The organism is Mesorhizobium sp. M1428 (genome assembly GCF_040317515.1).
GTDB lineage: Bacteria > Pseudomonadota > Alphaproteobacteria > Rhizobiales > Rhizobiaceae > Mesorhizobium.
Genome location: NZ_JAMYKT010000003.1, coordinates 56,978 through 114,648, shown reverse-complemented (window position 1 = coordinate 114,648; position 57,671 = coordinate 56,978). Strand labels below are relative to the sequence as shown.

Genomic DNA, 57,671 nt, shown 5'->3' with positions numbered 1-57,671 from the left:
CTGGAACCGCCCGGCGTTGCTGCAGAGCAGCAGCGCCGCCATTTCGCAGGCGCTTACCGGCGAGTGCAATGCAGCCGTCAACCGCCATTTCAACAACGCATGACGGACTCTATCCAGCGGAAGAAACGGCACGACGCGTTGGCCGGGCAGGAAAGGACAATGACAGGCCCATTATCGTCGCCGGCTGGTCTGGGCCTCCCACTTTTTTGCGCCGGACCCCGCCTACACCGATGCCGCGCGGGCTAGGCGACCTATATCCGTTTCCTTCTGGAGGCGGCCATGGACATGAGCAACAGAAAGACGCGGTTCAATATCTGGTACTGGGTCGCGGCGTTCGTGGGCGTGATGGTCGTCCAGTACATCTATGCCACGACGCAGCACGTCGCCCAAATACCGTACAGCCAGTTCGAGGCCTTGCTGAACGCCGGCAAAATCGCTGAGGTGCAGGTTTCGGACCGCTTCATCCAGGGCCGTTTCAAGGAGCCACAAGACGGCAGGCCGCTGTTTATCACCACACGCGTCGAGCCGAACCTTGCCCGTGACCTGCAGGAGCACGGTGTCACTGTGACCGGCCAGGTCGAGAGCACCTTGCTGAGCGACCTTCTTTCCTGGGTTGTGCCGGTGCTCGTCTTCTTCGGCCTGTGGATGCTGCTTCTAAGACGCATGAATGGCGGCGTCGGAGGTTTGATGCAAATCGGCCGGAGCAAGGCCAGAGTCTATGTCGAAGCCAATACCGGGGTGACGTTCGACGATGTGGCGGGGGTCGATGAAGCCAAGGCCGAGCTGCAGGAGATTGTGGATTTTCTGAAGAACCCAGGCGAATACGGCCGCCTCGGAGGCCGCATGCCCAAAGGCGTGCTGCTGGTCGGCCCGCCGGGCACGGGCAAGACCCTGCTCGCCAAGGCCGTCGCGGGCGAAGCCAAGGTTCCGTTCTTCTCGATCTCCGGTTCGGAGTTCGTCGAGATGTTCGTGGGGGTCGGGGCCGCGCGCGTGCGCGATCTTTTCGAACAGGCGCGGTCCAAGGCCCCCGCGATTATCTTTATCGACGAGCTCGACGCGCTTGGCCGCGCCCGCGGGACCATGGTCGGCGGCCATGACGAAAAGGAGCAGACGCTCAACCAGCTTCTGGTCGAACTAGACGGTTTTGATCCACAGACCGGCGTCGTGCTGCTGGCCGCGACGAACCGTCCTAAATCCTTGACCCGGCACTTCTGCGCGCCGGCCGTTTCGACCGCCAGGTATTGGTCGACCGGCCCGACAAGCAGGGTCGCATCAAGATCCTGCAGGTTCACATGAGCAAGGCCAAGCTGGCGACGGATGTCGATGCGGAAAAAGTGGCGGCGCTGACGGCCGGTTTCACCGGTGCTGACCTGGCCAATCTCGTGAACGATGCGACGTTGCTCGCCACGCGCCGCAAGGCGGATGCGGTAACGATGGACGATTTCAACAATGCGGTGGAGCGCATCGTCGCGGGACTGGAGAAGCGCAATCGGCTCCTGAACCCGAAGGAGCGCGAGATCGTCGCTTACCATGAAATGGGTCATGCGCTGGTAGCCATGGTCCTGCCTGGCGTCGACCCGGTGCACAAGGTGTCGATCATACCACGCGGCGTCGGCGCGCTCGGCTACACCATCCAGCGTCCGACCGAGGACCGCTTCCTGATGACGCGCGAGGAGCTGGACAACAAGATGGCGGTGCTGCTCGGCGGCAGGGCGGCCGAATGGATCGTATTCGGCCATCTGTCCACCGGAGCCGCCGATGATCTCGCCAAGGTAACCGACATAGCGCGCGCCATGGTGACGCGTTACGGCATGTCGGCAAAACTCGGGCACGTGGCGCTGGAAAAGGATCCACGCTCCTTCCTGAGCCCCAACCCGCTCGCCGGCGGACCGCGCGAGCACGACTACGGCGAAGCCGCCGCCGATGCCATCGACGCGGAAGTGCGCGACATTGTGGAGGCCGCGTTCGAACGAACCGTCAGCCTGCTCATCGAGCGGCGCGACGTGCTGGAAAGGGCGGCACGCAGGCTGCTCGAGACCGAGACGCTCGATGAGACCGAACTTGCGTCGCTGGTCGGAGATGTCTCGGCGGCGGATCGCGCTGTACGGGATAGGTCTAGTCAATCGTCGGACAAGAGAAAGCCTGCGCTGCAGCCGGCCAGGACCGCGGCTGCAATCCCCACGCGCGGATCGGGGAAATTCGGGACGCAATGAGTTCCGGACTGCGCCCGCTGGTATAGATCCTTCGTGGAACGCCGTGCCGCACGCTACGACGGCGACACGCGAGATCGATGTCGATCTCTAGGCCTTCGAAATCCAGTATGTGTCGGTCACCAACCAAGCGTTCTCGAGCCGTTTGTTGGTCGCCCTCGGTGATATTGGGCGAGATGGGTGACCTTGCCTCGCGCAGCCTTGAGGGCGGCCATCAAAGCCTTTTTTCTTCGTCACTGCGCCTGGCTCCGCTGCAGGGGTAAAACCCGCATGGCACCAGTGATCGTACGGGAAACGTATCGCCAGCCCTTTCCAGAAGCATCATGAAACCTCGTCGGTCTTCACCTGTGAACGGCAATGCCATCCGGCCAGCATCGGACAAATTTGAAAGCCACCGTTCCGGCACGTGCGTCACTCCGGCAAAAGCGATCACGACATCGAGGTCTGGCAGATCGACCGCCTGCGTTGCATCACCAGACACCACTTCGATATGGGCATAATGAGCAAGATTGCTTTGCGCGCGCCGAGTTAGTTCTTCGTCGATCTCATAGGCGATCACGCGTCCTTCTGAACCCGTCAGTTCAGCGAGGATGGCGGTGAAATAGCCGACACCGGCGCCCACCTGAAGGACAGTCTGGCCGGGAGCGATGTTCAGATGGTCGAAAACCAATGCCCAAAGCGACGGCAAGCCGCTGTTTAGTCCGCGTTTTTCGTCAAGCAAGACCAGAACGTCGTGATAAATCTCATGAAGTGCGGCTGAAGGGCTGGTATGGACCGCCCCGATTTGCAATCGCGAATGGATACGCCAGGGCCCGTTGCCAAGATAGTGTTCGCGCGGAACCTTTGCGAAGGCCTCGATGACCGCAGGGTTGTGCAAGACAGGTGATGCGACACGCAGGTCTTCGGCAAACCACCGGCGCGCTTCACTAGCATCGGTTCTTGTCGGCATGGAATATCGGCTCCGGATTGCGCGTACTCAGTCATGCTCTCAGAAAACCGAGTGACGGCAAAGGGTCCCTCACCTCGTTTGGACGGGGCGATGCGCGCTGTCCGTTTGCGATCGAGCGCGGCTTCGCCGAGCGCCTACCGCGAGACTGTAAACCGTGGCGACATGGAAGAACACTCTGCCCGACGATCACATCCTCCGGCTGGCCAGCAGCCTTGTCAGCCAATCCGGATCCATTTCCGGCACGGAGGACAAAAGCCGTTCGGTATAGGGGGCATGCGGCGGCGTGAGAATTTCGCTCTTTAATCCCTGCTCAACGACTTTACCCTGGTGCATGACGACAATTTCGTCGGCGATCGCTCGCACGGTGGCAATGTCATGGGTGATGAAAATGTAGCTCATGCCGAGCTCGCGCTGAAGCCGCATTAAGAGCTTCAGGATTTCTTCCTGCACAATCTGGTCGAGCGCGGACGTGATTTCGTCGCAGATGATGAGTTCCGGATCGGCGGCCAACGCTCGGGCGATGTAAACGCGCTGCTTCTGGCCGCCCGACAGTTCGGCTGGCAGACGATCAAGGTAAGCTTCGCTCATCTCGACCATGTGCATGAGTTCGCCGATCCGCCGGTCCCGCTGCGCACCCTTGAGGCCAAGATAGAATTCAAGCGGTCGCGCTATGACTTCTTCGACCGTCTGGCGCGGATTTAGCGCGTTGTCGGGCATTTGATAAATCATCTGTATGCGGCGCAGGATCTCTTTTGGGCGCAACTTCAGGGTCTTGGAAAGGGTCTGGCCGGCAAAGGAAATCGACCCCGAAAGCGGGGGCAGCAGCCCGGTAACAACGCGAGCGAGCGTCGATTTCCCGGAACCGGATTCGCCGACCACAGCCACTGTTCTTCCACGTGGAACTTTGATGGAGACATCCTGGAGCACCTTAACCGCCCGGCCGTAGGCCGCCGTGATGTTGTCTATGGTAAGCAGATATTCATCGGCTGGAACTTCGGGCTTCGCGAGCTTGCGCACGGCCCAGAGCGTTTTGGTATATTCCTGGCGGGGCGAGGCGAGCATCTGGCGCGTTTCTGCCTCTTCCACGGTAAGTCCATGGCGCAAAACCATGATGCGGTCCGCCATTTGGGCCACCACCGCCAGATCATGCGTCACATAGATTGCAGCGGTGTTGAATTCCTCCACGATGTTGCGAATGGAGGCGAGAACTTCGACCTGTGTCGTCACATCGAGCGCCGTCGTTGGTTCATCGAAAACGATGAGGTCCGGGCGGCAAGCCATCGCCATCGCGGTCATTGCCCGTTGCAACTGTCCGCCGGATACCTGATGTGGATAGCGAAAGCCGATGGTCTCCGGATCTGGAAGCTGAAGACGACGATAAAGATCGACCGCACTGCGGTTCGCTTTCTCTCGACTGGCAATCCCATGCGCCACCACAGTTTCGATAGTCTGATCGAGGAGCCGGTGGGCCGGATTGAAAGAGGCTGCGGCGCTTTGCGCGACATAGGCGATACGGGAGCCTCTGAGGCGACGCCGCCCTGTTTCGCTGAGTGCCAGAAGATCGATCCCGTCGAACAGGATCGAGCCCTGAGTAATACGGCAGCCCGGCTTGGCGTAACCCATCGCGGCGAGGCCAATGGTGGATTTGCCGGCGCCCGACTCGCCGATCAAGCCAAGAACCTCCCCCCGCTTCAGCGCCAGATCGACCCCGCGGACGATGGGATGCCATCGCTCGTCCGAGAACCCCTCCACATGCAGATTGCGGATCTGAAGCAGATCCTTGCCTTTTTCGCGCAATCCGGGAGCGCTATTTTTCATCCCGCAACCCGCTTGTTGCGTGCAGGAACCAGTCCACGACGAAATTCACGGAGACCGTGAGGAGGGCAATCGCGCCGGCCGGCAGCAGCGGCGTGACATCGCCGTAGGTGATCAGGGTCGCATTCTCGCGCACCATCGATCCCCAATCGGCGGTCGGTGGCTGAATACCGACGCCCAGGAAGGACAGTGCCGCGATCGTGAGGAATACGAAACAAAATCGCAAGCCGAACTCCGCAACCAGCGGCGGCATCACGTTGGGAAGGATTTCCTTGGCGATGATCCATTTCGGGCCTTCGCCGCGCAATCGCGCCACTTCGACATATTCCATCACTGCCACGTTGAGCCCGACGGCGCGTGCGAGCCGAAAGACACGGGTAGAATCGAGCAGCGCAATGATGATTATCAGACTGGTGATCGACGAGCCGAAAATCGAGAGCAGCACCAGGGCGAAGATCAGGCTTGGGATCGACATCAACACATCCACGGCACGCGAGAGTATCTGGTCCAGCCATCCCCTGTACAATGCAGCGAGAAGGCCGAGCGAGACGCCGACTGCGAAGGACAGCAGTGTGGTCGCGATGGCGATACCGATGGTGTTGCGCGCACCGTAAATCAAGCGCGTGAGCATATCGCGGCCGAGCTGGTCGGTTCCCAACTTGAACTCTTGGCTCCACGGTGCGAAGGCTTCGCTGAAGACCTGCGTTTCGCCGTATGGGGCGATCCAGTGCGCGAAGATCGCAACGATGACATAGCCGATGATCACGAGGATGCCGAACCAGGCACTGAACGGTGCCTTCTTCAGTGCCGTTTTGACCCGGGTGGCGCGCGAGCGCCTCAGCCTGTGAACCTGAGCGATGGGTTCGTAGCTGGTCATCGCGGATGCAAGAGCCTGGGATTGGTGGCGATGGAAATGATATCGGCAGTCAGATTGAGGAGGATATAGGTCGCCGCGAAAATCAGGGCGCAAGCCTGGACAACTGGAACATCCCTTGATTTGACCGCGTCGACCATCAGCTGACCGATGCCGGGATAGACGAACACCACTTCGACCACGACCACTCCGACGACGAGATAAGCAAGATTGAACGCCACCACCGTGACGATCGGAGCCCATGCGTTGGGCAAGGCATGCCTGAGCACGATGGCCATGGGCGACGTTCCCTTGAGACGCGCCATGTCGATATAGGGGCTTGCGAGCATGTTGATGATCGCCGCTCGTGTCATGCGCATCATGTGTGCCACGATGACGAGCGTAAGCGTGGTCGCCGGCAAGGCTACTTTCCAGACGTGGTCCCAGAACGGCGTCTGGTCGTTCACGTTGGACAATGTCGGGAATTTGGGAACTGCGTTGAGTAGCCAGTTCAGTGACACTGCGAGCCAATGCGGCAGGGATTGTGCGAACTCGGATCCGATGAATGTGTCGCGCGAGATGACCAGGTAGGCAAGCATATAGGCGACGAAAAACTCCGGGAACGAAATGGTTGTCAGCGTCACTGCGTTCACCAGCCGGTCGAACCAGCCATTGCGGTAGAGCGCAGCGAGGATGCCCAGTCCCAGGGCCAGCGGAATTGCGATCAGCGCAGTCATCGATGCGAGGAACATCGTATTATAGAGGCGTGGCGCGATGATCTCGGCGACGGTGCGCCGATATCCGGTGCGGCTCGCGAAGGAAGAGCCGAAATCACCGTGAAGCATCTGCCCGACCCAGACGAAGTAGCGCTCGACAGGCGGACGGTCGATGCCAATTTCTCGCTGGAAGGCGGCGACCGTTTCGGGTGTTGCGGATTGTCCGAGCATCGCCTTGGCGAAGTCGCCCGGCAGCATTGCAATCGCAGAGAAGATAATGATGGACACGATGAAAAGCGTGACCAGGCCGAGGCCAAGGCGCTGCAGAACCGTTCTTGCGACGGGGTTCATTTGGACGCGTTTCCCGTTGCCGTCGCTGCCCTGCCACACCCGGCAGGGCACGCGGCTGCAAGCCGGAGCCCAGTAGCCATCGCGGGTCCGGCCCGCACTCTCACGCAGTGGCGATCCACCAGCGTTCGGCCATCTTCAGTCCATCATTCTCCCAGTTCGGCGCCACTTCGCCATGTGCGAGCTTATTGGATTTGGCGCTGACGAAATTGTTGAAGACCAGCACGATGCTGCCGCCATCATCATGGGTCAGTTGCTGCATCTCGGCATACATTGCCGCCCGCTTGGCCTCGTCCGTCTCGGCGCGCGCCTGGACAAGCAACTCGTTGAAGCGGGGATTCTTCCAGAACGACTCGTTCCAGCTGGAGTCCGCGGCGAAGGCTTGCGTGAACATCCAGTCGGCCGTCGCCCGACCGCTCCAATAGGAAGCGCACCAGGGTTTCTTGAGCCAGACATTGTCCCAATAGGCGTCCTCGGCCTCACGCACGACGTTTACGTCGATGCCGCACTGGGCTGCCGTCTCGCGGATGAGCGCAGCCGCGTCCACAGCGCCCGCAAAAGCGGCATCGGCGACCGAGAGGTCCACCTTCAGTTTTTCCATCCCGGCCTTTTTCAGATAGTGCTTGGCCTTCTCCGGATCGAAACTGTGTTGCGGCTGCGGGTTTGTGGCGAATTTAATCGCCGGCGCGATCGGGTTGTCGTTGGCCACAGTGGCGTGGCCGAGAAAGATCTTGTCGACGATCTCCTGACGGTTGATCGCCCACTTTAAGGCCATTCGGACGTCCGGATTATCGAACGGCGCCATCGTGACATTCATCGGCAAGGTATAGTGGCCATAGCCGGTGACCTCGACGATCTCCACCTTGGGGTTGCGTTTCAACATGCCGAGGGTCTTGAGGTCGGCGCGGCCAATATAGTCCACCTCCCCTGTCGATAACGCGGCCATGCGAGCGGCGAGATCGGTGATGGCGATAAACTCCACCTCGTCGAGATAGGGTTTGCCGTTCTTGAAGTAGTTGGGATTGCGCTTGAGTTTGGCCGAAACGCCGGGCTGGAAATTCTCAAGCACGAAAGCGCCGGTGCGAACGCCCGATCCCCAATCCGCCTTGCCGTCCTTGGCCGGCATGATGACCAGATGGTAGTCACTCATGATGTAGGGGAAATCGGCGTTGCCGCTTTTCAGCGTGAAGACAACCGTCTGCGGACCATCCGCCTTGATGCTGGCGACGGGCTCAAGCAGCGGCTTCGCTGCCGATTTGGTTTCGTCGCCCATATGATAGCGCAGCGAAGTCACGACGTCGTCCGCCGTCACATTCTTGCCGTTGTGGAAGGTTGCGCCCTTGCGCAGCTTGAAAACCCAGGTTTTGGCGCCATCGGATGATTCAAAGCTCTCGGCAAGGTCCGGTTGGACGTTGCCTTTCGCGTCGACCTCGGTGAGGCTGTTGGACATCGAGCCCGAGAACGCTGTCTGTGTGAAGGTGTCCAGGTAGCCGGCCGGATCGATCGAATCCGTCGTTGCGCCATGTGCCATGCCGAGCTTGGCGAAGCCGCCCTGCAGCGGTTCGGCCCGGGCCGTGCTGACGAAGAGCTTGTCCGCAGCGGTGAGCGTAAGCCCAGCGGCTAGCCCCAGATGAATGAAGTCGCGACGGGAAATCTTGCCGCGGCCAATCAGGCTTTGAGCGATACCAAGCTTGTATTCAGATTCTGACATTTGATTCTCCCATTGCGGATTTTCCGCGTTATTGTTCGTCACGCACCCTGTGAAGAAATCTGCCCGTTAGCCGCGATCACCCTTTCTGCTACTCGTCGAATCCGTACCTCAATCAGGCCGTCACATAGATGCTGCCCGCCTCGACGGTGACTGGAAATGTGCGCGCACGAACGGACGGATCGACCAGGGCCGCGCCTGATTTGATGTCGAATTCCCAGCCATGCCAGGCGCAGCGCACGATCTCGTTTTCGCGGTGATAGATGAATTGCGCCTCTTCGACCGGTGCAGTTGTTCCGCATTGCGGCCCCTCGCAAAGCGGAGCGCCTCGGTGCGGACAAACGTTCAGCAGCGCGTGGAATGAGTCTCCGATGCGAAAAACGCCGACCGAAAGGCTGCGGATCTTGGCGATGAAGGGAGATCCGGTTTCGATCTCGTCGACTCTGCAGATGTATGTTTTCTCGGGCATCGTCTGCTTCCTCAGGCGGCATTCGCCGCTTGCGCGCGGGGGATGCGCTTGTAGACCTCCAGCGCGTTCAGCCCCATGATCTTGCTCTTCCAAGCAGGGGGGATTTGCAGCGTGTTGGCATCGTCGTAATCCCAATGCGGATAATCGGAGGCAAACATCAGCGTATTTTCGCCATCCATCGCCTCGAGAGTGGACCAGAGATGCTGGATATTTGCGGGCTGCTCCAGCGGCTGCGTGGAAAAGCGGATGTTGCGCCGGCAGTATTCGGACGGCAGCATCTTCAGCCATGGCGTCTCTTTGCGTAGCGCTTTGTAATCGGCGTCCAGGCGCCACAATACCGACGGCACCCAGGCGACGCCGCACTCGATGACCACGAAGTAGAGGTCCGGCCATTTTTCGAAGACGCCATGCGCAATCATGCTTGCGACATGCGAAATGGCCGACATGTGCAGGATGGCATGCGTCTCCCAGAAGAACGTCGTCGGGGCCGGAGCAATCGCCGTCGAATTCACGCCGCCATGGCCGCCCAAATGAATGGCAAAGGGCAGCCCCACCTGGGCGCAAGCCTCATAAATCGGATGATAAAACGGATCGCCATAGGGCTTGACGGAGCCTTGCGAAGCGAGAACCTGAACCATGCGCGGGTGATTGCCCAGACGGCGTATCTCGGCGGCCGCGAGCTTCGGATCCTGTGGCGCGATGATGATCGAGCCCATGAAACGATCGTCCTTCGGCAGCCACTGGTCGATCTGGTAGTCATTGTAGGCGCTGACGAGGGCGCTGGCATAATAAGGATTAGCGAGGGTGGAAGCCTCGATCGGCTCGTCGCCGGTCAGGATCGCCACATCGACCTTGTACTTGTCCAGGTGCTTTTCCTTCATGATGAGATAGTTATCGGCTTCTGTTTTCGGACGGACGTCCTTGCGGGAGAAGTCCTGCGGATGAAACCAGGGACGATGGCCATGCGGGAAGGCGCCAACGGGACCTGTCTTCTCGCCTTCGACGAACATGTCCTTCCATAGGCCGGAAAGGTAAGGCTCCAATACGGTCGCGCTTGACCAGTAATTGTGACAATCGCAGTCGACTATGAACACGTTGCTCAGCTCCGTAGCTTCAGCCTGGTCGATCTGCCGGCCGATCTCACTGCGTGCAGCTTCCGCCTTGAGTATTGTTTGATCAAGCTTATGATCCTGCGCAATATGATCGACTTTTTCGATCGGAAGTCACGTGCAGCTAGATCACATCGAAACCTTTCTCGACATCATCGAGTCGCGAAACTTCAATCGCACCGCCGATCGGTTGGGATTGACCCAGTCGACGATCAGCACCCGCATCAAGAATCTGGAGAGCGCCATCGGGTCCGAGCTCTTTCAGCGCGGGCGTGCCGGTGCTGAGCCGACAGCCGCAGGACGGCGGTTCGAAGCCTACGCCAGATCCCTACTGTCGACCTGGTCGCAAGCTCGACACGATGTGCGAGCGTTCAACCGTTTCGAGGGCACCTTGCGCATCGCCGCACAGGTGGGCATGACCCGCTCGGTCCTGCCCGGATGGGTCGAGACACTGTGCCAGGCCCTTCCCAAATCCTCGATCCATGTCGAGTCGGACTATTCGAACCAGATGGTCAGCGACCTAAGCATGGGAAATCTGGATATCGCCGTGCTTTATGCGCCTCGTTACCTGCCTGAGATCGCCTACGAACATCTGATGGTCGAGGAATATGTGATGGTTTCGACGGCTGCCAGAACGCTGTCCGACGTCGACCCTGACACCTACATTCGCCCGGGCTACACCGCCGTGCTGGAAAAGACGCACGCAGAGCTGCTGGCCCAGTTGGCGATCTGCCGGCTTTCGACGGGATCGGAAACTCTGGCGGAGATCATGCTGCGGCGAACGGGCGGCACCTGCTATATGCGCAGCGACGATGCGCGCCGGTTCACGGCCGAGCTCCCATCGTTCCTCGTCGAGGGAGCGCCGACGCTGCACCAGCCAGTCCACACCGCGATACTTGCGCGCCGCAAACACGAACCCATTATTCGCAAGGGCATTCGAGCTCTCCAGGTGGCTGTAATGTCCCTGGAAGTTTAATCGAAATTACCGATCATAAAGGCAGGATTGCGCGGCTGTTCGGCGGGTTTTGAAGTGGCATCTTGGCTCGACTTCAAACCCGAGTTGAATGATGAACGCACATGCGGCCTTAGGCGCCCCCGGCTTCGCCCCAACAAGGCTTCACCGGCAGTGGGCACAGACCACGCCGCAGCTTGTGCTCTGCCGGCGCGTGATCGACGAGACGCACGATGTGAAAACATTTGTTCTCACACCCGATTCAGATCGGATGTTCTGCTTCAGCGCTGGCCAGTATGTTCTGGTGCACCTGAGGATCGACGGTGCCGCAGTGACGCGCTCTTACTCTGTTTCGTCACCACCGACGCGGCCGCTAGACCTGCAGATCACCGTGAAAAGGACGCCGGGCGGGCTCGTTTCGAATTGGCTCCATGACAATTTGAAGCCGGGTGATGGGATCGAGATCGAAGGGCCGCTCGGCTCGTTCAATCTCGATGATCTGCCGCACGGAAAGTCCCTTTTCCTTTCGGGTGGCAGCGGGATAACTCCCGTCATGTCGATGCTGCGCGCATTTACCGACCGCGCAGCCGACCAGGATATCCGCTTCATTCACAGTGCGAAAACGCCGGACGACATCATCTTTCGGCTTGAACTGGACGCACTTGCCGCTCGCTTTCCCAATGTTCAAGTGACTTGCATTTGCAGTAAGGAAGACCCGGCCTGGACGGGTCCAACCGGGCGAATTAACAGTGAGATACTCCTGACCTTGGTTCCCGATCTGCACAACCGCACGGTTTTTGCCTGTGGGCCGGAATCCTACATGAAGGCAGCGCGCGGCTGGCTGGAGGCAATCGGCGTCGCTCCTTCACAGTATCATGAGGAGAGCTTCGGAGGCGGCAACGTTTCGCGCTCGGTGTCGGATTCAAAGGTTTCGTCTTCGGTCCGCTTCGCCCGCTCAGGCATTGCGCATCACTGCGCGACCGGGGAGACCCTGCTGGAAGCTGCGCGCCAATGTGGAGTTTACGTTCCGACCGCTTGCCGACAGGGAGTTTGCGGTACGTGCCGGATCGCCAAGCTGTCCGGCGAAGTTGTCATGGATGACTTGGGCGGGCTGTCATCGGAAGACAAATCGGCAGGCTACGTCCTGGCGTGCTGCAGCCGCCCGCAAGGGGACGTTTTGCTTGATCTCTAATTGTCACGTGCCGCATAGCGGGACGAAATCGGATCAGCCTTAGTATTGCACAACCAAGCCGTACTACTGCGTCGCAAAGTGATTGGCGTTTCGGAGCCCGTTTTCTGGCCTTACCGGGAGACTTGACCGCCCCTGAACACTCTCTAGGTTAACGGCAGTTTACCTCATTCGAACAGACGAGGACAGTGGGCCAACCCGCCTTTAGGCTAAGAGGTCGTTCTGTCGATGTGTCCGGGAGAAACTATTGTCAGTCGTGTGGCAACAGAAGCAGATTCGCGATTCTTCATGCAGACACTATTGGAGTTCATGTGCTCGCATCCCATAGGGGGAACGTTGTCGAAAAACGAGTGGGGGAACAACGATTTTCTCGGTGTTACCGCAAAAATCTATAAACCCCATTCGGTGATATGCCGCCAGGATGACGACGACAGTGAGTTATTCATTGTAAAATCGGGTTGGGCAATTCTTTATCACGCACTGCCGGACGGACAGCGGCAGATCATAGACACTCCCCTCAAGGGGGACGTCGTCGGTTTCCGTGGCTTGGACGGACCCCATCTTGCGTCGCTGGCGTCCATAACCGAACTAGCTGTTTATGAAATTTCCAGTAAGGAACTGGTCGAGGCCATCCTGTCGGACGGCCGCATCGGGAAGAAAATCGCCAGCTCGCTGGCGCGCCTGAACGCCATCCTTGCCGAACATCTCATGAATACCGGCCGGCGGAACGCGATGAGGCGTACCGCCCATTTCCTGCTCGAGTTGGAGGAGAGGCTCTCCATGGTTGGGCTGTCGGTGGATGGGAGATATGAGTGTCCTCTTGCCCAGCATGAACTGGCCGATATCCTCGGAATGACCACGGTTCACGTCAACCGAACTTTAAGGGAGCTCCGCAAGGCGGATCTCGTCTCTTTCAAGTCAGGCCATGTTGAGGTGATCAACCGCAAGAAGCTGGTCGAAACAGCCGGATTCGACAGCGAGTATCTCAGGTAGCGGCTAGCTGCTTGAATGCCAGCACATGGAAGCCAAAATTTCCGCTGAAAACGATCGTTCCGTAGCCGGAACAGTTCGAGACGACATTTACGGAGGGCTGGTCGTGCGCCGGACACCTAGCATAGCATGGTATGTCTCGACGGCAGCGGTATCCGGTTCGAGGCGGTCGAAGGCTTGGGCCGAGCGGAACGCAACCCCCTTCCTGCTGATCAAAGTGTGACAAGGCGAGGTCATCATGACCGCGGCAGCTTGGCCTATTGCGAGGGCGGCGTGCTGCCGAAATATGCGCAATGGGCCGTTTACCACGGCGTGCTCGAACGAAAGTGTTGAGCCAAGGCTACCCGCACTGTCCTCCGACAATGTCAAGGGCACTTTCGGCAGTTCTGGTCTGCCGGTGAAATGTCGGAAGGCACCAGCTGACTCACATTCGGCTGCCTGTGGCTAGGTGGTCCAATGCATGCGTCTTTCGGACAGAAGCCCATTGGGTCCAGCTTGGCATCGGTTCCCTGAAAATTACGAAAAAAGCAATCTATGTTAGAGACTGCTTATAAATAACCCCTACACTTACCCACGCTGGCTATCGCTGGGGGTTGGGGAACTGAAAACGACGCAAATGGGGTAATCGAGTCTCGACCTTTCAAAACGCGCAGTACCAGACTTTCACTGGGAGAGAATGTGGAAATTATGTCGGCCAGCGCAAGGCGACTTGTGTGGGAAAGAGGGAGTATTGACATGGGTGCCACGGCAGGACTGCACAATTATAATTCGGCCAATCGGTCAGAAGTCCCGTCCGGCGGAACGGGAATCGTCCAAAGGCAGACAGGCAGGGAATGCCTCCTCATCTTGGACGGAAGGGCTCTAGACCGCGAGTGTCTCGCATCGGCTCTCGTGGACCACGAACTCGGCATGGATGTCGCCGCCTTGGGGTCCCTCGAGGAATGGCGCGTCAGAAAGAGCTCGGCCCCTCCCCTTGCAGCCATACTCTTCAACCTTGGCAGTCGGAAGGTCACCGATCGTGGCATCGCTGACGAGATCAGGCATATTTCGTGCGAGTTCAAATCAGTCCCTGTGGTCGTCCTGGCCGACACCGAAGACCTTGCCCAGATACTGACCGCTCTCGAATGCGGTGCACGCGGTTACATTCCGACCTCTGTTGGAATCGATGTCTGCGTCGAGGCTATCAACCTGGCGGCAGCGGGAGGCATCTTCGTGCCGGCGAGCAGTGTCCTTGCTATGCGGCACCTGATAGATTCGGGCAGCCGCGACACGCAGCCTTTGGCAGGCATGTTCACGCTTAGGCAGGCCGAGGTTGCGCAAGCACTCCGGCGCGGCAAGGCGAACAAGATGATCGCCTACGAACTGAATTTGCGCGAAAGCACGGTGAAGGTCCACATCCGCAATATCATGAAGAAACTAAAGGCGACCAACCGCACCGAAGTCGCCTGCAAGGTCAACGATCTTCTCGCAGAAGGAACTCTGGCTGAGGAGTGAGCCGACGCCACCTTGGGTGACTCTCGCGGCTGTATTCGACTGTTTGCCCGATCGAGTACATCCCAATCGATTATATATATTGTGAAAGTCCAAGGGCGCAATCGGCGGCTTAATCTGCTACTAAGCAGGGTCGGGGAAGGTGTGTCTTCCTACCCATCTTATGGCCTCCTCGATCGTATCGAAATTCTTGTGCTGCCCGCTCAGCAGCCCGAATCCCGTCTCGAGGAACCATTTGCCTTTGGTGGAGTAGGCTTCCTCGTCGATCTGGGTAAGGACCGCCACCAGTTGGTCGCATTTCCAAACCAGGAGGCCGTATTCTCCGCCTTCAACCGTTCCGATCCGGGCTTCGCTGAACGACAAACCAGAAACAGTCTTTGTTTGGCCCATTTAATGAAAAATCCCCTTAAATTCACAATGGCAGTAAAGATCCGTCTATTTTTTCAATCACGCACAGAGTTCAAACCGTTTGAGGCGATCCAATTCGTGATCCACCGCTGTTGAGTACGCTGTTGAGTACAGAGGACAACGGGCAAAAAACAACCGGATCTAAGACGGGTCGTGGTTACATTGGCGGAATCCAGATGATACGCCCCTCTGATACGATTTCCACCGCGCTTCTTCGGCCATCCGCCCGGAATGATTTGAGCCCATGCGTTCTTGATCGGGGAGGCTTCTGCAAGTGATTGCACCAGCCAGAACGAAGATCTGTCGGTCATATAGGAGGACGATTGTCGAAAACGAGGTATGCATTTTTTGCTTCAAGTAGATCATGCCGATGGTGAGACCGCTCCGACGCGCCGTTGCCAGACGGTGGAGTAAGCATACCATGATTCATCGCCCAAACTGCAGCCTGTGTTCGGTTGCGGACCCGAATCTTTCGAAGTATGGCTTTGACGTGTACCTTCACCGTAGCTTCGGCAATGTTAATTTCGCGCGCGATGGCTTTGTTTGACTCCCCTTCGATCAAACGGCGCAGAATACAGTTCTCGCGATTCGACAAAATTACCTTTTCTTGATCCTCGCTCTCCACTTTACCTTCCACCTTTGGTAACTCATCAGCTATCGGTTCATTGTTCGAACCTTGCCTTATATTTTGAATAACCATCGAAGTTTCCGCAGGTAGCACCGTTTGCCCAAGCATAACCAATTCGAGAGCTTTGATGAAGGTGTCGTAAGCAGCGGTCTTTGTCAGATACCCGTCAGCCCCCGCCCGAAAAGCTGAAACTATATCGGCCGTGCGACAGTGATCAGCTAGCGCAACGACATGGCTGTCTGGGTAAATCGCCTTAAACTCAACAATTTGTGCGAATTCAGCTTCCGCATCAGCACCGCCGATATCTATGATTAGCAAGATCGACCGGTGATGCGGTAGCGGCCTTTGCAAAAGATCGTTAACAGAAGCCGCAGAGAAAAGGGCACAAAAATCTTCTTCATTCAGGATTCGACTAAGACCTTCTCGAAGTAACTCGCTCGGCCCGACAAGCACGGTTATGAAAGATTGCCTTGTCATCATCGCTTCTCACCTGGCGCGCTTGGGACACACACGTCGATTAGGTGCTCCACGCGCCAACCGCACAGTTTCTTTTTTGACCTTACGCCAGGAAAACCGTACACCAAAATACCCTCATTAGGCGTAGGGCAGCATCATCGAGGCGTATCCCGGATCTTCAACCTGGGCTTTTGGTCAAGAACCCGAGCTCGTGGTTTCACCGACTCAGCCCATCGTGGCAAAGGATTGCGCGGCCGCGAGGATTACCGGCTTGGTTTCCCGCGGGCCGATGAAAGGAAAACATGAGACGGCCCGTTCCGCTATGGTTACCTCGATACGATTGCCAAGGTTGAGAGCTTGGTCGATTCGCGACTTAATTCATCTGACGCGTCAAGCCCTGCGTCAGGTCGTCCACGTGAATGACGGCTCAGAACCACGGCGAACCACGGCGCCGGGGATCCTGGAATGGACCAGTTGCACCTAAAGTCGTGCATTCCGGTTGCCGGATCGCCGAGGCAGGAACCATCGAAGCGGCAAGCGACGGTCTCCGAATTTCTCGGTCGTGACGACTACACCGGGTCTGGTCTTGGCTATTCATGAGCGGGTGGCCAAATATGGTTACGAGGCTCTCTTTACCGGCGAGCGACTTACACAAGGCGACGTTGTCGGACTAATGGATCCCGTCCGCCTCGAAGCGAGCCTGGTTCGCTCGTGTGAGGCTGCGATCTCGGAGGGCGCGGCAGAGGCAATCGTCATCGGTGGCGGACCGCTTGCCGTGCACGAAGTCGCATTGCGCTCCCGCTTCTCAATTCCGATCATCGAGCCTGTCCCAGTTGCTGTCAGATTGGCGGCAGGACGCCGCCCCGGCGCATATCAAAACGGTCGCCTAGACGGCACGGTCTCGCACATTGCTGCCGCCAAAAACCACATTGCGAGGGGCGGCTCACAGGGTCCGTAGGTCCTCCGGAGTTGGAAAAGGAGCTTGTTCTTTGCGGCGCAGCAATGATTGAGGATCTCGTCGTAGTCCTTGAATATACGGTTGGAGAGCCCCTTGTCATGAATTGCCGCACGTTTCAGTTCCGGTGAGCGGGCGGCATGAACATCAGGGTGATGTTTTTCCGCGTCACATGCGATCCGGCCTGATGAGGATCAGCACCGCATGCACGCCGTCGTCGGCGCTCCGACTGATCTCAGGGAGGAGCTCCCGCATCGCCTCGGTATCGCAATAGGACAAACACGGCGCCCTCCAGGGGGGCAGACGGCCCCGCTGGTCGAACCAGTGGGGGAATTTTCAACAGTAGCCTTGCCAGTTGCTGCGAGTCCAGCAAGGCTCGGCAGGTGTTTCCAGTTCGGCGATATCGCGAAGGCGCTCACCAAATTGCGCCGCGAGCTGCCCCCGCCGCGTGACGAGTGCGGGAAGCCGTTGCAGTTGCTCACGCCGATGGCAGCGTGCAGGTCGGTCAGTCGGTAGTTGTGGCCGAGGTCAGGATGGCCCTCGTAGATCACCTGTTTCGAGCTGTGCCGGACCGTGTCGGTAACGCTCATGCGTGCATGACCTTGTCTCCTCGGGGGTAAGTTCACGCGTGATCCGAGATACTAGACGGCGTTTGCAACTCGACGTAGGCGCAAGCTTGAACGCAACGCCAATCGCCCGGGAGAGTCTCAGTATAGCCTTATCCGGGCCGTATTGTGGTCATGAACGTTAGCATTATATCTCCATATGAAATTTCTGGTTGTATTTTCAGAATTTCGTTAAGACGATAGATTATCGTTTTATTGTTGATGAGTGTCTTTAGAGATACTTATAGTAATTACTACTCAACTGGAGAACCACATGACATCGATGAGTTGCGACAAGGAAATACTCGGGATACACCCGGAAAGGCTGAACAACTTACGCGCGACGACGGAGGCAGCCGAGTGACGACCGAAGCTCCCATTTCCACCGCTTCCGCATCGACGGCAACCACGCAGCCGGCGCAGGGTCTTACCTACACCACCACACCGATCCAATCAGAGTATGATGGCCAGGTGATCGAAAATCTTGACATCTACGTCACCAACGGGGACGCGGTCACGATTACGCACGACAATGTCATCCTGCGCAATTGTCTTATTCATCACGTCGAAGGCGACGGGGTGATGGTATCCGGCGCAAACGGCGTGACGATCGAGAACACCGAGGTCATCAACGCCGACCCGCCGGCGGGAATTGACCCTGAGACGAGCCCGAACATCAACAACATCAACGCCGAAAACGCCTCGAACTTGACCGTTCGTAATACCACGGTGCGGGAAGGCTCGACTGGCATCTATCTCGTGAACTCGCCCGGCGCGAGTCTTTCGCACGTCGATGGCTACGACTTCCATGGCCCAATGCCGCGCGGTCAGTTCGTCCAGTTCAACAACTCGGGCAATAGTACGCTGACCGACTTCTATGCCGTGAACGACGCCGGCAGTTCGCATCCGGAGGACATCGTCTCCGTATACGGCAGCCCGAATACGACGATCTCAAATGGGGTGATCGACGGTAACAACTCTCAGACCGGCGTGGCCGTTATGTTCGAGAACGGATCGACCGGTGGCAGGGTGGATCACGTTGACGCCATCCATCAGGGCAATGGCGCGTTCTCTTCCTACGCGAGCGATGTGACCTTCGATCACACGAGGTCGTTCGACGGTATCAATGAGGATCAAGGCCGCGGGCTCCCCTCGTCGAATGGACTGATCTGGAATGTAAGCTCCGGCGGGGTCAGCGTCCTGAACTCGAGCTACACCAACCCTGGCAATCCCAACAACACCATTTGGGATGCGTCAAAGGCGGTCGTAGCCGACGTCCACGAGGATCCCACCGCCACCCCGGTGGCACACGTCGACAACCAGTTCACCTGGGACTACGCAGGGGCTAGCTCGACCGACACTGTCACGGGCGCGAGCGTCACCACCCCAATCACTGGCTCGACCGGGACCGAGACAGGGTCTGGAACCGGGATTGTCGCTCCTTCCGGCGACACCAGCGATGGCACCTTGTACGGCAGCAGCGGCGCCGATGTATTGCATGGAACCAGCGGCCACACGATGATCGGCTATGGCGGCGACGACACGTACCATGTCGATAATGCCAACGAGAAGGCGGTTGAGGCGGTGGGCGGCGGCAACGACAGTGTGATCGCCTCGGTGAGCTATGCGCTTTCGGCCGGCTCGGAGATCGAGCATCTCGCCACCAACAACGCGTCCGGCACCACGGCAGTGAGCTTCACCGGCAACGAGTTCGCCCAGACCATCGAGGGCAATGCCGGCAACAATGTCATCAACGGCGGGCTCGGCGCTGACGTCTTGACCGGTTACGGAGGCCACGATGCCTTTTCGTTCAATACTGCTCTTGGAACGGGCAATGTCGATAAGATCACCGACTTCAAGCGCTCCCAGGACACATTCCATCTTAGCGATACCGTTTTCGCCGGGCTTCAGCCGGGAGGGCTTCCATTCAAATCCTTCTTTGTTGGTGCAGCCGCGCATGACAGCTCCGATCATATTATCTACGACAGTGCAACCGGGGCTCTCTCTTTCGACAGTGACGGAGGTGGCGGCGCATCTCAAACACAGTTCGCCACCCTTTCCCCACATTTGTCGCTCACCGCAGCCTCGTTCTATGTGACCTGAAGGACTACGCGGGAACTAACATCCCGCGAGCCTGCCCTGGCCGAATAAGAACTGGATCATAGTACCTCAAAGCCACGATCCCGAAGCGAAGGTCAGCGTACCAAAAGCGGAGCCCGGTTTTCCGAGAAGATCACGCTCAATGGAGTTCCATCCCGATGTCATCGGGATGGAACTGACTGGAGTTGTGAGCTTTCCGTAGTTCATGCGGACCGAACCGAGGAGACTGGAGTTGCCAAGTTTCAGCACTCACCGCAGGGTACTAAATGAACATCCACAAGAATGCCCGTCTGATGGCGCGGCGCTGAGAGGAGCTGGCTCTTTCGGCCATCGAGCGACGTTTTTTCCCCAGCCTTGCGGTGCGGGCCTATGGTGTGTCGACGCGAGCCGGCCTGTGAAGCTGGTCGATGGCGTCGATGCGCCGATGGTCAACCCAATCTGGCTTCGGCGCGAGATCGGCGTCGTTTTGAAGAGAACGTGCTCCTCAACGGGTCCATTCGCCAGAACATCGCGTTCGCCGATCCGGCTGTGCCCATGAAGCCGGGGGGGCTCGTCGGCGCTCACGATTTCATCCTGGAGCTGCGCGAGGGCTAGGACGTGTCGACTGCGTATTGCCGGCGCCTGGGTCGCCGGCTTCGCGATGCGCGACATGTCTTCTCATCGAACGGATACCCTGATCCTTGAAGCAGCGGACGCCTCTGAGGAAGTTCGTGCAACTCCGAGCTTATTCATGCGGGCATTACGATCCGGTCGGATCGCTACGCCCAGATCTGCGTAGGGGGTCGGGAACAGCTCTATCGTCCACTGCGAGGAGCCGCCGATTCCGCCTAAGCGCCGCGGCGCGTCCGCTTGCGCTGCGGGAGCTATTAACTAGGAAATCTCCGGGGGGCGTCCTGTTTGCGGCGTCGCTTATTGTGGTCGGGCCCTTGCCCCGATTGAGATCATGGCAATGGAAAAGTATCGTGTCCGCGCGCAGCGCGCCCATGTGCGCCTGGAACGCATACTCCACGAGAACCCGCCGATTGCCGGACGCATGCCTCTGACGCCGGCGGTCCGGCGCGCTCTCCATCCCAGACGGGCTGCCGCGGTGCCGGCGCTACGTTCGGGCGGACGAGCGACGGCAGCAACTGGTCACGACTGCCGAGACAAGTCGCCAAGCTCGCCGAAGCTGGCGAAAAGCAGATGACGTGCTCAACCGACCGAAATACGCGCACCGCGGTCCGGGAGCGTTGTCGGCTTTAAGATACACACGATCGGAGCCGTGGGTTCGCGCCGGCGAAACCTTGCTGGAGATCATCCTGATGACGGCACTCTGACCGTTCGGCGAAGAGTCGCCGGTCGACATCAACAATCGACATCAACAATGTTGCCGAGGGCCTTCCTGCCGGGATCCGACAGCCTTCGTTCAAGGCGCTCTCGACGCCAGTCGCGATCGGCGAGGTGCAGACCGTTGCCGGCGGACGCGCTTCAGGAGGAAGTAACGCGGACCGTGCTCCCCTACTTGAGCAACCTCTAAGACGCGTTCAGTTTCGGCATGCGCTGCTGACATCCTTACGGCCGACCCTTCCTTAGACCGGATCAGGATGGACCGCGCAGACGCGGAAGGGTCAATTGCGGCCAGGTGGACCAGAGTGGATGTGGTTCGTGTCGCCCCCTCCATTGCCGGGACGTGCGCCATGCGATGCGGCAATAGCTTGCGAGTTTAAGCTCGTGCCAAGCAACAGAGCAATGGATGGAGGCGTTACAACAGCAAAACGCCCGGCATTCTTTAGAAATTCTCGACGCGCCTGTTCTTCCTGGGTATGGTTGTCTGTCTCCCCGCGCTTCATCGAACTTGCTCCCATCCTTGAGTAATAAATCCAGCGCCCTAATTTGACATTTGCCTTTCGTGAAGACAAGGCGCCATCAAGATACAATTCAGGAAATTAAGTATTACTACGCTTTTGACCCGAGATCGCCGTCAAGGAGGATGGTGGTGGCGCGCCGTCCAAAGTCGAGCGGACTCCGTCGGCCCAAACCATCGCCATGTAGGAGTCGCCACATACCCCACAGCGAATTGCCGACCAGGCGCAATGGAACGCCGAGGACGGGATGGTACAAGGGGAAGACGCGCCGCCAGTGTTGAAAGCGAACCCATGGACGCCGCACATATTGCGCCGGTGCGCTGACGCCAAAGAAGTGACTCAAGGTCAAGAGTTGAGTATCGAACGCATTCCGCGCGCTCTGGTCGGGCAAGGATGTTCGGAGCGCCGCCCAATCCAGCTTATGCTGTTCCGCCAGCCGTGCCAGATCATAAAGGTGGCGAAAGTCGGTCCTTCCGCGCCAGTAGTCCGCCTCCTTGATGAGATCATGCATCATCCAGTGGAGGGCCCGCGACTGTGGGGCGGGGATTTTCGCCCTAAGGCCGTGACGGCGTGCAAGTCTCGGGGGCTCACGGTCAATCTCGCGGTATGGCCGGAGCTCCAGGAGACCGACATCTTGCGGGCGCGCCATGCCACCAGCGACCGTCACTTCGGCGTAGCCAAGCTTGGCAAGACAAGCCCGGGCAGCCCCTTCTTTGGTTGTTTCCACAGCCAAGTCGAGATCGCTCATGATTCTGTCGGGAACCCTGCCGCTCGATGAAAGGAACAAGGGAACGGCCCCTTTGAGCAGGACCGGAACGACGCTCCCCTGATTGAGGGCAGCAACGGCTTCATTCAGCTGCCTGCGCAAGCGCAAATTGCGTTCCCGGTTGCAGCGGTAAATGAACTGAAGATACTGGCCCACCTCTTCGGGGAGCCGGTCACGCTGGCCCGTGTGCGCAAGAGTGGCGAACAAGACGGGCGTAAGCAGAGTGTGGTTGGCGAGTGCAATTACCGCCAGCCAGTCGGCCGTTACCACCAGGCGGCCGTTAAGTCCCGCGATCAGGGCCTCCAGCGCATCCCTGGTGGGCTTCATCGGCATGCCGCCTTCAGCAGTTCCAAGCCGTCACCCAAGTTGGCATAGGTCAGGCAAAACCCCTCTGCCGATCGGATGACTTGGCAAAGAACGTCGAACGCAGTGCTACTTAGCTCATTATTCCGCGCAAAGGCACCGTTCAGCAAGCCACGCAGGATCTCGGTCGGGTCAATCACCCGCAGGGAAGGTTTGGCATCCTGCGTCCGACAGAGCAAGACCACCCAGCCCACCGGCCGGGGAACGGGAGGGACATGATCCCGAAGCACAAGAAAACGCACACGCCTGCGATCGGGACGCCGGTAAACCCGAGACCTGCCGAGTTCGGGGAAATATTGTCCGAGAATGGACCATGATCCCGATTTGACTGAAGGCGCAAAAGCAAGGCCGACACCTTGTCCGGCCGAGTCGAGAAGTGTCACATCGTCTGCCGCGAAGCCAAACCCCGCGTGGACCAGCGCCAGTGTCAGGGTGGTCTTGCCCGAGCCAGGGTTACCACAAAGGAGGAGCGTGCGGCCGTTCTTGAACAGCGCCGCCGCATGCAGAGCGAGTTCATATTCACTGTGCCCAAGCACTTCGGCCAGCAGTTGCCCTTTGACCATAATGGGTATCTCGTCTCGACCACAGGAATCAGTCCAGTGGCCGTTTCGGAACAGGTGGATCCGCTGCCCACGCTCAACCAGATGGAATAGGACGTCGACGGCACTGTTTCGAACTTCGAGATGCTGAAATACGGTCGAGGCCGGAAAGGCGACGGCCGCCGGATACAGTATGCGCACACACACGCCTGGAACAGCAACGACCTGGCAGATATGTTGATGAGCTGCGGTTGGGCCCGGCGGTGGAGCCGGCTGGATTAGGCCGAGCTGTTCCCAGTCTTGAAGGGCAGCCTCGACATAGCCATGGGCCTCTTGCCTATCAACGCCACGGGCTGCCATCTCGCCCAAGATAGCCTGGACCGGCACGCCTTCTTCAAGCGAGCGCCAGATATCCGCCGCAGTGTCGTTGAGCGTAAAAACTGCCCCCTGCCTTGAACTGAGCAGGATATTTTGCCCTTTGATGCATGCAAGCCGACCTTGGGGAACCAACCTCGCCGTAGCATACTCTACAAGGGGAGGCCCCGCAGTTCGGTCAGTGGTTCGGGTTTGTTGCGGGCTCACAGAAGCCGTCATCCTCGTTTGTCTGGGCGTGGAGATCGTTCGATTCGAGTGGAACTCACGACCAGAGAGACACGATCTTCGTCAACCTTTCGAGCCATAGCATTCCCCCTCCGCTCCCAAAGCGGCAACTTGCCAACGCCGTTGCCGTGCGGGCACTTTTGCCTGAGGTCGCAGATTATGCATTGAGCGGTCGCTGTTTTTCGCACTGATCATCGCTTGCGTTCGGTTGTTCTGTAACAGCGCCTTTTGTAGTAGAGCCGCACCTCTCATGGTGTCGAGCCTCACCCAAAGTCGTATTCAACTGATAAGGTCGAAGAAGAGGTTCGCTTTTTCCGAATGAGGTGTCGCTTGGCAGTTAATCGATGGATCGTCGGCCAGCCGCCACTCCTTGCAAATCAATCACTTGCCACACAAAATCGCCTCCAGCGGTCTCGAATCGGCCAAGTTGGGCTAGACGGCGTTTCGCCCCGTCCAGATGCGGGGGACGGTCAGAAGCAGGATCTTTACGTCGAGCCAGACCGACCAGTTGTTGACGTACCACATATCGTGTTCGACACGCTTGATCATCATGTGGACATCAGGCGTGGCGCCGCGCCAGCCATTTATTTGTGCCCAGCCGGTGACCCCCGGCTTCACCTTGTGCCGAGCCGGATAGAGAGAGATGATCTGGCTGTATTCGCTGTCATGCGCGAGCGCGTGCGGCCGTGGGCCTACCAACGACATGTCGCCCTTCAGCACGTTCCATAGCTGTGGAAACTCGTCGATGCTGAACCTTCTCAATATGCGCCCAACGCGGGTGATGCGGGGATCGCCCCTGCAGGCTTGAGGGACAACGGGCCCGTCCTCCAGGATCGTCATGGTTCGGAACTTATAGATCTTGAACGTGCGGCCATTGAACCCGGCCCGACGCTGACAGAAGAGCACCGGTGCCCTGGATTCGAGCGCAATCAGCGCCGCTACAACGGCCAAAGGGGGCAGAAGAAATGGGAGGGCGACAGTGGTCAGCACAAGATCGAAGAGCCGCTTCATCAGGAGCTGAGGCGCCGTCAGGGGCGCGCTTTGCAATTCTATCGCCCTCGTCCCCCCCAGGTTGACGACAGGTCGCTTCAAGAGCGCGCTAACGACGTGGTCCGGAAGGAGCCTTACGGGTACCGCGACCACGCAAAGGTGGGCCGTGATTTTCTCAATCAGGGATATGTCAGCCCAACTGACAGCAAGGACGATCTCGTCGACAGAACGCCGACGCACATGTTCAATGAGCTTATCCATACACTCAAGGAGCGAGCTCTCGCTGGATGCAGCCGGCAATGTAATCGTTTGGCAGACCTGGCATCCGGAAGCCTCGATTGCCTGGACAACGCCACTTGGCACGCGCACGTCCGATTGCGTTACGATCACTACTTGCGGTTTGGCAAGCATGTCCGACCTGGTCAAGGAGGCAAACAGTCGTCCGGCGCCCAGGCGCACGAAGATGATGCCGCCAAGTCCCGTCACGAAGAACAGCATGACGGCTTGGCGCGAAAACATGTCTCCCACCTTGAGTGCAAGCGCCACAACCGACAGGCAAAGAAAGACCGCCGTCCAGATCAGCGCGACCTCCTTGATCTGAGAGGCCAGCGACCGCAGCTCGGAACTCAGATACAGGCCGCGCGCATATGCGGAAGTCGAAAAAAGGGCGGCTACAGCAACACCGAGCCCGAAGTTCCGGCCGTACTCGCCGAAATGTCCGAAACTCACAAAATCATATAGCATTCCCGAGACGATGCTGAGCAGCACGACGTATATTGCCTCGAGAAGCGGAAACGACTGCAGAAGAACATTGACCTTGACGTGCGCGTTCCACCGCGGTGCGTTTGACGTGGCGCCCGCACGGGGGCCTTCATGAAGAAGTGCCATGACGTTCACCTGCGTTCGAAGCCGCACTCATCGACCAACATCGCGATGACCCCCTCCTCTGCTGAAAACCACCGGAGTGCCCAGCGTGACGTGGCACCCGTCGCCTGCGATCATTGCCCCTTCACGCGAAGTTCGGTTGCGGTGGCTGCGGTAGCACGGGGAATGGCCAGAGAATGGCAGCGACACTGCGCGAATCCAATTCGGCATAAGCTCTAACCCCAAAGGGTAGAGCCGGCGGACACACCGACCTTCCTTGCCCGCTTCCGGCGCCTGTTAGCCTTCCGAGTACCTCGAAATGATATACTCTCGCGCGCACGCCTGAGGCGGCGGACGCTCCGATGGAAGCGACCGGTCCGAAACTGCCGCCCTTTCTCTTTGTTTGGGCGTCGCTGAGCGCCGAACCCGAAACCGGGTCTCATTTTCGGGCCTGATCGCCTAGGCGAGCGCCATAGCATCGGCGGCGATCCGTCGCAGCTGGAGCTTGCGAGCGTGGAGGCGTGGGAGCGGCTCCATGCCGATCGTGGCTAGGATGTGATCCCAACGGTAGACCCAATCGTGCATCTCCAGGCAACGGACCGTACTTGTCCGGCGCAACAATTCCGTACGGCAGGGGTTTGCGTCGAGTTCGCCAATTACGTCTGCGATATGGCTGGAGTCTGGTGATACCTCGATCACGGCGTCTGGCCAGTCGAAGTGCGCGCCGAATTCGGCGCATTGCGGCGCGGTCCCAAGCATGACGGCGCCCCCCGCGGCCCCTTCGAAAAGACGGGCAGGCAGCACCTGCTCGCCGGCAACCGTGACGGCCTTGGAGTTTGCAAGCGTCGCTGGACTGAAAGCCATGAAATAGCGAGTGCGCCTGATGAGATTGGCGAGCAGCAAACGATGCTCATGCCAGGCCTTCACCCGGGAATCTGTGCTTGCGAGCGTGTCGTAGAGATAGAAGAGGCCCCGCTCTTCGGCCAGCTTCAGAAGCTGTCCGTGTATCTTCGCGGCTCGGTTGCCGATCGAGTATACGTCGATCACGCGTTTGACCGGCGATAGATACGGGGTGGCAATGAGGCCGTCGACAGCCGTGGCAAGAAAGGAACAGGGCGTGCGGGTGTATTGAGGCAGGCGCGGTATGCACGCGCTGTGCAACAGGAACACGTGGTCGAACTGGTCCAGGAGCTTCAGATATCGGCGGTCCTCTTCGAGAGTGCTCGACCAGAGCTCGAATAGATACGCGACAGCAACCTTGCATCGGCGGCGCCAGTCGTGGATCCGAGACAATTCTACAAGGCTTTGCGGACTCCAGGCGACGAAGAAGAAAAGGTCATAATCTTGCGTGAGCCGAACATGCTCAATGCTAGGCGCGTTCATTAACCCCAGCCCTTTGCGAAACGCGTTTGTCAGTCTATTGAAGTCACGCTGGACGTTGTGACGGTCGTGCTTTGGCAAGATGGCGTGAAAGCGTCTCGTTAGGTAGTTGTCGATGCCAGGGGCGATCAGATCGGCATCCTCGCATTCGGCAACGATACGGCAAAACTCATACGCCGACGCAAAGTGAGCCCGATCCTTCGCATTGAATTCAGAGGCAACCAGTGTACGTCTCTTCAAGGAATTCTCCCGGCACTTGTCATTCGACTTTCAACTATTCGGCCGCCACAGGTTGGCCCGGCGCATAGTGCCCCAGTGCCGGGAGGGGTTGCCGACCCAGGATCATGTCTGCTGCCTTTTCCGCGATCATAAAGACAGCGGCCGAAGTGTTGGCCGAGGGAACGGAGGGCATGATGGAAGCATCAACGACCCGCAGGCCCTCGAGGCCGTGGACGCGCAACTGGTCGTCCACGACAGATTCAACACTTTTGGATGGGCCCATCCGGCACGATCCGCACAAATGATAGGCTGTCAGCCCGGTTTCGCGGGCAAACTGCAGCCGGTCGGCGTCGTCCGTTATTTTCGGGCCGGGAAGCTCTTCCGTGCAGTTGTAGCGCCTGAGCTCGGGGGCCCTAAACAGCTGCTGCACAGTCTTCATGCCGTTGATGACGACCTGTCGGTCCTGATCATCGGCGAGATAGTTGGGCTGGATCAGCGGCGCTTGAGACGGATCTGCCGAGACCGCCCGAACATGTCCGATGCTCTTCGGCCGCAACTGATAATAGCCAAGCTTGATGACCGGAAACCGCCGCGCGCCGCCGTGATCGGTAAGATTGCCCAGGGCAAGGTCAAGCTGGATATCGGGGGTGGAGTGAAGATCCCGCGAGTTGGCGAACCCGTAGACGAGCGACGGGCTGACGGCGAGAAAGCTAGGGCGGCCCAGCATCCATTTCGCTGCCTCGCGCAGGAGGGCGAAGCCGTGTCCGCTGACCGTTTCGATGCCCTCCACCCGGGCGATCAGGTGGACTATGTAGTGGTCCTGAACATTTGCACCGACACCGGGCAATTCGTGCACAACCGGAATTCCAAGTCCGGAGAGAATACTCGCAGCACCCACGCCAGACAGCTGCAGCAGCTTTGGTGAGTTCGCCGCGCCAGCGGAGAGGATCACCTCTCGACGGGCCCTCACACAGCTCGTGGGATGACCCGGCCCTCCTCGTCCATATCGAACGCCGATGGCACGCTTTCCCTCGAACACGACGGCAGTGGCCTGCGCGTTCGTTCGGACGTCCAAGTTCTTCTTTCTGGCGATCGGTCGTAGGAAAGCCCGTGCTGCACTCACGCGCCATCCGTTATCGATATAGCGCTGATAGTAGCCCACACCGGCCTGGCTTGCTGCATTGTAGTCGGGATTACGCGGGATGCCGGCATTGACCGCGGCCTCGATGAATGCATCACATAGTGGATGTCGCCAATCGCAATCGGTAACTGGAAGCAGTCCGTCCGTCCCGCGGTAGAAGGGATCGCATGCCCCAAGCCTCCGCTCGGTTCTCTTGAAATAGGACAGCACGTCGGCGTAGCCCCAGCCTCGATTGCCCTCGTGGGCCCACTCGTCGAAGTCCGCAGCCGCGCCGCGGTTGTAGTTCATGCCGTTAATTGCGGTCGAACCGCCTAGTGTCTTGCCCTGCGACATCGGAATAGAACGGTTGGCCGTCCCCGGACTAGGCTCCGTTTCGAACTGCCAGGCATATTTCGGATTCGAGGATGTCTTGTAGAGTCCCGCCGGAATGTGCAGCAGGATGCTGCTGTCGGCCGGCCCCGCCTCGAGCAGGCAGACCATATTGGTCCCGTCAGCCGCCAGACGGTTGGCCAAGACGCAACCTCCCGCCCCGGCTCCGACGATCACATAGTCAAAGACGTCCCCTTCAACCGACATCGCCTCGCGCTCCGCTTGTTACCAGCTTCAAAGAATGGCAGGGAATCCGGCCGATGGCACTTTGCCCATCGGGGTTAAGCCTTATGAAGGGCTTCCGCGGCGGGCAGAATGGAGAGATGGTGTGTGGAGTGCTGTGCGTGCATCGGCCTGCCGCCGATGTGCATTCGGGAACCTGCGCCGCTGGCGCACAGGGGAAATGGGGATGCCTGACGACAACCTGGTCGAAGAAGCCGCCTTGCCGAGAGGCAGGGTCTATCTGCATCTCGTTGGCCATCTCGACGTCTCGGCACAAGCCGAGTCGACGTTTAGCACCCGAACTGGGCGGGCTGAAAGATTCCATGTCGCGCGGCCGGCAGTCTCTTGAACCCCGGCGCCTTAATCGGCGCCGTCTCCTTGCCGGGCTGCTAGCGCTGCCTGCCTCGGGTGCCGTCGGTGCAGCGGTGCCTCTGGCCCAGGGGCAATCGGACGATAAATGGTTCGGGGGTGCCGTCTCCCTTCCGCGTCCAAGCGGACCCGTGCTCACGCGCGCGGATGGGCAGATCATTGAAAATCTTGACATTTACGCCCCCTATGGCAACGGGATCACGGCACTCCATCAGGGTGTCATCGTCCGCAGCTGCCGCATTCGTCATGCCATGGGCAGCGGGATATACGCCCGCGGAGCCGCCGGAATACGCTTGCAAGATCTCGAGATCGATCATGTCGGCGCTCCCCCCTCGGTGACCGGGCCAAGTCGGAACCGCAACAACATAGAGCTGGAAAGCTGCCCGGATGCGATCATCATCCGTGTCAAGGCGTCCCGCGGCTCCTCCAATATCTATGTCTTCGAGTCTCCAGGCACCCAGATGAGCTTCCTCGAACTCCACGACGCGCGCGGGCCGTTCCCCCGTGGACAGAATGTGCAGTTCGACCGCTCTCCGGATACCAGCCTGGAAGAATTCTCGGCCGAGAACGGTCCCACCTCCTGGACCGAGGACAACATTTCGGCCTTTCACTCGGACCGCTGTACAATTCGACGTGGACTCGTCTTCTACAATAACAGCCCCACAGGCGTCGGCGTCATGCTGGAGGGAAGCTTCAATTGTCTGGTCGATGACGTCGATGCCGTTCAACAGGGCAACGGCGCCTTCTCGGCCGTTCCTCAGGGTAAGGTCGGCAGTGGCGGTTGTGCGTTCAACCGCTGCCGGAGCCGGGACACGTACAATGAGCCACGGGACGGCAGGGACGCCCCGACCTCCAACGGCCTGTCGTTCCATACGCGGATATCAGAAGGCGCTGAAAAGCACAGTGTTAGGGACTGCTGCGTCTACGCACTCGCCAATCCCGGCAACATCATCTGGCAAAGGGCGGCCGTGAATGCCGGTTGGTCCATCGAGCGCAAGCCATTTGAGCCCAGACCGGCATTGCGGCTCGCCTTCAACTGGCAGTGAGTAGAGTGCGCTGGTACGTCGAATCCGACTTACCGACGACGACGCCAAAAGAGAAGCAGGTCTAATAGCATTGAGCGCGACGGCGACATCCCAAGCGTCCAGAGAGGCGCCGATGCGAGAATCATGCGTCCGGTCGTCGTGCTCGTATCGATAGGTGTGTCGACGATGCGAAGACCGACATCCTTGCTGCCAAGCCTTTCGATGAGCGACAGCACTTCACGGGTTGTACGCGCAACACGGTACGGCTTCGTGACCGCAATCACGTCTCCTTTCCTGGCACATTCGATCGCCCTCTCCAGCTCCGGCGTCGAACCGAATATGCTAGTCTTCTCGCAAAAGTAGTTCTCGGCTCCCAAGCGGGCAAGATAAAGCTTTTGCGCTTCCAGTCTGGCAGCGGGTTCGAAGGTGTTGATACGACAGTAGCCGATGATCATCGCATTCTCCAATCGTAAGAAGCTTTCAGCGAGGCTCCAAGGTGCTCGACGAAGCCGCCGAATCTGGGAGCCTGAATGCTGCCGCGGCTCGGCAGTCCCTTTATCATCTCCCATATCCGGAGAGATCCGCGAGCTCGAGATATTGCTTTGCGATTCCCCGTGCATCGAACCGTCCCGCCCACTGGCGGGCACCTGTCGACAAGCGCGACCAAAGGTCATCATCGTCCAGCACCGCCTTTAGTGTTGCGGCCATCGCCTCGGGCTGTGGCTCGACCACTGCCCCATTCACCCCATCCGCCAGGAGATCCCGGCTGAGCCTTGAGGTCCCGACGATGGGTGTGCCGCTGGCGATCGCCTCCATCACCGTTGCCGAGCCGACAGGAACCGTATAACGCGTGGGGAAAGCGGCGACGCGAACGCGGCTGTGTAGCTCGCGAACGCATGCTCCCTCTGCCATGCCGAGAAGGACTACGCGCCCCCTTATCGGTTCAGAAAGAGCATCGACCGCCTCCTGCACCGGTCTTGTGATGTCACCTGTCACGTAGAGCCTTACAGATGCGTCATTGAGGGCGCCGAATGCCCGGATAGTAGCCTCCGGCACTTTGTACGGCGAGGTGCCGGCGTGAACGATTGCCCGCTCGCGCTCTGCCAGCCCGCGAGACGCATATGACTCGAGATCGATGCATTTGGGAATTTTCAGGATTTGGTCGCTTGGCAGCCCAAGATCTCGCACCAGTTCCTCCTGAAGCTCGGTCGTGGTGGCGACGACGTAATGGCAGCGCCGCATGCTCGCGCGTCGAATGGCTCGCCATTCTGGCGCAAGCGCCCCTTTCCGCCTCTCGAGATCGTGAACGACCTGGACGATCGTGCCACGCAGCGGCAGCGGCATCGTCTCGCTGTGGATGACAAGGTCCGGCCGGAACTGATTGATGATACCGATCGCCCGCAGCCATGCCGCGACTGAGGCCGGTCCGGTCAACGGCGTGCGGCTCAATCCGATTATCGGCAACTCGAGGCGAGGCGAAAGAAGTCGCTGGAATTTTGGGCGGCTTTCGAAGGTGCCGACCACAATCTGCACCTGGTGCCCCAGTTCGAGCAACGCCTGGGCAAGTGCCACAATGAAGATGCTCACGCCATCAGGTGAATCCAAAGGTTCGCGCCGGGTCAAGACAATGCGCATTCGATCAAACCGTCAAAAATAGCAGCCTGCGGGCGGCCGCTGCGTCCCGTTGCACCGTATCTCAGCAATGGAAGCAAATGAGGACCTCTCCGAAGTATGCGAGGCGGCAGGATCGATCCTCGGCGCCAATCGATAAACGACAAATGGGCAGTACCTCGGCCCGCCCTGCGCTCGTTGACGCGTGAAAGCTTGATCTGCCCTAAAGTCGTTTCCTGCCGGCGCATGTTCCGGCTCACCTCACGAGACTGCCGCGAAGGCCCGGATCGGGCGCCTCACCAGGGGTTCATAGATGGCCATCAAACGATTGAAGTTTGCTTCGGGCGTGTATTGCTCCTGATAGGCGGCATAGGCCCGGCTTGCCACTTCCTCCAAGGCAGATCGGTTTGAAAGCGCCCAGCGCACCTTATCGGCCAACGCGCCGGCATTGCCGACAGGAACGACAAGGCCGGTGACGTCCGGCTCCACGACCCCTTTGATCCACGGCAGCTTCGAGCAGATGACCGGCAGCCGGCTTGCGAAGGCCTCGATGACGGTCATGGGAAACAATTCACACCCTTTCGACGGAAAGAGCAGGAATGCTGCAGCCTGCATCTCCTTCAGCACCGTCTCGCGCGACTGACGCCCGAGATATTCCACCCGCTTGCCCGCAGATTGCTCGACGAGCGGAGCCAACGGCCCGTCGCCGATGATCCGTAACGGATAGTCGATCTTCTTCCACGCCTCGAGCAGCGTGGCCACTCCCTTGTGGTGCTCATCCAGTCGTCCGACGAACAGCCCTCCATTGCGACGAAGGTCACCGAATTTCGGCGGCCTGGCAACGGCATTCGGCTTGACGACGATACGTTCGGCCGGCAGGCCGCCTTCCACAAGCTTGTGCCTGGCCCAGTCGGTAAGGGCAATGAAGCGGTCGACCTTGCGGGACCAGGTGCCGGCTCTCTTGTGAAACTCGACCATTGCGGCAACGGCGAGCGTGCCCGCCAGGGAATTCCTGTAGACCTTCTTCGGAACGGTCCACCAGCAGGCGTGGCGCAGACTTCGCTCCCGAAGCCTCTCATCGGGATAAAGCAAGGCGCTGGGACAGAGAATCCTGAAATTGTGCAAGGTCATTACTGATGGCACGCCGGCCTCGCGGCACGCATCCAGGATAGAGGGGCTCAGGAGAGGAAAGAAATTGTGGATATGGACGATATCCGGTGAAAATTCCGCCAATTTTCGGGACAGGGCCCGCCGTGAATGAGGGTTGTATATAACCCCCAGGGCGGTAGAAATTCTCCGCGCGACGCGCACGATATCGTCATTTGTGGCGGAGAACAGCTCGACGTCGATCCCGTTCTGCTTGAGGCACGCGAACTCCTCCCGAACCACGCTGTCCTCTCCGGCTCTTATCTGGTAGAAATTATGAACCATCAAGACGCGCATTGCAGTCCCGCCCCGTCCGAATCTCAGTTCGGCACCCCGGACGGCCGGGGCGACGACGCGACGGCTCCGGAAAAGTCGACTTTTGGCAAAACGACCTCCACAACGTCGCCGGGCGCAAGCCCGAAATCTTCGCTGGCGGGGAGCGTCTCGGCGCCCTGCTCTCGCTTCCTATGGACTGAGATCTCGGGCCGACCCGCGGCTGTCAGCAAGGTGGATTGCCCTTGACCCGTAAGCGCCAGCTTCTGCGCAGTACCCTCAAGACGCGCCGATATCTGGGCCAGATTCATATAGGCCTCCTGTAGCTCTCCCAAGGCCGCGATTTGTCGTTCACTGTCGATCTTGTTCAACTGTCTGACATATTCGCCGCGCTGGCGCTCGATGTTCGATGCCTGGACGATCGTATCGAGCAGTTGGGTTGATGACATAAGCACCGCTCGACGGGCTTCAGATAGTCGCGTGGTCGGCGCCAGGCCCTTCTGAAACAGCGTCCTGACGCTCTCGTAGTCGTCGGTGTCGGCCTGGCTTCCCTCTTCGTCCTTCTTCTTCTTTTCAGACAGGAGCCCCAGCTGCAGGCTGGTGTCCTCCACAGCACGTCGCAGAAGCTCCTTGTCCTTTTCACTGTCTGACAGACGAGCTTCGATATGCGCCGTTGCCGTTTGCTTCAATCGTTCTGCGAGCGCCTCAGGCACCTGCCCGTTCTCGACATATTCGACTTCTTCGCCGAGTTCGGTGCGAAGGCGCCAAATGCGAGTCTGTTCCGTTGCGAATTGCGCCCATAGGGCTTTGTACTCGGAACGGAAATCGGCCGCTTCCATAAGCGGATTGGCGATGCGAACCTGGGCAGCGCTGTAGCCACCCGCAACCGCCACAGCCTGTCGGACGGTCATACCCGGCCGGAAGATGTACTCTCCCGGCTTGGCCACATCACCATAAACATAGATGGGCCGGTATTCGGCAAGCGAAACGAAGACCTGGTCGGTCTGGATAAACTGCGTTATTTCACGGCCGTCCTCGGCCCCCCGCCGATACTGTTTACTGGCGAGACTGCCAGCGATTATTGCCTGCGCTCGTTGAATGGAAAGGCCACTGACGTGAACCGCTCCAACCAGCGCTAAATTCACCTCGCCGTCCACTCCGATCAGCAATCGCTGCCTGAAATCCGGAATACCGGGGACTGATATTTCCAGCGTATCTCCGGGCTGTAGCGTGTAGTCGGCAAGTGCCGCTGTCGGAATCAGAGCGATAGCGCCAGCGAACGAAGCGAGGCGGGTCGAAGCCATGGTCATCGATAGCGCCGACAGCAAGAATCTCAACAGGTTCATGGGTCACCTAACGGGGTCCCCCGTATCTCTACGGGCGACGTAGCACGGGTTTCTCCGGCGCGGGCGAACCTGCGCAATGGACAGCCTATGCTACCAGAGGAGGCATGGCCGAGGCCGAGGAAAATGGCTGGTTCGCTGGCTCATTCGAGGCACTCCTCATGGAACCGGCACGGCTGTATGAGCGGGCAAATCAGCGGACGGCTCTCCTGCTCCTGCCGCGCCAAAATCGCACAACGCGATCCCTTCTACCGAGACAGATAGCCCGCCCTATGTCGGGTGGGCCGCATCCATGTTCGTTCCAATGTATGAACAAGCGCAATGCTGCGTTCGACCGAGTTCAACTGGAGGAAGTTCCACAGCCAAGGCCGGAACGCTGGCGCGAAGCGCGATCAAATAGCCGTATGAGAAAGCAATTCCCACAATCTGTAGAGGGCTCTCCAGGGCCGGATTGACGAACATGGCGAGGAAAATCGTGATGAAGACTGTGGACGCATGATTGCGAACACCGCGTGGCAGTCGATTTGGCGGGAAGGCGACCAAAATGGCAGACACGATCAAAATGAAACCAATGACCCCCGTCCGCAATATAGCCTGAAAGAACGAATTGTGAATTCCTGTCGAGAGTATCTCAAGCATTCTGGCATGCGTAATATTATGGGTGTCGGGAAGAAAGGTAATATCCTCGAATCCGGGAAACTCGTATCGCCATCGGACCGATTCCTTCCCAAATCCGATGCCAAACCCGTATGTATCCGCAACGGATGAGAGTGCGTCCGAAATGAACGCGAGTCTGATCCCGGAGTTCGGGTCCAGAGCAAAGGTTTGAGGTATGAAGTTCAACCCGACTGCATAGGCCGAAGTCAGTGCGGTCGCCAAAGCTGCGGCCATCAACCGGCCGGGCACGCCAATTAGAATGACGATCACCGTGACCGCAAGCACCTTGAACTGAGCCAAGGGGCTGGCGAGGGCTATTCCCAAAAGGAGCAAAATGCCGCTGTATCGGCGCCAGTCGTTCGTCAGAAAAATACCGCCTGCAATGAAAAACACGGCAATGACCATGTTGTTGATCAGCGCACCATAAAGAATCACTATCGCGGCTTGCCCAGATGCGCGCGGATAGTGCACGTCCTGCTGAAACATCACCGCCGGCGCGACAACGAGAGACAGGAACAGGAAAACGGGTGCACCAAAAAAGGCATTGCCGCTCATCAGCCTGCGGCGGAAATAAGCCTTGGACGCCCATGCGACGGCGAAGAATCCTACAATCGGGACGATTTGCCTTGTGACTGCTTCTTGAAGGAAGTGAACCTGCCAGGAATCCGGCATCAGCCCATATCTGGACAGCAGGGCAATGAAGAGGCAGAAGGCGGTGTAAACCGCGAGCAGACGAGGCGGCACCGTTTGCCGCAGCAAGGCATAGGCCAGACAGACACCGACCGGGACCACTATGAAGAAAAGGCCAAGCAGGCGCAGGGATATTGCGAGGGCGCAGGCCAGCCAAATGCCCGAGAGAAAGAGGGTGTAGTCGAGCACGTCAGGGGAATGGCTGCAAACGAGGTCGACCGGCTTTGAACCCTTCCTGCGTGACAATGTCGCTGGCGAGGTCATGACCTGTATTCGCGGTTAGAACTGAAAGCCGCACGGTTCATCCTGGTCAAAATTACTGTCGAGAGTTTCTCTGCAGGGATGATGCGCAGGATTCCCTTGAGGTGATCCGCGAAAGTGCGGCGTGCCTGCAGCACCAGGAGGACCTCGCTGATGACGCCCATGGCCGCTTCCAGATCAGCGGTGTGGTCGGTGCTGTGAAAATCAGCCACTATACAACTGTATTCTTGCTGCAGATGCTGGAGTGCAGCGGAGATGGAGAGCGAGGCATTCAACTCGGGGACTGACCCCGTAGGCCTGAGAACCAGAACTTCCAGCCCTTCCTGATCCGCGGGAATGGTGGCAAACGCCCTGGCGAGCTTGCGACCTGGCTCCGCATTCAGCATTGGCTTGTCCATTGATGGCTTTTGCCAATTCGCATCAACGAGCAGTGTCTTTTGCCCGGTCGCGGCAATGACCCTTGCGAGATGAGCCGCCACCGTGGAGCTTCCGGACTTGGCGAGGGGTGAAGCAACGCCGATCACAAATCCGCCTTGGTGGCCCTGAACTCCGCGCATACGGCTGGCAATCTTGCTCAGCGAACTGTGAAGCTCGGGAGCGTCCTTTGAGTAGACGCGCTGCAAAGACTGCTCGCATGGCCCCACAACATTCCACCTGCGGCGGGGAATTCTGCGTATCCCTACAATCCGATCAAGGCCGGTCGACCTGTGCACATCCTCGACCGTTATCAGGCGGTGGTTCATTACTTGCCTGATCAATGCGTGACCAACGCCGGCAACCCCACCGGCCATAACGGAGAGGGCTACCATCAGGGCCGTTGGCGGCCAACTGCGTTGGGGAGGTGGTTCGGCGGGCGTGATGACCCTTGCGCTCGGGATCAGCGACGAGGCGCTAAAATCGGAGTGGGTCCGCTGCAGAAGGGTACTGTAAAGCGCGCGATAAACCTCGGCCGCGCTCTGCTGCTCGCGAACAAGGGCTCTTGCCCTCTCCGCAGATTCAGGCTCCGGTGGAAGTTTCATCGGTGGTTCGGTCACAAACGCCTTTTCCCGAAGTTCAACCAGCCGCTTGTTCAGATCAGATGTTTCTTCCGCGCGAGCCGCCTGCCGGCGTTCGCGTTGATTTCCGATGTAACCTTCGGCGATCGCGTTCGCGAGCATGGCCGAGAACTGGGGATCGGAAGAGGTGACTCCGATCTCGACGGCGGTGGAGGAACCCATTTGACCAACGGAAAATGCGCGCCTCACAAGGTCCATCGCCTCATGCCTAATATTTGGCTGCGCCGTCGGCAGTTCGATACCGAAGAGAGACGCCAGTTGGCCCCGCACATAGCTGGAGATCCGGGTGCGGAAGCTGTCATCCGTCACAAACTCTTCGTCTTCCGCTAAGCCAGTGTGGTCAACAACGCGTCCGACGACCTCGTCCGACTGAATGACCTGTATCTGGCTCTCTACATAGACCCGCTCATCCGCCTGAGCTTCGCCCGGTTGCGGAGCGGGCGGAGATGAAAGGAGGATCGTTGCATAGGCGGTGTAGTATCCAGGCGAAAGGACTGTATACGCGCCGCCGACACCCAGGCCCACAACCATCCAGAGGAAGCAAAGGCGCCAACTGCGGCGAACAAATCTCAAGATGTCTTTCGCGGTCAGCTCGTCGCGATCCTTGGGTGGGATCGGCTGGTGAGGCGGCCCGGACGGCTGAACGACAAATTGATCGGTGGCGAACATACAGACTCTCCTATGACCGGAAATGATCGGCCTCGTGCTCCAACGGCGCGGATTGGGAGGCCGGGGAATATCCTCGCACCCGGCCTGCGTCGCAAGCGGCCGCCGTGCGAAGGACGGCCGCTCCGCCAATGAGGAAGAAGCCGCCTGAAACCACGAGCACAACGACTTCCTTCGCCACCAAGGCGTAAACAATGGCTTGCTCCGCCATGACGAAAGACAAAAAATATGCGGCCACCAGGAAGACTAGCAAACCGGATGCATTAAGGGCGGCCCATTCATTTTCATATCCGTAACTGAACATAAATATATTTGATGTGAATGTATTTATGTTCATTAGCAACGGTATGATTGCCATTGCGCGCACTATAGGAATTGCTCCTGAAAATTCGTCTCCAAATAGAATCAAAATTATATACGGAGCAACAAACAACATTCCAATACTCATCGCCGCCCCGCCTGCTACGGTGAATAGCGATCTCCTTATCAGTCGCACTCCAGCTGCCGGATCGACATGGGCGTAGTATGAAACTCTTGGTATGAAAGTATCCATAAGCAACTTGAAAAATACCCGCGCGGCTAACAGGAATTTTTCGGCGACAGAATATTGCCCGGCTGCGACATAACCTACGAAATGCTGGACAAGGGCGACAGGAAGGGTGACGAGGGCAGTCTCCACCGCTATGAAGAGGCATCCCTTCCAGCCATTGCGCAGCTGCATTCCAATCGTCGAAAGCGTCACGGACCTGAAGCCGCCGAGCCCAATCGGAAGGATGAAAGGTAAGCAGATGACGCCACTGATGATGGGAACTGCGCTCTGGATGGCAACGGCGAGTGCGACCTGGTCAGGTGATGCGACCATGGCGACGAAACAAACGAGCGCCAGAACGCGAGCAACAACCACCGCGACGGCCGCCTGCCAGGCGCGTTCCAGGCCGACGAAGAGCCAAGCCGGAAAAATAATGCCGCCGGCGGCCGAGAGCATTGCGCACAGGAATGTCGACCTACTGAGCGCCAGCACGTCCCCGGCCAGCACAAGGCCAACCAGGCATACAGCAACGAACAGCACCGCCTTGGTGGCCATGACCTGAGCAACCAGGGACGCGATCGCCGCCGGCTCGTATCGAAGGGAAGCAACCCTGCGTTGCGCGGTCCAATGAAATCCATAGGCCACGACGACGGCAGCGAGTTGCCCGATGGCGAGCGCATACGCGTAGCGCCCGAAACTCATGGGTCCGAGGACACGCCCGGCATAGGGCAAGATGATCAGCGGCTGCAGCACGTCGGTGACATGCAGGACAGCCAGACTGGCGGCCTGTTTGCTCAGAGTCATGGTAGCCTCCAGTCAGGTGCCTGTCGAGGCAATGCACACCCCACAGTCCAGATATGGCAGCGCCGCCTCCCCGCAGCAGCGCCAAAGAACAGCCGGCTGTGAATGAGTTGGCGCAGATCGGCAATACGGCGGTCCAAGTGTGCTCACTGGTCCCGCCTCCCTCTAACCGTCACGAAGTCTGCGCCTGGGAAGCAGCGATGCCTGCAGCAAAGCCAGGATGAACAGGCTGTTCGTCACGAGATACCTGCTCGCCAGCCGGCGGGGATCCTGGAAGAGCCGGTGCAGCCATTCCAGCCCGCTCTTCTGCATCCATTGCGGCGCCCGCTTGACGTCTCCGGCGTGGAAATCGAAAGCTGCTCCTACCCCCAACATGACCGCATTGACCCGGCCGCGATGCGCCTGCATCCAGCTTTCCTGCTTGGGACATCCGAGCCCCACCCACATGATCCTCGCACCGGACTTATTGATCATTCTGACCACTGCCTCATCCTCCTCGGCCGACAGAGGGCGCAGCGGAGGAGAGTAAGAGCCTACGATGTTTATGCCGGCAAACTCGGTTCGAATACACTGTTCGAGACGCTGGAGGGTGCCGGGGCTGCCGCCGTACAGGAACATTGCCGAGCCCAGTTCCGATGCCCTCCGGCAACAAATCCACATCAGGTCCGGTCCGGCGATGCGCGGCTGAGCCGCGTGTCCCTGCCGTCTCAGCATCCAGGCCACCGGTGCTCCATCGGGCGCGACAAGGTCGGCGCTATCCATCGCTTCGGCATGGGCGCGATTGCGGCGGGCGGTGACGACACTGTGGGCATTGCACAGGAAAACCGTTCGGCTCTCCCGCCGCAGGGCCCAGTCGAAGACGCAGTTGACTGCCTGCGCCAAGCCCAGGGCGTGCACCGGTACCCCAAGCACTTGCTCGCGCACTACTCCCTGATCGATCGCGAGCTCTGTCATGCCACCCTCGATTGCTGCAATGGTAAGCCATCATCACAACGTGCGAGCATCTCGAGTTCAATTGCTATTCCGAACGGGAAGCTGGCGGGCTGCGCTCATCGGAGGTACTTAAAAGGAATCCTCTCCGAACCGGATAGATAGGTAACAGAATGGATCGATTGCGTAGGTGACAGTTTTCTTGCCGGCCGGGAGGACCGGCGATGGTTCGGCAAGAGACTGGCATTATGGACGCGCGGCTTCGGTTTGTTGTGGAGTGCCTTACCGGCGATGAGACGATGACGCAGCTGTGTGCTGAGTTCGGGGTGTCGCGCAAGACCGGCTACAGATGGCTTGGTCGCTATCGCGCGCTCGGCTCGGAAGATTTGCGTGACCTGCCGCGGGCGCCGCTCAATCATGGCCGGGCGACGGCTTTGGATCTGGTGGAACAGATCGTTGCGGCCAACGAGACCCACCCGCCGTGGGGAAGAAGATCGTTGTACGGCTGAAGCGCATCGCTCCCGAGTTGGCCTGGCCATCGACCTCGACGGCTGGGCGATCCTTGCGCGGCACGGCCTTGTCAGCGTCCACAAGCGGGCACGGCTGCGGGCCTGTGGCAACCGACCATGTGGTTGCAAGCCGAGGCGCCGAACGCGGTGTGGACAGGCGATCACAAGGGCTGGTTCCGAACCCGTGACGGGTAGCTCTGCGAGCCGTTGACGGTGATGGATGCGTCGAGCCGCTACCTAGTGCGCTCGAGGCGACGGGCTCGACGGCGGATGACGATGCCTGGCCGGTATTCGAGCGGCTGTTTGAGCAGCATGGCCTGCCGGATCGGCTCAGAAGCGATAGTGGCCCGCCCTTCGCGTCGGCCGGCGTCACCGGGTTGACGCCGCTTGCGGTGCGCTTCATCAAGCTCGGCATCACGCTGGAGCGGATCGCGCCCGGCAAGCCGCAGCAGAACGGCCGCCACCAGCGCTTCCACCTGACGATGCTGCCGCTGGCCGAGGTGCCGGAGGCCGACAGAACGGCCCAGGGGCAAGCCTTCGAGGCCTTTCGCCACGCCTACAAATTATGAGCGTCCGCATGAGGCGGACACCCGGGCGCAGCATTACCGCGCCTCGCCCCGACGACACCGCCCGAGCCCGACTAATCTGGCCGAGGCGGTGGCGCGCAGCGTGCGCCACAATGGAGATCAGGCGGAACGGCGGCTTCATCTACGTTTCCAAGGCGCTGGCCGGCGAAGCGGTCGCCGCCGAAACCGAGGATGGTGAAATCGCGCTCCGCTTCCACGCCCATCCACTTGGCATCATCGGTACCAGGCGCATGAAGCTGGTGCGCCGCAGCGCCGGGGGTTGCCTACGGCATCGGGCGACACCGCGACGATCTTGACGCCGATATGCTGCCGGCGTGCCGGCGGCAACGGAGAGAACAACGGATATTCCTTTTAGGTACCTCCGATGAGCGCCGCCCGCCAGCTTCCCGTTCGGAATAGCAATTGAACTCGAAGTGCTCGCACGCTGTGATGATGGCTCACCATTGCAGCAATCGAGGGTGGCATGACAGAGCTCGCGATCCATCAGGGAGTGGTGGCATGTCGCAACTGTTCGCGAGATGATGCCCTCCGGTTGCACCCTAAAGAATTCACGCAGGATTATCTGGCATCGCTTTGCATCGCATTGGCGCAGATCGATACGGACGCCGTGCAGGAGGCGATACAATTGCTGCGCGCCGTACGCGATGCGGGCGGCACAGTCTTCGTCGCCGGCAACGGCGGCAGTGCAGCGACAGCGTCCCACTGGGTCAATGACCTCGGTAAGGCCACGAAACGCTCGGGAAGGCCGCCAATCCGGGTGATAGGCCTGACAGACAACGTCTCCTGGATGACAGCGCTCGGCAATGACGAAGGCTACGAGCGTATCTTTGCCGGCCAGATGGAGAACTTCGCCAAGCCGGGTGACGTGCTCATAGTGATTTCAGCCAGCGGGAACTCGCTTAATCTCGTGCGGGCAGTCGAACTCGCTCGCGAAAGGAAGGTAGCCACCATCGGCATTGTCGGTTTTGACGGCGGCAGGCTTAAAGAGCTCGTCGATCAGCCAGTATGGGTGCGGTCCGAAAAAGGCGCCTACGAACTCGTCGAGGACGTCCACGCCGCGATCTGTCATGCCATCACGCGATACCTCATCGCCGACCGACCGGAGCGCGGTCAATGAATATTGTCCTGCCGAGCTCTCCCTGCCTGCAAAAGGCGGATGTCGAAGGGCGCACCTACAGCCGGCCCCGCCAGGCGGTCATCCTGGCCGGCGGGCGTGGCACGCGCATGCGGCCGATCACACTCGATCGCCCGAAACCAATGGTGCCGGTGCTCGGCCGCCCTTTTTTGGAATACCAGATCGAACAGCTGCGGCAGGACGGGTTCGAAAGGGTTCTTCTTCTACTCGGGTATTTGCCCCATGTGGTGATGGACCATTTCGGCGACGGCAGCAGGTTCGGCCTCAATATCGAATATGCCGTCACCCGTCCCGACGACCTCACCAGCAGCCGGGTATCCAATGCCCGTCACCTCATAGATCCGTGTTTCCTGCTGCTGTATTGCGACAACTACTGGCCGATGCGCATGGAGCGGCTGTGGCAACGCTTCTGTGCGGCTGGCAAGCCTGGAATGATCACGGTCTACAGCAACAAGGACGGCTATTCACGCGGCAGCGTGATCCTTGATGCGAACGACAATGTGACCGTCTTCGACCGGCTCCGCACCACGCCCGGGCTGCAGGGAGTCGAGATCAGCTATTCGATACTGACCGATCTCGCCCTCGAACTCCTGCCCGACGAGGACACCCTCTTCGAGGAGGCCATCTACACGCCGCTCGCGACGCAGCATCGCCTCGCCGCCTTCTTGAGCGAGCACCGCTATTACAGCGTGGGCTCGATCGAGCGTCTACCCGCGACGGAGCGCTTTATGAGCCGCGAAAAGACCATGCTCGTAGACAGGGACGGCGTACTCAACTGCAGACCGCCACGGGCTCAATATGTGTGTTCATGGGACCAGTGGGCGTGGGTTCCGGGTGCAAAGCAGGCGTTGGCCCTTTTGAACGAGGCCGGCTACCGCATCATCATCATCTCCAACCAGGCAGGGATAGCGCGCGGAGCAATGACCGCCGCTGATCTCGAGACGCTTCACCAGCGCATGTGCGCCGAGTGCGAAGCCGTCGGCGGCAAGATCGCGGAGATCTACCACTGCCCACACGGGTGGGACGACGGCTGCGACTGCCGCAAGCCCAAACCCGGCATGCTGTATCAGGCACAGCGCGACTTTGATCTCGACCTCACACGCACACTCTTTGTCGGCGATGACGATCGTGACCGTCAGGCGGCCGAAGCCGCAGACTGCCTATATGCGCAAGTAAGAGAGCAATGCTCGCTTCTGGACCTCACCCGTCAACTCCTTTCGAAAGCGGAGCACGGCAGACATGAATGAACCAACACGCGTTCTCGTCACCGGACACTGTGGATATCTCGGTTCTGTCATGGTGCCCCTGCTGCTGGCGGCGGGCTATGAGGTGGTCGGGTTAGACGTAGGATATTTTCGTGCGTGCACCCTGGGAGCCGACAACGGCAGTGTGCCCGAGATCACAAAGGATCTGCGCGCCATCGAACCCCCGGATCTGCAGGGCTTTGATGCGGTAATCCATCTGGCGGCACTCTCGAACGACCCGATCGGAAATCTCAACGCGGATTGGACGAGGCAGATCAATGCGGAAGGGACAATTCGTCTGGCCACGATGGCCAAGGCGGCCGGCATTCGGCGGTTCGTATTTTCTTCCTCTTGCATCATGTATGGCATGTCGGACGCCGCCGTCGTCGACGAAATCGCCCCGCTGGCGCCGCAAACAGAATACGCAAGATCGAAAGCTGTTGCCGAAGAAGCGCTGCGCGCGCTGGCGGACGACCGGTTCTCGCCCGTCTATTGCCGCAACGGCACCGTCTATGGTTTCTCGCCGCGGATGCGCTTCGACACCGTGCTGAACAATTTCATGGGCAGCGCCTTCACCACTGGACGTGTCGAAGTCCATAGCGATGGCACGCCATGGCGGCCCGTGGTTCATGTTCAGGATGTCGCGCGCTATTTCAAATTGATGCTGGAGGCGCCGCTACAAGACATCCACAATGAGGCCTTCAACATGGGTGTTGAAAGCCTCAATCTTCAGGTGCGCGAGATAGCGGAGATCGCGGTTGAGGCCGTCCCCGGCGCGCAGCTCACAATGACACCGAAGCCGGGCGCGGATCAAAGGACCTACAAGGCGGATTTCAGCAAGTTTTCACGGACTTTCCCGGATTTCGAGTTTCGGACGGCGCGAATTCGAGCGCAGGAGCTTTATGAGGCATTCCGCTCGATCGCACTTACATTCGAAGACTTTACCGACAAGCGCTTCACGCGGCTGCGCTGGCTCGATCATTTGCTCAAGGCGGGGATGCTTGATGATCAGCTGCACTGGCGAACGGCACAGCCGCGTGTTGCCTAATTTTCATTTCGTCGATTTTCGAGGGCAAAATATGGAACAGCTAGACGGGACCAAAGTCGTGGAGCGCCGCTCAGGACTGGACCTTCCGACCATCATCGATCGCGCTGCACAGCGTCTGCCGTCTCTTGTCCTGACACGCACTCCTTTGCGCGTCAGTTTTGCTGGCGGCGGTACCGATCTGCCCGATTTCTACAATCTCGATTGCGGCGCGGTCTTCAGCGCGGCAGTGGACAAGTACATCTATGTCACCGTCAAGCGTCACAGCGTGATCTTCAACGAACCCATCCGCTTGAACTATTCACAGACGGAGCAGGTAAACACCATAGGGGAGATCAAGAACAACATCGCTCGCGAATGCCTGCGTTTCCTGGAGATCGAACCGCCAATTTACATCTCGACGGTCGGAGACATGCCGGCCTCGACGGGCATGGGGGGGTCGAGCTCGTTCACGGTGGGACTGCTCAACGCCCTGCACGCATTCCGGGGAGAACGTGTCACCCCTGGCCAGCTGGCCGAAGAGGCATGTCACATCGAGATGGACATCCTCAAGGAACCGATTGGCAAGCAGGACCAGTATGCCGCCGCGTTCGGGGGCATGAACCTGTTCCGCTTCCAGCCGGGCGGCGCGGTAACGGTCGAGCCACAGCGGGTGCGCAATGGCGCCGTCGAACATCTCTTCAGCAACCTGATGATGTTCTGGACATCGCATCAGCGACCGGCCAGTTCCGTGCTGGCAGAGCAGAAGGCGAAAACGTCAAGCAATCTCGATACGCTCAGGCGGATGCGGGACGATGCCTTCATGCTTCAGGAGATCTTTTCGGAGCCCGTCATCGACATAGAACGCTTCGGTGCCGTCCTTCACGCAGGGTGGGAGATGAAGCGGAGTTTGGCGTCTCGCGTGAGCAACGCGGAGATCAATGGCCACTACGACCTCGCCAGGGATGCAGGTGCGGAAGGCGGCAAGCTATGTGGCGCCGGCGGCGGCGGATTCCTTATGTTCGCGGTCAAGCCGGAACGCCGGGAAAGTGTCCGACGCGCACTCTCACACCTAGCCTATGTGCCTATCGGCTATGAAGTCCACGGCTCGCGCCTCTTGCATCCGGCGCAAGTCTGATGCGGTCCTTCGATCGCACAAGCGGACCGCCGGCGCGAGCAACCCTCAGGAGAGATCGTGGGAGATGCGACCCGACGTGACACTCATTTGACCAATGGATCCACGATGCTTTTCATAAAGACCGATATTCCCGGCGCCACCCTGGTGGAACTGGAGAAATTCGAAGACGAGCGGGGCTCTTTCGCACGCGGCTGGTGTTCGCGGGAGTTTGCTGAGCAGGGGCTTCCGGATCGTGTCGTGCAGATGAATATTTCATACAACAGGCACAAGCACACACTGCGCGGCTTTCATTATCAGCTGGCTCCCCATGGCGAGGACAAGATGCTTCGCTGCATCCGGGGCAGCCTGTACGACGTGCTGATCGACCTGCGGCCCCAATCGCCCACCTATAAGGAGCACCTCACGGTGGAACTTTCAGCGGCGAACCAACGGATGCTGGTCATACCGAAGGGCTGCGCGAACGCCTTTCTCACCATGGAGGACCACTCCGAGGCGACATATCTCGTCTCCGAATTCTACACACCGGCAGCCGAGCGCGGTGTTCGCTGGAACGATCCTGCCTTCGCCGTGATGTGGCCGGTGGATGCGCCAGCGCAGATTTCTGACAAGGACCGAAGCTGGCCGGATTATGACCGCTAACCTTTCGCCGCCCACTTTCGGGAGCAGCACAGGGGAACGTAAATGTTCATTGTCGACAGGGAGTTGGAGAGCCTCCAGGCTCAGGGGCGGCCAATTCGCGTGGGTATGGTGGGGGCCGGGTTCATGGCCCAAGGGATCGCGCTGCAGATGCTGCGATATGTCCCAGGCATGGAGCTCGCGGCGATTTCCAACAGGCACGTGGAAAAGGCGCGAGATGCCTATGCCGCTGCAGGCGAAGACGATGTGACGGAGGCGACCAGCACCAAAGCGCTTGAGGATCTCGTGGCGCGCGGTCGCCGCGCGATCACGGCGGACCCGATGCACATTTGCGAGGCCGACGGCATCGACGTCATCGTCGAGGCGACAGGCGCGATCGAGTTCGCTGCCCACGTCACAATGCGCGCGATCCGGCACAGCAAGCATGTCGCCCTGATGAATGCCGAGCTCGACGGCACGATCGGACCGATCCTGAAAGTGTATGCCGACCGGGCAGGAGTGGTCCTCACCAATGTGGAGGGCGATCAGCCCGGTGTAATCATGAACCTCTACCGTTGGGTCAGAGGCCTGGGCATACGTCCGGTGCTTTGCGGGAACATCAAGGGCCTGCACGATCCCTACCGAAATCCGACGACCCAGGAGGGTTTTGCCAAGAAGTGGGGAATGAAGGCCCCGATGGTCACCTCCTTCGCGGACGGCACGAAGATTTCGTTCGAGAACGCCATCGTAGCCAACGCCACCGGCATGCGGGTGGCGAAGCGCGGCATGTACGGGCCTGTGGTCGAGCCTGGTAGCCCGATCCAGGGGGCGGTCGGCTGGTATCCGCTCAATCAGCTCCTCGAGGGGCCAGGGATAGTTGATTATTGTGTCGGCGCCATGCCCAACCCCGGTATCTTCGTTCTTGGCACCACAGAGGATGCCGTAGAGAAGCACTATCTCTCACTCTACAAGATGGGCCCCGGACCGCTCTACTGTTTCTATTGGCCTTATCATCTGTGTCATTTCGAGGTGCCCTCCACGGTGGCGAGAGCCGCAATATTCGGCGATGCTGCGATTGCGCCCCTGGGTGCGCCGACCGTTGATGTGGTGGCCGCCGCAAAGCGGGATCTTAGTGCCGGAGAGATCCTCGATGGCCTTGGACATTACATGACCTACGGGCTCTGCGAGAACGCGCGGACGGTGCACGCCGAGCGGCTTGTGCCGATCGGGCTCGCCGAGGGGTGCCGGCTGCTGCGCGACGTGAAGCGGGACGAGGTGCTCGGCTATGACGACATCGAGCTTCCGGTCGGGCGGCTTTGCGACGCACTGCGCCGGGAGCAGGATCTTGCCTTCTTCGGGCGCTCTGCAGCCTCCCTGCGTCGCGAGGTTTCTGCGACCGCTTAGTTAGCAGGACTCCAGTTGTTTCGCCGACCGAACCCGAGAGTTGAGATGGCCGAACCGATGGCGCGAACGTTAACCGATTTACATTGCCTGACGTATGCTGCCGCGCTTTGCCTCCTCTTTGTGGGTACGACTTTCCTGGCCCTTAACCCGGATTGGATCGACAGGCCCCTCGCAAAGGCCGTCAATACCGTAGCGACCAATCAGCCCTTCGCCAGCCGGCTCGCTTTCGTTGCCGTCTACCCAACAACCGAGGGCGCTATAGCTGTGTCCTTGCTTTGGTATTGCTGGTTCGCCCATGACGGGCCGGAATCGAGGGCAAGGCTGGTGAGCGGCGTCTGCGCAGCTGTCCTCGCGGCGCTCGTAGCGCATTTCCTGCAGAGCACTCTGCCGACGACGCCAAAGCCGATTTTTGACTCCGCACTTGGGCTTCATATCCCGGATGTTCTGGGCGACGCTGCCGTTCTGCGCTCAGCGCCGTTCGCCGGCACCCCCGGGTTCCCCAGCGAGCGAGCGGTTCTGTTCGCGGGTCTAGCGATCGCCATTCTTCACGTTCACTTCGAACTCGGACTCCTCGCCCTGACCTGCACCTTGGTGGTAGAGCTTGCGCGAGTCTACTTGGGGCTGCATTACCCGACCAATGCTCTGGGTAGCCTCGCCTTGGCCGCGACCTTGGCATGGCTAGCACAAACGCGACCGAGCCTTGAACTCGGCGCCCTGGTTCTCCTGTGGGAGCGCGGCGCCCCACCAAGCTTCTATCTGTGCAGCTTTCTGGCCTCGTACGTTGTTGTGGCGTTCCAGGGCTTGCGCGAACTTGCCAAAGGGCTTCTCCAGTAGGAATTGGTGTGAAGCCGGCCAGCGACACGACGACCTCGAATTTATCGGGCGTGCATCGCCGGGCTGGAAGCGTCAGCTTGGCCAAACAACAATCATGCAGAAGGGTGTTCGCAACAGCGGCGAATTACCTCAATGCAAGGGATCAAAACATAAGCATTCGGCAAGCTGTATAAGGCCCCTCTACGGCTTCCACTGGCCGTATCACCTCTGCCATTTTACATTGCGCGCCGCGCTGTTCAACAAGCTCGATCTCTCCGCTCGGCGAACCCAGGTCAATTTCGTTGCAACCGCCAAGGCCGATTCGAACTGCCCGCCCTGTGCGTTCAGCTCCGCAAGGACCGGATTGCCACTTCTTCGGCTCCGCAGTAGCCGGCACAGCTTACGGACGAGGGCATCGGCGTAGGGACTCGTGAGCCGGCGCTCGCAGCGGGGCGGCTAGTTCCTATGCAGTAGGACGAAGACGTTACCCCACCCCAAGGCGACGCTCCCGCAGCATCTGTTACGAACTCCGAGCGATGGGATTACCTCCTTTTGCTGGAGCGCCTGCCACAATGGCACTCTGGTCGCGGGAGGGAATTGATGTAAAATTTACAGGGCGATAGCCGCTCCGCGTTAGGCCAGACTGAGCCCATCTGGCGCTCTGGTCCATTTTGGACACGGTGAGGACGGCGCAGTCAGGCGGAACAGCTACAATAAATAAGCCAAAGGCACTATTGATGTATAATCCAGATTGGCTCCGGTATTGTAAGCGCGTTGTAAGGGCTGCCTTAGGATTCGATCACCTTCTCCGGCCCGAATGCTCTGTTCCTACACAAAAACTCGGCTCCGTATATGGAGGTTGGGTGGTTGCGGTCGAGCCTCTTCTAGGTGTCCCCTCCCCTATTGTTCTTTCCTTTGGCTTAGGGGACGACATTTCATTTGATCAGGAAATCAGCAAAGTATTCGGTGCAAAGGTCTTTGGGTTTGATCCGACTCCGGCCAGTCTTGACTGGATTGCCGCTCAGGAATTACCCCCCACTGTGCGGATCTACCCCTTGGGAATATCTAATTTCGACGGGGAGCAGACGTTTTCTGTGTCCGAAGATGATACACGCAGCAATTTTTCCACGAAGATGATTACAGGCAAGAGCATTGTCTGCAACGTGAGGCGTTACTCTACTATCCTGGATATGCTCGGACTGGCAACTATAGATGTGCTGAAACTCGACGTTGAGGGGGCAGAGCACGACGTTCTTCCAGAGGTGCTTGGATCTGGTGTTTTACCGAGACAGATTCTCGTCGAGTTTCACCACTGGTGGCACCGCACTCCGGTGGAGCAAACCTACCGAACAGTGGAAGCGATAAAGGGCCAGGGTTACACCCTGTTCCATGTTTCTCCTGCGGGCCACGAATTGTCATTTTTGCTGACGCGATAACAAGCCTTACGAGAACTTTCGACAAGCCACCCTCGGTGGCGGGGATCGTCGGCAACAATCTGACGCCACGCTTGCTAGGTGACCCGAGATGCAGGCCGGACGCGAACCGTTTCTCAGCAGGCATCGCCCGCGCCGCACTGGTCAGTCGACCCACATGTTCGGCATTGCCGACGGCAGGATGGCCGGCAAGCAGCTCGCGGAGAAGCGATGGCGCAAGCGCGCTTGTGAACTGACCACTCGCGGCAGGGCGGCTACGAGCATAGGCCGAAGAGGCTAGCCACGCAGAAAGGGGACGCACGGGAAGTTGCCGTGACGGGCATCGAGGCAGTGGGGATTACCTCCTTTGCTGGCGTGCCTGCCACAATGACACTCTGGTCGAACAAAGCGCTTTCGCCTTTCATTAGAGGAGTGCGGGGGCGGACCGTCGGTCGACGGCGCCACCACAGCCCTCAAAGATTGGATGGGACCCAAATGACTGATCGCATTGCGCTCATAACTGGTGTGACCGGTCAGGACGGGGCCTACCTTGCCAGACTGCTGCTGGAGAATGGCTATACTGTGCATGGACTGAAACGCAGATCCTCCTCCTTCAATACCGAACGCATCGACGACATCTACGTCGATCCGCACGAACCGGACGCACGCTTTTTTCTCCACTACGCCGACCTGACCGATGCGACCAATCTCATTCGCATCATTCAGGAGACTCGCCCTACCGAAATCTACAATCTGGCGGCTCAAAGCCATGTCCAGGTAAGCTTCGAGACGCCTGAATATACCGGCAACGCCGATGCCCTTGGCACACTCAGGCTGCTTGAAGCCATCCGCATCCTGAAGATGGGAGAGCGGGTGCGCTTTTATCAAGCGTCAACCTCCGAGTTGTTCGGCAAAGTCCAGGAGGTGCCCCAGACGGAGGAGACACCGTTCTACCCGCGCTCTCCCTATGCGGCGGCCAAACTCTATGCCTATTGGATCACGATCAACTACCGTGAAGCGTACGGAATGTTCGCTTCCAATGGCATACTGTTTAATCATGAAGGCCCCACGCGCGGCGAGACGTTTGTGACCCGCAAGATCACACGTGCGGTTGCCGGTATCGAGCGAGGCTTCCAGTCCGCCCTCTATCTTGGAAATCTGGATGCGAAACGCGACTGGGGGCATGCTCGCGACTATGTGGAGGGCATGTGGCGGATTCTTCAGCACGCCGAGCCAGACGACTTCGTCCTCGCCACGGGCGAAACCCACTCGGTTCGAGAGTTCGTAGAGCGTGCCTTTCGGGCAGTCGGCCGCGTCATCGTGTGGGAAGGTAAGGGGGTGAACGAGATCGGCCGAGATGGCAAGACAGGAGAGATCCTCGTCCGGGTCGACCCACGCCATTTCCGTCCGACGGAGGTCGATCTCCTGATGGGAAATCCGGCGAAAGCCCGCTCAAAGCTCGGCTGGTCGCCAAAGACGACGTTCAGCGACCTCGTGGCGGAAATGGTGGCCGCCGATCTGAAACGTCTGGAGCAAGAGAGCTGGCACAGGGACAGTAGCGTCTAGAAAGGGCCACCGGTCATGGACTACCATATCGGCTCGACGCAAAACGAATATTTGTGGCTGGCCAACGCGGGATGTCGGCTCGGGTGTGGCCCGGCGACTGAGGGGCAATTTTGCTTTGTGATGCCCTTTGGATTGAGGCGCGATCCACTGGTTATGGCGAGGCGAACCGAGGGTCGGCAGCGTCCTGGCCCAGTGACTTGACCAAGCCTTGATCACGGGCCAGGATTGCGCCTATTGTCGCGCAGAGCAGCGATTGTCGGGCAATCCACACTCAGCTCAACGGCAATGCACACGGCTCGCCACGATGGCCCCGACGCGGACAAGGACAGGAAAATGGCCATTGGCGAGGCCAAGACGCATCTCTCGGAACTGCTTTCAAGGGTCGGCGAGGAGGTAATTATTTCACGCGGCAACGATCCCATCGCTAAACTGTCGCGGATTCAACGGCGCAACGATGTCGAGGCCGTCATCGAAGAGATCAGCGCCGCTCGCGCCCGTGCCAAGCCCGTGACGCAGGACGAAATTCGGGCCTGGCGCGATGAAGGACGCCGCGCTTGATGGTGATCATCGTCTGATGCCTTTCGTTGTCGACCTTTCCATGGCGGCTGCCTGGATTCTTCCTGATGAAGATAGCGAGGCGGCGACCGCCCTGATGCAACGATTGCCGGGAACAACGGCACCTGTCCCTTCCCTGTTCTGGCGAGAGCCGCGGAACGTCGTCTAGATGGCCGAGCGGCGTGGCCGCATCACGGCGGGCGAAGCTGCCACCACCATGGCACGGCTGCGCCGATTGCCGCTGGAGTACGCCGGCAGCGGATCGGACGGCGCAGTGCTGACGCTAGCGGGTTCGCACGGGCTCAGCGCCTATGACGCCGCCTATCTTGCGCTGGCAATCGAAACCGAGTTGCCGCTGGCCACCCTCGATCGCAAGCTCGCACTTGCCGCGCGCCACCAGGGAGTCCGAATTCTCGGGCCGCTCGCGAATGGCAACTGACCGCTTCGCTCGACCACCTGCCTATGTTGTTCGACGTGCCGAAGCCTTCGCGGCTCTCGATTCCGTGCTGCCCTTGGACCGCCGAGATTTTCTCGCCGAACTTTGACCGACAACGACCTGGGAACCTGCGCCATCTGGCTAGGAAGGCATTTTGTGCCCAGAGGCGCTTGACCGCCGGTCGGCCCGAAACACGGTTAGGATCCTATTTGCGGAAAGAAACGGGCACAAGCGGCCTTGGCAGTTCGACAACCCGCCGATATGCGGGACAAGGGTGGCTGCAATGCCGGGGCCCAAAATGCTCCTGGCATGCCGCCCGGGTCCGCCGAAGGACCGATAGCCTTGACGCAGAAGGGGATCACTCTGAAAGAGGTGGCCGCCGCGGCAAACGTATCGCGGGCGACGGCTGCGCGGGCGCTCAACAGTTATGGTTACGTCGGCGACGAGACCGCGCTTCAGGTTGGGCTGTCGGGCCAAACGCGTCGCGCAGGCGCTGCGCAGCGGGCAATTGCCTCTCGTCGGCTTAACTGCCCCATATCGGCGAAAGACTTTGGGAAGAGTGAACGCCGCCGGTGTCTACGACTGCGACAGCTTGCCGAAGCTAGGTCGCGTTGGCAAAAAATTTGCGACCAGGATCCGGCAAGGTATGGACGGTATATTTCGCGACCCTAATTAAACACTATGAGCCGTTTGCTGCTTAGCTTCGTCTCGATGTTGTTTTCCACCCCGCTTCTTTATGCGCAAGAGTGGCAGCCCTTCGGCGTCAAGCAGTTTGGCTTTGTATTCGATGTGCCCCCTGGCTTTGTTCTGACTCAGCGTTCCGACCAGGGGGCAGCTTTTCAGGGCAAAAACGGGGCCTTTCTTGCTGTTTGGGGCGCAAGGCTCGGAAAGGCCAGTTTCCGCGCCGAAATAGAGCATCGAATTGTCGAGGACGAAAAGGCAGGCTGGAAAGTGACCTATCGGCGCGTTAAGCCGACTTGGGCCAGTTATTCCGGCCTCAGGGACGGGCAAATCCGCTATGTACGCGTCATTGCGATCTGCAATGACCGTGCGGCGCTCTTTACAATGAACTACAGCAGATCCGAAAAAATCCCCTACGATCCCGTCGTGGTGCGAATGGTGCGATCCCTACGGGCGGAAGGCTGCTAGAGCCAGATCACACGCTGTAGAAATATGGCTTCTGCAGGGTGAAAGCGAGAGAGGGCCCCGAACCCGATCAACTGGCTCTCGCCCTGGAAGGCCTCGACGGCGATATTGCCCGCGGCGGGAGAGGCGAGCCGGCGTCGAGAGGTCGCCGTCCGAGCGACCGTCCGATCGTAAGACGCTGCCCGATCATCTGCCGCGCGAGAATATTTTGGTCGACATCGGCGCACGGTCTGCACTTGCTGGGGCGGCGCACTTGATGCCAGGGGTGAGAGCGTGAGCAGCACGCTCGACTGGGTTCCGGCGCAGCTTTGCATGGTCCGCATCACGCGACCCAAATGCGCGTACCGTGTCCGCTCACGGTCGAACCTATTCTGGATTCGACAACAAAAGTCAAATAGCGCATAATTTCGTCTAGAGTTGAGGAATTCATTCATGCGTGTGGGTGAATTTTCGTGCGAGTTGTCCGCAGCGCTTTTCTCAGGCTGCACGCCCGACTACTTGAACCACTACGATACGGTGACGCTCGCGGCGGCGATGCGTACCAGCCAATATGCTTTTACAGACCGTTGACCCGTTCAATCCGAATAGCGACAACATATCGAAGGCGGCGGCACGCGCCGCTGCGATCGTCAATCAATTTTTTAGGCGTTTTCGGTCGCCCCGACGCAGCCATCACGGCGCGGCGGCGGTGATTTGGACTCGGAGGCGGCAAGGGAAACAATCCGGTCGTGGCCGGTCTGGTAAATGTCACTGGCAGTGATTCCAACAGGCCCGACGGCGATCACGATGGCGTTGGGTGCGAGTGAAAACGGTCTTGGACAGGTCTCGCTACGACAATCGTTCCGATCGGTGGCGCCGACGCACTGGAGCAAAGCTCCGGCGTGCCCGCCAACTGGCGGGCGTTCCGAAGCGGGTCGTCTTAGTGACGGTAGCCGCCCTGGCCGCCTTGATCACGCAGTTCGTCCTCCAGCACAGCGACCGCCTCCCCGAGACCAATCTCTCAAATTCGATCGGACCGACGACGGCCCCGATCGCCGGGATAGCTTCGGTCACTGACGGTGACACGATCGAGATCCAAGGCCACCTTATCCGATAATGGCATAGACGCGCCCGAGAGGCAGCAATATTGCCATGACGCCAAAGGCTTCGAATATGCATGCGGCCGTCGCTCCGCTGAAGCGCTGGACGGCTTTCTCTCGTCGTCAAAGCCGGTCCAATGCAGGTTTGTGAGTTGGGATCGCTTTGGCCGTTATGTTGGCAGCTGTGCGCGTGCTGACGGCTCTGACGTTGCCGGTTGGCAGGTCGAGAACGGCCAGGCGCTTGACTGGCCTCGCTACAGCCACGGTGCCTATGCAGGACTTCAGGCGAATGCCCAAGCGGCGAAGCTCGGCCTGTGGGCCGGAACGTTTCAGAAGCCGTGGGATTGGCGAGGGTCCCCAGCACTTGCGACCGGGTTCAGGCGTTGAAGGCAGAACCAGAGAAGGCACCGGAGCAAAAATTATCCAAACGGGCTCTGCGAGGTTGGGCGCCGCCTGAAGGACGTCGGCCAGCCATTAGGTATTTCGACGCGTTACGCTCATTCCATGATTCCATGTTGATTTGGCGACAAAGCATGGTCGAAACCGCAGCGGCTGATGACTGGGGGTACCGGAGCACGTCGGCAGCAAACGGTTCGGGCCGACGCCACCTCTCTGCGGCGCCCCTTTGTGCCTCGCCGCCGCGGCGTCATTGTCAGGCAGTCAGAGGGCAACGCCCCGCTCAGCGGCCCGCGTCCGATCCCGCGGCTGATCTCGCAACGCGGTCGGCCTTTCCGAGCACATAGCTAGGAATCTTGACTGCAATGATTGAGAGAATGCCGATGATTGTGCCGGCGATCACATCTATCAAATGATGACCGCCTTCCGGCAGCGTGGCCACAATCATGGCGGCATTCACCAGGGCCAACACGACAAAAAGTGGCCGGATGGTCCGCGCGGCATAGACCACCGCCAATCCAAGTGCCGTGTGGAACGACGGGAACGTGACGAGCCCTGTGCCTTTAGTCATAATTAGATCAAACGGCTCGCCTGATCGCAGCGCCATAAGCACATGATGGTGCCACATTCCGGCATCAGCGGTGAAGTTCGAAAATAGCCCGGGCGCCGGCTTGAAATAGGCATAAGCGCCTTCAGCTGGCGCCAACGCCATCAGTGCGCCTGTGAAGACCGAGGCAACCGCTAGAAGAGCCACAAACTCCAGTGCTCGTTCTCGTTGGTTTCTCACCGCGTGGACTAACAAAATGAGCGGCATTTGAAACGCCAGCGCGTGATAAGCAAAAACCAGGACGGATGCTGTAGTCGGCTGGTTGGTCGTGGCCAGGAACGACTGCCAGTCGAAACCGAGGCCGGAATCGATAGAAGCTAGAACCGGGTCCGCCAGCGGCCTTGAGGTGGCCGACGCCAGATACATGAAGACGGTGGTTGAAATGGCGAGCGGAATGAATGCTGCTGCGGAAACGACTACGATTCTCAAGCAGCCACAAAGATATTTGATTACGCTGGCGATTGGGCTTGTGTCAGATCTCAATCTATGGAGCGCAATTGCGGATGCCATCCAAGATGCGCTGAGGACAATGGCCACCTTGCTTAGGTCAATCCAGTTCCTCGGTGAAAAATCGACTGTAGAAAATGGCAACCAAAAAATGTCAATCAGCCCGAAAAGAGCTGTGACCAAGGCAATAATTACTAAGTGATTTCGAGCTCCAACACCTAGGTCAGCGAATGAAGCATTGCTAGCGGCGCCGTGTAAGATCACCAGGTACGCCCTTACATCCATAGACTGCAGATCAGCATGGGCATAGTCACGGCCACCAGCACAATGAGGATAAAGACGGAATGAGCATTGGCGTGGTCTGCCCATAGGCTTCGTATTCGGGGAACGCCGCTCGCAAGACCCTTTCCTCGTTCACGAGCCGCCGATATTGGAAAGCGAGGGCAATGGCGCAGATTGCGACGGTCGGCCATGTCGCATTGCCGAGAAAAATGCCGAGCAGGACGATCGCTTCGCATACGTAGAGCGGGTGGCGCACAATTTGGTAAGGGCCTGCCGTGACGAGCCGTCTGGCCTGCGCAGTGATGCTGAAGGATCTGCCGAGCCACCACAGGCACAAGATGCAAAGAGCGAACCCAACTATGGTGGTCAGGTCCGCAACAAACTCGATCTGCGGAGCTGCTTGGATGCGAGGGACTGCGATCAAAGTTGCCGTGGCAAAGCATCCGATGAGCGCAGAAATTCGGGGTTCAACTCCCTGCGCTGTTTCCAGGGGCGGAAGACGCGCTACTGTCATCACAACGACGAGCAGGAGAAAGCCGAGAGCGGCGACATGTGCGGTGAGATCGATAATCCACGCCACTGTCCATTCTGCGCCGGAAAGAGCTACCAAAAATGTTGCGGCCTTCAAAGTCGCGCAGATCGTGAAGTAAAGGGTCATCGCTGCACGCCCGA

48 protein-coding genes and 4 pseudogenes are annotated in these 57,671 nt (G+C 59.2%); 27 read left to right on the top strand and 25 right to left on the bottom strand.

Annotation, left to right across the window (positions count from 1 at the left end; translation table 11 throughout):
• Positions 1 to 279 precede the first annotated feature (279 nt).
• Positions 280 to 2,213 (top strand): annotated as a pseudogene (ftsH, locus tag NKG60_RS05705) (ATP-dependent zinc metalloprotease FtsH).
• A gap of 211 nt (positions 2,214 to 2,424) precedes the next feature.
• Here ftsH and NKG60_RS05700 read toward each other — a convergent pair.
• The 7 genes from NKG60_RS05700 to NKG60_RS05670 form a co-directional block, all read right to left on the bottom strand.
• Positions 2,425 to 3,159, bottom strand: coding sequence for a protein-L-isoaspartate O-methyltransferase family protein (locus NKG60_RS05700; RefSeq protein ID WP_352862787.1), 735 nt, complete (start codon positions 3,157 to 3,159; stop codon positions 2,425 to 2,427).
• A gap of 186 nt (positions 3,160 to 3,345) precedes the next feature.
• Positions 3,346 to 4,977 carry an ABC transporter ATP-binding protein gene (locus NKG60_RS05695; RefSeq protein WP_352862788.1) on the bottom strand — a complete coding sequence of 544 codons (1,632 nt, stop codon included), beginning with the start codon at positions 4,975 to 4,977 and terminating at the stop codon, positions 3,346 to 3,348.
• Positions 4,967 to 5,851: an ABC transporter permease gene (locus NKG60_RS05690; protein WP_352862789.1), complete on the bottom strand. Its 885-nt coding sequence runs from the start codon at positions 5,849 to 5,851 to the stop codon at positions 4,967 to 4,969. The genes NKG60_RS05695 and NKG60_RS05690 overlap by 11 nt, the downstream gene beginning before the upstream one ends.
• The gene (locus NKG60_RS05685) at positions 5,848 to 6,894 is read right to left on the bottom strand and encodes an ABC transporter permease (protein ID WP_352974334.1); all 1,047 of its coding nucleotides are present in this window, start codon (positions 6,892 to 6,894) and stop codon (positions 5,848 to 5,850) included. Before NKG60_RS05685 ends, NKG60_RS05690 begins: the two co-directional genes overlap by 4 nt.
• Positions 6,895 to 6,994: 100 nt before the next feature.
• Positions 6,995 to 8,602, bottom strand: coding sequence for an ABC transporter substrate-binding protein (locus NKG60_RS05680; protein WP_352862791.1), 1,608 nt, complete (start codon positions 8,600 to 8,602; stop codon positions 6,995 to 6,997).
• A gap of 112 nt (positions 8,603 to 8,714) precedes the next feature.
• Positions 8,715 to 9,068 (bottom strand): Rieske (2Fe-2S) protein, encoded by a 354-nt coding sequence (locus NKG60_RS05675; protein WP_292653661.1) that lies wholly within the window; start codon positions 9,066 to 9,068, stop codon positions 8,715 to 8,717.
• An 11-nt stretch (positions 9,069 to 9,079) separates the two neighbouring features.
• A complete protein-coding gene (locus tag NKG60_RS05670) occupies positions 9,080 to 10,162 on the bottom strand; it encodes an amidohydrolase family protein (RefSeq protein ID WP_352862792.1) in 1,083 nt (360 codons plus the stop codon).
• Positions 10,163 to 10,295: 133 nt separating this feature from the next.
• On the opposite strand from NKG60_RS05670, the gene NKG60_RS05665 reads away from it, so the two are divergent.
• From NKG60_RS05665 to NKG60_RS05650, 4 genes are all read left to right on the top strand, one after another.
• Complete coding sequence (locus NKG60_RS05665) at positions 10,296 to 11,153, top strand: LysR family transcriptional regulator (protein ID WP_352862793.1); 858 nt, start codon at positions 10,296 to 10,298, stop codon at positions 11,151 to 11,153.
• 91 nt (positions 11,154 to 11,244) lie between these two features.
• On the top strand, positions 11,245 to 12,321 hold the full coding sequence (locus tag NKG60_RS05660; protein ID WP_352862794.1) for an FAD-binding oxidoreductase: 1,077 nt from the start codon (positions 11,245 to 11,247) through the stop codon (positions 12,319 to 12,321).
• A gap of 333 nt (positions 12,322 to 12,654) precedes the next feature.
• On the top strand, positions 12,655 to 13,311 hold the full coding sequence (locus NKG60_RS05655) for a Crp/Fnr family transcriptional regulator (protein ID WP_352862795.1): 657 nt from the start codon (positions 12,655 to 12,657) through the stop codon (positions 13,309 to 13,311).
• A gap of 732 nt (positions 13,312 to 14,043) precedes the next feature.
• Positions 14,044 to 14,802, top strand: a complete 759-nt coding sequence (locus NKG60_RS05650; RefSeq protein WP_502911831.1) for a LuxR C-terminal-related transcriptional regulator — start codon at positions 14,044 to 14,046, stop codon at positions 14,800 to 14,802.
• A gap of 120 nt (positions 14,803 to 14,922) precedes the next feature.
• Here NKG60_RS05650 and NKG60_RS05645 read toward each other — a convergent pair whose 3' ends face one another.
• Both NKG60_RS05645 and NKG60_RS05640 read right to left on the bottom strand, forming a co-directional pair.
• The gene (locus NKG60_RS05645; protein WP_352862796.1) at positions 14,923 to 15,189 is read right to left on the bottom strand and encodes a hypothetical protein; all 267 of its coding nucleotides are present in this window, start codon (positions 15,187 to 15,189) and stop codon (positions 14,923 to 14,925) included.
• Between the two features lie 325 nt (positions 15,190 to 15,514).
• Positions 15,515 to 16,315, bottom strand: a complete 801-nt coding sequence (locus tag NKG60_RS05640; protein WP_352862797.1) for a LuxR C-terminal-related transcriptional regulator — start codon at positions 16,313 to 16,315, stop codon at positions 15,515 to 15,517.
• A gap of 475 nt (positions 16,316 to 16,790) precedes the next feature.
• Between NKG60_RS05640 and NKG60_RS05635 the strand changes: the two genes are divergently transcribed.
• Positions 16,791 to 17,249 (top strand): aspartate/glutamate racemase family protein, encoded by a 459-nt coding sequence (locus NKG60_RS05635; protein ID WP_352974331.1) that lies wholly within the window; start codon positions 16,791 to 16,793, stop codon positions 17,247 to 17,249.
• A gap of 336 nt (positions 17,250 to 17,585) precedes the next feature.
• Here the strand turns inward: NKG60_RS05635 and NKG60_RS05630 are convergent.
• Positions 17,586 to 17,836, bottom strand: a pseudogene (locus tag NKG60_RS05630) (DegT/DnrJ/EryC1/StrS family aminotransferase); the annotation flags it as partial.
• A gap of 375 nt (positions 17,837 to 18,211) precedes the next feature.
• On the opposite strand from NKG60_RS05630, the gene NKG60_RS05625 reads away from it, so the two are divergent.
• On the top strand, positions 18,212 to 19,954 hold the full coding sequence (locus NKG60_RS05625; RefSeq protein ID WP_352862799.1) for a hemolysin: 1,743 nt from the start codon (positions 18,212 to 18,214) through the stop codon (positions 19,952 to 19,954).
• 1,932 nt (positions 19,955 to 21,886) lie between these two features.
• On the opposite strand, the gene NKG60_RS05615 is transcribed toward NKG60_RS05625, so the two are convergent.
• The 5 genes from NKG60_RS05615 to NKG60_RS05595 all read right to left on the bottom strand — a co-directional run bounded on the left by NKG60_RS05615 (position 21,887) and on the right by NKG60_RS05595 (position 29,233).
• Positions 21,887 to 22,894 (bottom strand): nucleotidyltransferase family protein, encoded by a 1,008-nt coding sequence (locus NKG60_RS05615; RefSeq protein WP_352974329.1) that lies wholly within the window; start codon positions 22,892 to 22,894, stop codon positions 21,887 to 21,889.
• Positions 22,885 to 23,973: a PqqD family peptide modification chaperone gene (locus NKG60_RS05610; RefSeq protein ID WP_352862801.1), complete on the bottom strand. Its 1,089-nt coding sequence runs from the start codon at positions 23,971 to 23,973 to the stop codon at positions 22,885 to 22,887. Before NKG60_RS05610 ends, NKG60_RS05615 begins: the two co-directional genes overlap by 10 nt.
• A 522-nt stretch (positions 23,974 to 24,495) precedes the next feature.
• Positions 24,496 to 25,941 carry an undecaprenyl-phosphate glucose phosphotransferase gene (locus NKG60_RS05605; protein WP_352862802.1) on the bottom strand — a complete coding sequence of 482 codons (1,446 nt, stop codon included), beginning with the start codon at positions 25,939 to 25,941 and terminating at the stop codon, positions 24,496 to 24,498.
• A 435-nt stretch (positions 25,942 to 26,376) separates the two neighbouring features.
• Positions 26,377 to 27,537, bottom strand: coding sequence for a glycosyltransferase (locus NKG60_RS05600; RefSeq protein ID WP_352862803.1), 1,161 nt, complete (start codon positions 27,535 to 27,537; stop codon positions 26,377 to 26,379).
• 34 nt (positions 27,538 to 27,571) lie between these two features.
• A complete protein-coding gene (locus tag NKG60_RS05595; protein ID WP_352974327.1) occupies positions 27,572 to 29,233 on the bottom strand; it encodes a GMC family oxidoreductase in 1,662 nt (553 codons plus the stop codon).
• Between the two features lie 202 nt (positions 29,234 to 29,435).
• Here NKG60_RS05595 and NKG60_RS05590 point away from each other — a divergent pair, with 202 nt between their 5' ends.
• Both NKG60_RS05590 and NKG60_RS05585 read left to right on the top strand, forming a co-directional pair.
• Positions 29,436 to 29,597, top strand: coding sequence for a hypothetical protein (locus NKG60_RS05590; protein WP_352862805.1), 162 nt, complete (start codon positions 29,436 to 29,438; stop codon positions 29,595 to 29,597).
• Positions 29,598 to 29,748: 151 nt separating this feature from the next.
• On the top strand, positions 29,749 to 30,663 hold the full coding sequence (locus tag NKG60_RS05585) for a right-handed parallel beta-helix repeat-containing protein (RefSeq protein WP_352862806.1): 915 nt from the start codon (positions 29,749 to 29,751) through the stop codon (positions 30,661 to 30,663).
• A gap of 29 nt (positions 30,664 to 30,692) precedes the next feature.
• On the opposite strand, the gene NKG60_RS05580 is transcribed toward NKG60_RS05585, so the two are convergent.
• From NKG60_RS05580 to NKG60_RS05545, 8 genes are all read right to left on the bottom strand, one after another.
• Complete coding sequence (locus tag NKG60_RS05580) at positions 30,693 to 31,097, bottom strand: recombinase family protein (RefSeq protein WP_352862807.1); 405 nt, start codon at positions 31,095 to 31,097, stop codon at positions 30,693 to 30,695.
• A 103-nt stretch (positions 31,098 to 31,200) separates the two neighbouring features.
• The gene (locus tag NKG60_RS05575; protein ID WP_352862808.1) at positions 31,201 to 32,229 is read right to left on the bottom strand and encodes a glycosyltransferase family 4 protein; all 1,029 of its coding nucleotides are present in this window, start codon (positions 32,227 to 32,229) and stop codon (positions 31,201 to 31,203) included.
• A 285-nt stretch (positions 32,230 to 32,514) separates the two neighbouring features.
• The gene (locus tag NKG60_RS05570) at positions 32,515 to 33,684 is read right to left on the bottom strand and encodes a glycosyltransferase family 4 protein (RefSeq protein WP_352974653.1); all 1,170 of its coding nucleotides are present in this window, start codon (positions 33,682 to 33,684) and stop codon (positions 32,515 to 32,517) included.
• A 35-nt stretch (positions 33,685 to 33,719) separates the two neighbouring features.
• Positions 33,720 to 35,018, bottom strand: a complete 1,299-nt coding sequence (locus NKG60_RS05565) for a polysaccharide biosynthesis/export family protein (protein ID WP_352974325.1) — start codon at positions 35,016 to 35,018, stop codon at positions 33,720 to 33,722.
• 267 nt (positions 35,019 to 35,285) lie between these two features.
• Positions 35,286 to 36,626: an O-antigen ligase family protein gene (locus tag NKG60_RS05560; RefSeq protein ID WP_352862811.1), complete on the bottom strand. Its 1,341-nt coding sequence runs from the start codon at positions 36,624 to 36,626 to the stop codon at positions 35,286 to 35,288.
• Complete coding sequence (locus tag NKG60_RS05555) at positions 36,623 to 38,347, bottom strand: GumC family protein (RefSeq protein ID WP_352974324.1); 1,725 nt, start codon at positions 38,345 to 38,347, stop codon at positions 36,623 to 36,625. Before NKG60_RS05555 ends, NKG60_RS05560 begins: the two co-directional genes overlap by 4 nt.
• A 10-nt stretch (positions 38,348 to 38,357) precedes the next feature.
• Positions 38,358 to 39,677, bottom strand: coding sequence for an oligosaccharide flippase family protein (locus NKG60_RS05550; RefSeq protein ID WP_352974322.1), 1,320 nt, complete (start codon positions 39,675 to 39,677; stop codon positions 38,358 to 38,360).
• A gap of 162 nt (positions 39,678 to 39,839) precedes the next feature.
• The gene (locus tag NKG60_RS05545; RefSeq protein WP_352862814.1) at positions 39,840 to 40,628 is read right to left on the bottom strand and encodes a WecB/TagA/CpsF family glycosyltransferase; all 789 of its coding nucleotides are present in this window, start codon (positions 40,626 to 40,628) and stop codon (positions 39,840 to 39,842) included.
• Positions 40,629 to 40,828: 200 nt separating this feature from the next.
• On the opposite strand from NKG60_RS05545, the pseudogene NKG60_RS32220 reads away from it, so the two are divergent.
• The 17 genes and pseudogenes from NKG60_RS32220 to NKG60_RS05455 all read left to right on the top strand — a co-directional run bounded on the left by NKG60_RS32220 (position 40,829) and on the right by NKG60_RS05455 (position 55,654).
• A pseudogene (locus NKG60_RS32220) lies at positions 40,829 to 41,996 on the top strand (helix-turn-helix domain-containing protein).
• Positions 41,997 to 42,163: 167 nt separating this feature from the next.
• A complete protein-coding gene (locus NKG60_RS05525; RefSeq protein WP_352862818.1) occupies positions 42,164 to 42,817 on the top strand; it encodes an SIS domain-containing protein in 654 nt (217 codons plus the stop codon).
• On the top strand, positions 42,814 to 44,082 hold the full coding sequence (locus tag NKG60_RS05520; RefSeq protein WP_352862819.1) for an HAD-IIIA family hydrolase: 1,269 nt from the start codon (positions 42,814 to 42,816) through the stop codon (positions 44,080 to 44,082). The genes NKG60_RS05525 and NKG60_RS05520 overlap by 4 nt, the downstream gene beginning before the upstream one ends.
• A complete protein-coding gene (locus NKG60_RS05515) occupies positions 44,075 to 45,127 on the top strand; it encodes an NAD-dependent epimerase/dehydratase family protein (protein ID WP_352862820.1) in 1,053 nt (350 codons plus the stop codon). The genes NKG60_RS05520 and NKG60_RS05515 overlap by 8 nt, the downstream gene beginning before the upstream one ends.
• On the top strand, positions 45,084 to 46,241 hold the full coding sequence (locus NKG60_RS05510; RefSeq protein ID WP_352862821.1) for a GHMP family kinase ATP-binding protein: 1,158 nt from the start codon (positions 45,084 to 45,086) through the stop codon (positions 46,239 to 46,241). Before NKG60_RS05515 ends, NKG60_RS05510 begins: the two co-directional genes overlap by 44 nt.
• A 105-nt stretch (positions 46,242 to 46,346) precedes the next feature.
• Positions 46,347 to 46,880: a dTDP-4-dehydrorhamnose 3,5-epimerase gene (rfbC, locus tag NKG60_RS05505; RefSeq protein WP_352862822.1), complete on the top strand. Its 534-nt coding sequence runs from the start codon at positions 46,347 to 46,349 to the stop codon at positions 46,878 to 46,880.
• A gap of 42 nt (positions 46,881 to 46,922) precedes the next feature.
• Positions 46,923 to 48,260: an NAD(P)H-dependent oxidoreductase gene (locus tag NKG60_RS05500; RefSeq protein ID WP_352862823.1), complete on the top strand. Its 1,338-nt coding sequence runs from the start codon at positions 46,923 to 46,925 to the stop codon at positions 48,258 to 48,260.
• A 45-nt stretch (positions 48,261 to 48,305) separates the two neighbouring features.
• Complete coding sequence (locus NKG60_RS05495; protein WP_352862824.1) at positions 48,306 to 49,094, top strand: phosphatase PAP2 family protein; 789 nt, start codon at positions 48,306 to 48,308, stop codon at positions 49,092 to 49,094.
• A gap of 842 nt (positions 49,095 to 49,936) precedes the next feature.
• Entirely contained in the window at positions 49,937 to 50,509 is a 573-nt protein-coding gene (locus tag NKG60_RS05490; protein WP_352862825.1) for an FkbM family methyltransferase, read from the top strand.
• A 471-nt stretch (positions 50,510 to 50,980) separates the two neighbouring features.
• Positions 50,981 to 52,051, top strand: coding sequence for a GDP-mannose 4,6-dehydratase (gmd, locus tag NKG60_RS05485; RefSeq protein WP_352862826.1), 1,071 nt, complete (start codon positions 50,981 to 50,983; stop codon positions 52,049 to 52,051).
• A 333-nt stretch (positions 52,052 to 52,384) separates the two neighbouring features.
• Entirely contained in the window at positions 52,385 to 52,609 is a 225-nt protein-coding gene (locus NKG60_RS05480) for a type II toxin-antitoxin system Phd/YefM family antitoxin (RefSeq protein WP_352862827.1), read from the top strand.
• Complete coding sequence (locus tag NKG60_RS05475) at positions 52,590 to 52,775, top strand: PIN domain-containing protein (RefSeq protein ID WP_352974318.1); 186 nt, start codon at positions 52,590 to 52,592, stop codon at positions 52,773 to 52,775. The genes NKG60_RS05480 and NKG60_RS05475 overlap by 20 nt, the downstream gene beginning before the upstream one ends.
• A complete protein-coding gene (locus NKG60_RS05470) occupies positions 52,776 to 53,045 on the top strand; it encodes a PIN domain-containing protein (RefSeq protein ID WP_352862828.1) in 270 nt (89 codons plus the stop codon).
• 258 nt (positions 53,046 to 53,303) lie between these two features.
• Positions 53,304 to 53,714 (top strand): LacI family DNA-binding transcriptional regulator, encoded by a 411-nt coding sequence (locus NKG60_RS05465; RefSeq protein WP_352974651.1) that lies wholly within the window; start codon positions 53,304 to 53,306, stop codon positions 53,712 to 53,714.
• 9 nt (positions 53,715 to 53,723) lie between these two features.
• Positions 53,724 to 54,191, top strand: a complete 468-nt coding sequence (locus NKG60_RS05460; RefSeq protein WP_352862829.1) for a hypothetical protein — start codon at positions 53,724 to 53,726, stop codon at positions 54,189 to 54,191.
• Positions 54,192 to 54,425: 234 nt separating this feature from the next.
• Positions 54,426 to 54,593, top strand: a pseudogene (locus NKG60_RS32215) (hypothetical protein); the annotation flags it as partial.
• Between the two features lie 653 nt (positions 54,594 to 55,246).
• Positions 55,247 to 55,654: a thermonuclease family protein gene (locus tag NKG60_RS05455; protein WP_352862830.1), complete on the top strand. Its 408-nt coding sequence runs from the start codon at positions 55,247 to 55,249 to the stop codon at positions 55,652 to 55,654.
• A gap of 292 nt (positions 55,655 to 55,946) precedes the next feature.
• On the opposite strand, the gene NKG60_RS05450 is transcribed toward NKG60_RS05455, so the two are convergent.
• Positions 55,947 to 56,636 carry a phosphatase PAP2 family protein gene (locus NKG60_RS05450; RefSeq protein WP_352862831.1) on the bottom strand — a complete coding sequence of 230 codons (690 nt, stop codon included), beginning with the start codon at positions 56,634 to 56,636 and terminating at the stop codon, positions 55,947 to 55,949.
• Here NKG60_RS05450 and NKG60_RS05445 point away from each other — a divergent pair.
• Positions 56,635 to 56,919 carry a hypothetical protein gene (locus tag NKG60_RS05445; RefSeq protein ID WP_352974315.1) on the top strand — a complete coding sequence of 95 codons (285 nt, stop codon included), beginning with the start codon at positions 56,635 to 56,637 and terminating at the stop codon, positions 56,917 to 56,919. The two genes, NKG60_RS05450 and NKG60_RS05445, sit on opposite strands and share 2 nt — an antisense overlap.
• 108 nt (positions 56,920 to 57,027) lie before the next feature.
• On the opposite strand, the gene NKG60_RS05440 is transcribed toward NKG60_RS05445, so the two are convergent.
• The gene (locus NKG60_RS05440; protein WP_352862833.1) at positions 57,028 to 57,657 is read right to left on the bottom strand and encodes a methyltransferase family protein; all 630 of its coding nucleotides are present in this window, start codon (positions 57,655 to 57,657) and stop codon (positions 57,028 to 57,030) included.
• Between the last annotated feature and the right edge of the window lie 14 nt (positions 57,658 to 57,671).

Excerpts from the sequence above, each read along its gene's own strand:
- NKG60_RS05560 (WP_352862811.1), bottom strand. The coding sequence starts at position 36,626 with ATGACCTCGCCAGCGACATTGTCACGCAGGAAGGGTTCAAAGCCGGTC.
- gmd (WP_352862826.1), top strand. The coding sequence starts at position 50,981 with ATGACTGATCGCATTGCGCTCATAACTGGTGTGACCGGTCAGGACGGG.
- NKG60_RS05685 (WP_352974334.1), bottom strand. The coding sequence starts at position 6,894 with ATGAACCCCGTCGCAAGAACGGTTCTGCAGCGCCTTGGCCTCGGCCTG.
- rfbC (WP_352862822.1), top strand. The coding sequence starts at position 46,347 with ATGCTTTTCATAAAGACCGATATTCCCGGCGCCACCCTGGTGGAACTG.
- NKG60_RS05680 (WP_352862791.1), bottom strand. The coding sequence starts at position 8,602 with ATGTCAGAATCTGAATACAAGCTTGGTATCGCTCAAAGCCTGATTGGC.
- NKG60_RS05565 (WP_352974325.1), bottom strand. The coding sequence starts at position 35,018 with ATGAACCTGTTGAGATTCTTGCTGTCGGCGCTATCGATGACCATGGCT.
- NKG60_RS05605 (WP_352862802.1), bottom strand. The coding sequence starts at position 25,941 with ATGGCACTTCTTCATGAAGGCCCCCGTGCGGGCGCCACGTCAAACGCA.
- NKG60_RS05450 (WP_352862831.1), bottom strand. The coding sequence starts at position 56,636 with ATGTATCTGGCGTCGGCCACCTCAAGGCCGCTGGCGGACCCGGTTCTA.
- NKG60_RS05475 (WP_352974318.1), top strand. The coding sequence starts at position 52,590 with ATGAAGGACGCCGCGCTTGATGGTGATCATCGTCTGATGCCTTTCGTT.
- NKG60_RS05660 (WP_352862794.1), top strand. The coding sequence starts at position 11,245 with ATGAACGCACATGCGGCCTTAGGCGCCCCCGGCTTCGCCCCAACAAGG.
- NKG60_RS05570 (WP_352974653.1), bottom strand. The coding sequence starts at position 33,684 with ATGGTTCATAATTTCTACCAGATAAGAGCCGGAGAGGACAGCGTGGTT.
- NKG60_RS05545 (WP_352862814.1), bottom strand. The coding sequence starts at position 40,628 with ATGACAGAGCTCGCGATCGATCAGGGAGTAGTGCGCGAGCAAGTGCTT.
- NKG60_RS05640 (WP_352862797.1), bottom strand. The coding sequence starts at position 16,315 with ATGATGACAAGGCAATCTTTCATAACCGTGCTTGTCGGGCCGAGCGAG.
- NKG60_RS05470 (WP_352862828.1), top strand. The coding sequence starts at position 52,776 with ATGGCCGAGCGGCGTGGCCGCATCACGGCGGGCGAAGCTGCCACCACC.
- NKG60_RS05460 (WP_352862829.1), top strand. The coding sequence starts at position 53,724 with ATGAGCCGTTTGCTGCTTAGCTTCGTCTCGATGTTGTTTTCCACCCCG.
- NKG60_RS05465 (WP_352974651.1), top strand. The coding sequence starts at position 53,304 with ATGCGGGACAAGGGTGGCTGCAATGCCGGGGCCCAAAATGCTCCTGGC.
- NKG60_RS05645 (WP_352862796.1), bottom strand. The coding sequence starts at position 15,189 with ATGGGCCAAACAAAGACTGTTTCTGGTTTGTCGTTCAGCGAAGCCCGG.
- NKG60_RS05510 (WP_352862821.1), top strand. The coding sequence starts at position 45,084 with ATGATCAGCTGCACTGGCGAACGGCACAGCCGCGTGTTGCCTAATTTT.
- NKG60_RS05615 (WP_352974329.1), bottom strand. The coding sequence starts at position 22,894 with ATGCCGATGAAGCCCACCAGGGATGCGCTGGAGGCCCTGATCGCGGGA.
- NKG60_RS05555 (WP_352974324.1), bottom strand. The coding sequence starts at position 38,347 with ATGTTCGCCACCGATCAATTTGTCGTTCAGCCGTCCGGGCCGCCTCAC.
- NKG60_RS05690 (WP_352862789.1), bottom strand. The coding sequence starts at position 5,851 with ATGACCAGCTACGAACCCATCGCTCAGGTTCACAGGCTGAGGCGCTCG.
- NKG60_RS05700 (WP_352862787.1), bottom strand. The coding sequence starts at position 3,159 with ATGCCGACAAGAACCGATGCTAGTGAAGCGCGCCGGTGGTTTGCCGAA.
- NKG60_RS05525 (WP_352862818.1), top strand. The coding sequence starts at position 42,164 with ATGACAGAGCTCGCGATCCATCAGGGAGTGGTGGCATGTCGCAACTGT.
- NKG60_RS05520 (WP_352862819.1), top strand. The coding sequence starts at position 42,814 with ATGAATATTGTCCTGCCGAGCTCTCCCTGCCTGCAAAAGGCGGATGTC.
- NKG60_RS05650 (WP_502911831.1), top strand. The coding sequence starts at position 14,044 with ATGGGTGCCACGGCAGGACTGCACAATTATAATTCGGCCAATCGGTCA.
- NKG60_RS05500 (WP_352862823.1), top strand. The coding sequence starts at position 46,923 with ATGTTCATTGTCGACAGGGAGTTGGAGAGCCTCCAGGCTCAGGGGCGG.
- NKG60_RS05495 (WP_352862824.1), top strand. The coding sequence starts at position 48,306 with ATGGCCGAACCGATGGCGCGAACGTTAACCGATTTACATTGCCTGACG.
- NKG60_RS05515 (WP_352862820.1), top strand. The coding sequence starts at position 44,075 with ATGAATGAACCAACACGCGTTCTCGTCACCGGACACTGTGGATATCTC.
- NKG60_RS05695 (WP_352862788.1), bottom strand. The coding sequence starts at position 4,977 with ATGAAAAATAGCGCTCCCGGATTGCGCGAAAAAGGCAAGGATCTGCTT.
- NKG60_RS05580 (WP_352862807.1), bottom strand. The coding sequence starts at position 31,097 with ATGATCATCGGCTACTGTCGTATCAACACCTTCGAACCCGCTGCCAGA.
- NKG60_RS05445 (WP_352974315.1), top strand. The coding sequence starts at position 56,635 with ATGAAGACGGTGGTTGAAATGGCGAGCGGAATGAATGCTGCTGCGGAA.
- NKG60_RS05480 (WP_352862827.1), top strand. The coding sequence starts at position 52,385 with ATGGCCATTGGCGAGGCCAAGACGCATCTCTCGGAACTGCTTTCAAGG.
- NKG60_RS05440 (WP_352862833.1), bottom strand. The coding sequence starts at position 57,657 with ATGACCCTTTACTTCACGATCTGCGCGACTTTGAAGGCCGCAACATTT.
- NKG60_RS05590 (WP_352862805.1), top strand. The coding sequence starts at position 29,436 with ATGCCTGACGACAACCTGGTCGAAGAAGCCGCCTTGCCGAGAGGCAGG.
- NKG60_RS05550 (WP_352974322.1), bottom strand. The coding sequence starts at position 39,677 with ATGACTCTGAGCAAACAGGCCGCCAGTCTGGCTGTCCTGCATGTCACC.
- NKG60_RS05675 (WP_292653661.1), bottom strand. The coding sequence starts at position 9,068 with ATGCCCGAGAAAACATACATCTGCAGAGTCGACGAGATCGAAACCGGA.
- NKG60_RS05595 (WP_352974327.1), bottom strand. The coding sequence starts at position 29,233 with ATGTCGGTTGAAGGGGACGTCTTTGACTATGTGATCGTCGGAGCCGGG.